64 protein-coding genes and 1 tRNA gene (1 of these 65 only partly in view) are annotated in these 53358 nt (G+C 71.0%); 27 read left to right on the top strand and 38 right to left on the bottom strand.

The window, feature by feature from the left end; genetic code table 11:
- Window positions 1-25: 25 nt before the first annotated feature.
- Window positions 26-1009: an S-layer homology domain-containing protein gene (locus tag ABD127_RS04510; RefSeq protein WP_344198162.1), complete on the bottom strand. Its 984-nt coding sequence runs from the start codon at window positions 1007-1009 to the stop codon at window positions 26-28.
- A 185-nt stretch (window positions 1010-1194) separates the two neighbouring features.
- Here ABD127_RS04510 and ABD127_RS04515 point away from each other — a divergent pair, with 185 nt between their 5' ends.
- The 6 genes from ABD127_RS04515 to ABD127_RS04540 all read left to right on the top strand — a co-directional run bounded on the left by ABD127_RS04515 (window position 1195) and on the right by ABD127_RS04540 (window position 5623).
- Entirely contained in the window at window positions 1195-1527 is a 333-nt protein-coding gene (locus ABD127_RS04515) for a YidH family protein (RefSeq protein ID WP_344198164.1), read from the top strand.
- Window positions 1528-1579: 52 nt separating this feature from the next.
- Window positions 1580-2077: a hypothetical protein gene (locus ABD127_RS04520; protein ID WP_344198166.1), complete on the top strand. Its 498-nt coding sequence runs from the start codon at window positions 1580-1582 to the stop codon at window positions 2075-2077.
- 24 nt (window positions 2078-2101) lie between these two features.
- On the top strand, window positions 2102-3628 hold the full coding sequence (locus ABD127_RS04525) for an acyl-CoA carboxylase subunit beta (protein WP_344198168.1): 1527 nt from the start codon (window positions 2102-2104) through the stop codon (window positions 3626-3628).
- On the top strand, window positions 3625-3894 hold the full coding sequence (locus ABD127_RS04530) for a hypothetical protein (protein WP_344198170.1): 270 nt from the start codon (window positions 3625-3627) through the stop codon (window positions 3892-3894). Before ABD127_RS04525 ends, ABD127_RS04530 begins: the two co-directional genes overlap by 4 nt.
- A 158-nt stretch (window positions 3895-4052) precedes the next feature.
- Entirely contained in the window at window positions 4053-5015 is a 963-nt protein-coding gene (locus ABD127_RS04535; protein ID WP_344198172.1) for a M23 family metallopeptidase, read from the top strand.
- Between the two features lie 32 nt (window positions 5016-5047).
- Window positions 5048-5623: a hypothetical protein gene (locus ABD127_RS04540; protein WP_344198174.1), complete on the top strand. Its 576-nt coding sequence runs from the start codon at window positions 5048-5050 to the stop codon at window positions 5621-5623.
- Between the two features lie 67 nt (window positions 5624-5690).
- On the opposite strand, the gene ABD127_RS04545 is transcribed toward ABD127_RS04540, so the two are convergent.
- The 3 genes from ABD127_RS04545 to ABD127_RS04555 all read right to left on the bottom strand — a co-directional run bounded on the left by ABD127_RS04545 (window position 5691) and on the right by ABD127_RS04555 (window position 7387).
- A tRNA-Leu gene (locus ABD127_RS04545) sits at window positions 5691-5778 on the bottom strand.
- 86 nt (window positions 5779-5864) lie between these two features.
- Window positions 5865-6101 (bottom strand): DivIVA domain-containing protein, encoded by a 237-nt coding sequence (locus ABD127_RS04550; RefSeq protein WP_344198175.1) that lies wholly within the window; start codon window positions 6099-6101, stop codon window positions 5865-5867.
- Window positions 6102-6118: 17 nt separating this feature from the next.
- On the bottom strand, window positions 6119-7387 hold the full coding sequence (locus ABD127_RS04555) for a DUF445 domain-containing protein (protein ID WP_344198177.1): 1269 nt from the start codon (window positions 7385-7387) through the stop codon (window positions 6119-6121).
- Window positions 7388-7444: 57 nt separating this feature from the next.
- Between ABD127_RS04555 and ypfJ the strand changes: the two genes are divergently transcribed.
- The 4 genes from ypfJ to hrpA are packed head-to-tail and all read left to right on the top strand — an operon-like array spanning window position 7445 to window position 13744.
- Window positions 7445-8335 carry a KPN_02809 family neutral zinc metallopeptidase gene (ypfJ, locus tag ABD127_RS04560; protein ID WP_344198179.1) on the top strand — a complete coding sequence of 297 codons (891 nt, stop codon included), beginning with the start codon at window positions 7445-7447 and terminating at the stop codon, window positions 8333-8335.
- On the top strand, window positions 8332-9075 hold the full coding sequence (locus tag ABD127_RS04565) for a CPBP family intramembrane glutamic endopeptidase (RefSeq protein WP_344198181.1): 744 nt from the start codon (window positions 8332-8334) through the stop codon (window positions 9073-9075). The genes ypfJ and ABD127_RS04565 overlap by 4 nt, the downstream gene beginning before the upstream one ends.
- Window positions 9076-9107: 32 nt before the next feature.
- A complete protein-coding gene (locus tag ABD127_RS04570; RefSeq protein WP_344198183.1) occupies window positions 9108-10139 on the top strand; it encodes a nitronate monooxygenase in 1032 nt (343 codons plus the stop codon).
- On the top strand, window positions 10136-13744 hold the full coding sequence (hrpA, locus tag ABD127_RS04575; protein WP_344198185.1) for an ATP-dependent RNA helicase HrpA: 3609 nt from the start codon (window positions 10136-10138) through the stop codon (window positions 13742-13744). Before ABD127_RS04570 ends, hrpA begins: the two co-directional genes overlap by 4 nt.
- 58 nt (window positions 13745-13802) lie before the next feature.
- Here the strand turns inward: hrpA and ABD127_RS04580 are convergent, their stop codons facing one another.
- Both ABD127_RS04580 and ABD127_RS04585 read right to left on the bottom strand, forming a co-directional pair.
- Window positions 13803-14720 carry a DUF559 domain-containing protein gene (locus ABD127_RS04580; protein WP_344198187.1) on the bottom strand — a complete coding sequence of 306 codons (918 nt, stop codon included), beginning with the start codon at window positions 14718-14720 and terminating at the stop codon, window positions 13803-13805.
- A gap of 140 nt (window positions 14721-14860) precedes the next feature.
- Window positions 14861-15223, bottom strand: a complete 363-nt coding sequence (locus ABD127_RS04585; RefSeq protein WP_229054053.1) for an FKBP-type peptidyl-prolyl cis-trans isomerase — start codon at window positions 15221-15223, stop codon at window positions 14861-14863.
- 53 nt (window positions 15224-15276) lie between these two features.
- On the opposite strand from ABD127_RS04585, the gene ABD127_RS04590 reads away from it, so the two are divergent.
- The gene (locus tag ABD127_RS04590) at window positions 15277-16293 is read left to right on the top strand and encodes a zinc-dependent alcohol dehydrogenase family protein (RefSeq protein ID WP_344198190.1); all 1017 of its coding nucleotides are present in this window, start codon (window positions 15277-15279) and stop codon (window positions 16291-16293) included.
- On the opposite strand, the gene ABD127_RS04595 is transcribed toward ABD127_RS04590, so the two are convergent.
- The 4 genes from ABD127_RS04595 to ABD127_RS04610 are packed head-to-tail and all read right to left on the bottom strand — an operon-like array spanning window position 16278 to window position 19631.
- Window positions 16278-16601 (bottom strand): DUF952 domain-containing protein, encoded by a 324-nt coding sequence (locus tag ABD127_RS04595; protein WP_344198192.1) that lies wholly within the window; start codon window positions 16599-16601, stop codon window positions 16278-16280. The two genes, ABD127_RS04590 and ABD127_RS04595, sit on opposite strands and share 16 nt — an antisense overlap.
- 1 nt (window position 16602) lies before the next feature.
- Window positions 16603-17040, bottom strand: a complete 438-nt coding sequence (locus ABD127_RS04600) for a MarR family winged helix-turn-helix transcriptional regulator (RefSeq protein WP_344198194.1) — start codon at window positions 17038-17040, stop codon at window positions 16603-16605.
- Window positions 17041-17091: 51 nt separating this feature from the next.
- Window positions 17092-18312 carry an acyl-CoA dehydrogenase family protein gene (locus ABD127_RS04605; protein ID WP_344198196.1) on the bottom strand — a complete coding sequence of 407 codons (1221 nt, stop codon included), beginning with the start codon at window positions 18310-18312 and terminating at the stop codon, window positions 17092-17094.
- Window positions 18313-18326: 14 nt separating this feature from the next.
- Window positions 18327-19631 carry an acyl-CoA dehydrogenase family protein gene (locus tag ABD127_RS04610; protein ID WP_344198198.1) on the bottom strand — a complete coding sequence of 435 codons (1305 nt, stop codon included), beginning with the start codon at window positions 19629-19631 and terminating at the stop codon, window positions 18327-18329.
- Window positions 19632-19798: 167 nt separating this feature from the next.
- Between ABD127_RS04610 and def the strand changes: the two genes are divergently transcribed.
- Window positions 19799-20389, top strand: coding sequence for a peptide deformylase (gene def, locus ABD127_RS04615; protein ID WP_344198200.1), 591 nt, complete (start codon window positions 19799-19801; stop codon window positions 20387-20389).
- 7 nt (window positions 20390-20396) lie between these two features.
- Window positions 20397-20930, top strand: coding sequence for a GNAT family N-acetyltransferase (locus ABD127_RS04620; RefSeq protein WP_344198202.1), 534 nt, complete (start codon window positions 20397-20399; stop codon window positions 20928-20930).
- Between the two features lie 196 nt (window positions 20931-21126).
- On the opposite strand, the gene ABD127_RS04625 is transcribed toward ABD127_RS04620, so the two are convergent.
- From ABD127_RS04625 to ABD127_RS04635, 3 genes are read right to left on the bottom strand one after another with little or no spacing between them, the layout of a single operon-like run.
- A complete protein-coding gene (locus tag ABD127_RS04625; protein WP_344198204.1) occupies window positions 21127-21687 on the bottom strand; it encodes a 1-acyl-sn-glycerol-3-phosphate acyltransferase in 561 nt (186 codons plus the stop codon).
- Window positions 21688-21710: 23 nt separating this feature from the next.
- On the bottom strand, window positions 21711-22136 hold the full coding sequence (locus tag ABD127_RS04630; protein ID WP_344198206.1) for a hypothetical protein: 426 nt from the start codon (window positions 22134-22136) through the stop codon (window positions 21711-21713).
- Between the two features lie 26 nt (window positions 22137-22162).
- Entirely contained in the window at window positions 22163-22957 is a 795-nt protein-coding gene (locus tag ABD127_RS04635; RefSeq protein WP_344198208.1) for a TrmH family RNA methyltransferase, read from the bottom strand.
- Window positions 22958-22975: 18 nt separating this feature from the next.
- Between ABD127_RS04635 and ABD127_RS04640 the strand changes: the two genes are divergently transcribed.
- Window positions 22976-23503, top strand: coding sequence for a YbhB/YbcL family Raf kinase inhibitor-like protein (locus ABD127_RS04640; RefSeq protein ID WP_344198210.1), 528 nt, complete (start codon window positions 22976-22978; stop codon window positions 23501-23503).
- A 25-nt stretch (window positions 23504-23528) separates the two neighbouring features.
- Here ABD127_RS04640 and bluB read toward each other — a convergent pair whose 3' ends face one another.
- Genes bluB through ABD127_RS04660 form a run of 4 tightly spaced genes read right to left on the bottom strand, consistent with a single transcriptional unit; the run spans window position 23529 to window position 26547 of the window.
- On the bottom strand, window positions 23529-24164 hold the full coding sequence (bluB, locus tag ABD127_RS04645) for a 5,6-dimethylbenzimidazole synthase (protein ID WP_344198212.1): 636 nt from the start codon (window positions 24162-24164) through the stop codon (window positions 23529-23531).
- Window positions 24161-25282: an SPFH domain-containing protein gene (locus ABD127_RS04650; RefSeq protein ID WP_344198215.1), complete on the bottom strand. Its 1122-nt coding sequence runs from the start codon at window positions 25280-25282 to the stop codon at window positions 24161-24163. Before ABD127_RS04650 ends, bluB begins: the two co-directional genes overlap by 4 nt.
- Complete coding sequence (locus tag ABD127_RS04655) at window positions 25279-25728, bottom strand: NfeD family protein (protein ID WP_344198217.1); 450 nt, start codon at window positions 25726-25728, stop codon at window positions 25279-25281. The genes ABD127_RS04650 and ABD127_RS04655 overlap by 4 nt, the downstream gene beginning before the upstream one ends.
- A 3-nt stretch (window positions 25729-25731) precedes the next feature.
- Window positions 25732-26547, bottom strand: coding sequence for an ABC transporter ATP-binding protein (locus tag ABD127_RS04660; protein ID WP_344198219.1), 816 nt, complete (start codon window positions 26545-26547; stop codon window positions 25732-25734).
- A gap of 57 nt (window positions 26548-26604) precedes the next feature.
- Here ABD127_RS04660 and serB point away from each other — a divergent pair, with 57 nt between their 5' ends.
- Window positions 26605-27816: a phosphoserine phosphatase SerB gene (gene serB, locus ABD127_RS04665; RefSeq protein ID WP_344198221.1), complete on the top strand. Its 1212-nt coding sequence runs from the start codon at window positions 26605-26607 to the stop codon at window positions 27814-27816.
- Here the strand turns inward: serB and ABD127_RS04670 are convergent.
- Together ABD127_RS04670 and ABD127_RS04675 are read right to left on the bottom strand one after the other, a co-directional pair.
- A complete protein-coding gene (locus tag ABD127_RS04670) occupies window positions 27809-28384 on the bottom strand; it encodes a DUF6636 domain-containing protein (protein WP_344198223.1) in 576 nt (191 codons plus the stop codon). The two genes, serB and ABD127_RS04670, sit on opposite strands and share 8 nt — an antisense overlap.
- A complete protein-coding gene (locus tag ABD127_RS04675) occupies window positions 28381-28596 on the bottom strand; it encodes a dodecin (protein ID WP_229054088.1) in 216 nt (71 codons plus the stop codon). Before ABD127_RS04675 ends, ABD127_RS04670 begins: the two co-directional genes overlap by 4 nt.
- A gap of 43 nt (window positions 28597-28639) precedes the next feature.
- Here ABD127_RS04675 and ABD127_RS04680 point away from each other — a divergent pair, with 43 nt between their 5' ends.
- Genes ABD127_RS04680 through ABD127_RS04690 form a run of 3 tightly spaced genes read left to right on the top strand, consistent with a single transcriptional unit; the run spans window position 28640 to window position 29964 of the window.
- On the top strand, window positions 28640-28942 hold the full coding sequence (locus ABD127_RS04680) for a DUF3099 domain-containing protein (RefSeq protein WP_344198226.1): 303 nt from the start codon (window positions 28640-28642) through the stop codon (window positions 28940-28942).
- 4 nt (window positions 28943-28946) lie between these two features.
- Window positions 28947-29177, top strand: coding sequence for an acetone carboxylase (locus tag ABD127_RS04685; protein ID WP_344198228.1), 231 nt, complete (start codon window positions 28947-28949; stop codon window positions 29175-29177).
- Complete coding sequence (locus ABD127_RS04690) at window positions 29170-29964, top strand: SURF1 family cytochrome oxidase biogenesis protein (RefSeq protein WP_344198230.1); 795 nt, start codon at window positions 29170-29172, stop codon at window positions 29962-29964. The genes ABD127_RS04685 and ABD127_RS04690 overlap by 8 nt, the downstream gene beginning before the upstream one ends.
- On the opposite strand, the gene abc-f is transcribed toward ABD127_RS04690, so the two are convergent.
- Entirely contained in the window at window positions 29948-31546 is a 1599-nt protein-coding gene (abc-f, locus tag ABD127_RS04695; RefSeq protein WP_344198233.1) for a ribosomal protection-like ABC-F family protein, read from the bottom strand. The genes ABD127_RS04690 and abc-f overlap by 17 nt on opposite strands.
- A gap of 104 nt (window positions 31547-31650) precedes the next feature.
- On the opposite strand from abc-f, the gene ABD127_RS04700 reads away from it, so the two are divergent.
- A complete protein-coding gene (locus ABD127_RS04700) occupies window positions 31651-32277 on the top strand; it encodes a hypothetical protein (RefSeq protein WP_344198235.1) in 627 nt (208 codons plus the stop codon).
- Between the two features lie 74 nt (window positions 32278-32351).
- Window positions 32352-33320, top strand: coding sequence for a hypothetical protein (locus ABD127_RS04705; protein WP_344198237.1), 969 nt, complete (start codon window positions 32352-32354; stop codon window positions 33318-33320).
- A gap of 9 nt (window positions 33321-33329) precedes the next feature.
- Here the strand turns inward: ABD127_RS04705 and ABD127_RS04710 are convergent, their stop codons facing one another.
- The 3 genes from ABD127_RS04710 to ABD127_RS04720 all read right to left on the bottom strand — a co-directional run bounded on the left by ABD127_RS04710 (window position 33330) and on the right by ABD127_RS04720 (window position 36741).
- The gene (locus ABD127_RS04710) at window positions 33330-36209 is read right to left on the bottom strand and encodes a helix-turn-helix transcriptional regulator (protein WP_344198239.1); all 2880 of its coding nucleotides are present in this window, start codon (window positions 36207-36209) and stop codon (window positions 33330-33332) included.
- Between the two features lie 47 nt (window positions 36210-36256).
- Window positions 36257-36427 (bottom strand): hypothetical protein, encoded by a 171-nt coding sequence (locus ABD127_RS04715; RefSeq protein WP_344198241.1) that lies wholly within the window; start codon window positions 36425-36427, stop codon window positions 36257-36259.
- A gap of 86 nt (window positions 36428-36513) precedes the next feature.
- Window positions 36514-36741, bottom strand: a complete 228-nt coding sequence (locus tag ABD127_RS04720) for a Uma2 family endonuclease (protein ID WP_344198243.1) — start codon at window positions 36739-36741, stop codon at window positions 36514-36516.
- Window positions 36742-37036: 295 nt separating this feature from the next.
- Here ABD127_RS04720 and ABD127_RS04725 point away from each other — a divergent pair, with 295 nt between their 5' ends.
- Entirely contained in the window at window positions 37037-37666 is a 630-nt protein-coding gene (locus tag ABD127_RS04725; protein ID WP_344198245.1) for an ABC transporter ATP-binding protein, read from the top strand.
- A gap of 296 nt (window positions 37667-37962) precedes the next feature.
- Window positions 37963-39294 carry a hypothetical protein gene (locus tag ABD127_RS04730; RefSeq protein ID WP_344198247.1) on the top strand — a complete coding sequence of 444 codons (1332 nt, stop codon included), beginning with the start codon at window positions 37963-37965 and terminating at the stop codon, window positions 39292-39294.
- On the opposite strand, the gene ABD127_RS04735 is transcribed toward ABD127_RS04730, so the two are convergent.
- Genes ABD127_RS04735 through ABD127_RS04770 form a run of 8 tightly spaced genes read right to left on the bottom strand, consistent with a single transcriptional unit; the run spans window position 39281 to window position 45737 of the window.
- Window positions 39281-39652, bottom strand: a complete 372-nt coding sequence (locus tag ABD127_RS04735) for a metal-sulfur cluster assembly factor (protein ID WP_344198249.1) — start codon at window positions 39650-39652, stop codon at window positions 39281-39283. The two genes, ABD127_RS04730 and ABD127_RS04735, sit on opposite strands and share 14 nt — an antisense overlap.
- A complete protein-coding gene (gene sufU / locus ABD127_RS04740; RefSeq protein ID WP_344198251.1) occupies window positions 39649-40095 on the bottom strand; it encodes a Fe-S cluster assembly sulfur transfer protein SufU in 447 nt (148 codons plus the stop codon). Before sufU ends, ABD127_RS04735 begins: the two co-directional genes overlap by 4 nt.
- A gap of 30 nt (window positions 40096-40125) precedes the next feature.
- Window positions 40126-41361: a cysteine desulfurase gene (locus ABD127_RS04745; protein ID WP_344198253.1), complete on the bottom strand. Its 1236-nt coding sequence runs from the start codon at window positions 41359-41361 to the stop codon at window positions 40126-40128.
- Window positions 41362-41363: 2 nt separating this feature from the next.
- The gene (gene sufC / locus ABD127_RS04750) at window positions 41364-42125 is read right to left on the bottom strand and encodes a Fe-S cluster assembly ATPase SufC (protein ID WP_344198255.1); all 762 of its coding nucleotides are present in this window, start codon (window positions 42123-42125) and stop codon (window positions 41364-41366) included.
- 1 nt (window position 42126) lies between these two features.
- Entirely contained in the window at window positions 42127-42462 is a 336-nt protein-coding gene (locus ABD127_RS04755) for a Rieske (2Fe-2S) protein (protein ID WP_344198257.1), read from the bottom strand.
- Window positions 42455-43606, bottom strand: a complete 1152-nt coding sequence (gene sufD / locus ABD127_RS04760) for a Fe-S cluster assembly protein SufD (RefSeq protein WP_344198259.1) — start codon at window positions 43604-43606, stop codon at window positions 42455-42457. The genes ABD127_RS04755 and sufD overlap by 8 nt, the downstream gene beginning before the upstream one ends.
- Complete coding sequence (gene sufB / locus ABD127_RS04765; protein WP_344198261.1) at window positions 43603-45054, bottom strand: Fe-S cluster assembly protein SufB; 1452 nt, start codon at window positions 45052-45054, stop codon at window positions 43603-43605. Before sufB ends, sufD begins: the two co-directional genes overlap by 4 nt.
- Entirely contained in the window at window positions 45051-45737 is a 687-nt protein-coding gene (locus tag ABD127_RS04770; protein ID WP_344198263.1) for a helix-turn-helix transcriptional regulator, read from the bottom strand. The genes sufB and ABD127_RS04770 overlap by 4 nt, the downstream gene beginning before the upstream one ends.
- A gap of 137 nt (window positions 45738-45874) precedes the next feature.
- Between ABD127_RS04770 and ABD127_RS04775 the strand changes: the two genes are divergently transcribed.
- Window positions 45875-46915, top strand: a complete 1041-nt coding sequence (locus ABD127_RS04775; protein ID WP_344198265.1) for a DNA polymerase domain-containing protein — start codon at window positions 45875-45877, stop codon at window positions 46913-46915.
- 4 nt (window positions 46916-46919) lie between these two features.
- Here ABD127_RS04775 and ABD127_RS04780 read toward each other — a convergent pair whose 3' ends face one another.
- On the bottom strand, window positions 46920-47312 hold the full coding sequence (locus tag ABD127_RS04780; RefSeq protein ID WP_344198267.1) for a hypothetical protein: 393 nt from the start codon (window positions 47310-47312) through the stop codon (window positions 46920-46922).
- 91 nt (window positions 47313-47403) lie between these two features.
- Between ABD127_RS04780 and ABD127_RS04785 the strand changes: the two genes are divergently transcribed.
- Window positions 47404-47889 (top strand): hypothetical protein, encoded by a 486-nt coding sequence (locus ABD127_RS04785; RefSeq protein ID WP_344198269.1) that lies wholly within the window; start codon window positions 47404-47406, stop codon window positions 47887-47889.
- A 19-nt stretch (window positions 47890-47908) separates the two neighbouring features.
- Here the strand turns inward: ABD127_RS04785 and ABD127_RS04790 are convergent, their stop codons facing one another.
- From ABD127_RS04790 to ABD127_RS04800, 3 genes are read right to left on the bottom strand one after another with little or no spacing between them, the layout of a single operon-like run.
- Entirely contained in the window at window positions 47909-48373 is a 465-nt protein-coding gene (locus ABD127_RS04790) for a hypothetical protein (protein WP_344198271.1), read from the bottom strand.
- On the bottom strand, window positions 48370-48558 hold the full coding sequence (locus ABD127_RS04795) for a hypothetical protein (RefSeq protein ID WP_344198273.1): 189 nt from the start codon (window positions 48556-48558) through the stop codon (window positions 48370-48372). Before ABD127_RS04795 ends, ABD127_RS04790 begins: the two co-directional genes overlap by 4 nt.
- A complete protein-coding gene (locus tag ABD127_RS04800) occupies window positions 48555-48842 on the bottom strand; it encodes a hypothetical protein (RefSeq protein ID WP_344198275.1) in 288 nt (95 codons plus the stop codon). Before ABD127_RS04800 ends, ABD127_RS04795 begins: the two co-directional genes overlap by 4 nt.
- A 67-nt stretch (window positions 48843-48909) precedes the next feature.
- Between ABD127_RS04800 and ABD127_RS04805 the strand changes: the two genes are divergently transcribed.
- Together ABD127_RS04805 and ABD127_RS04810 are read left to right on the top strand one after the other, a co-directional pair.
- Entirely contained in the window at window positions 48910-49704 is a 795-nt protein-coding gene (locus ABD127_RS04805; protein WP_344198278.1) for a GTP pyrophosphokinase, read from the top strand.
- Window positions 49705-49707: 3 nt separating this feature from the next.
- Window positions 49708-50277, top strand: coding sequence for a putative glycolipid-binding domain-containing protein (locus ABD127_RS04810; protein WP_344198280.1), 570 nt, complete (start codon window positions 49708-49710; stop codon window positions 50275-50277).
- Here the strand turns inward: ABD127_RS04810 and ABD127_RS04815 are convergent.
- From ABD127_RS04815 to ABD127_RS04825, 3 genes are read right to left on the bottom strand one after another with little or no spacing between them, the layout of a single operon-like run.
- Entirely contained in the window at window positions 50270-50743 is a 474-nt protein-coding gene (locus tag ABD127_RS04815; protein ID WP_344198282.1) for an OsmC family protein, read from the bottom strand. The genes ABD127_RS04810 and ABD127_RS04815 overlap by 8 nt on opposite strands.
- A gap of 10 nt (window positions 50744-50753) precedes the next feature.
- The gene (locus ABD127_RS04820; RefSeq protein WP_344198284.1) at window positions 50754-51329 is read right to left on the bottom strand and encodes a YdeI/OmpD-associated family protein; all 576 of its coding nucleotides are present in this window, start codon (window positions 51327-51329) and stop codon (window positions 50754-50756) included.
- Window positions 51326-52390, bottom strand: coding sequence for an ATP-dependent DNA ligase (locus ABD127_RS04825; protein ID WP_344198286.1), 1065 nt, complete (start codon window positions 52388-52390; stop codon window positions 51326-51328). The genes ABD127_RS04820 and ABD127_RS04825 overlap by 4 nt, the downstream gene beginning before the upstream one ends.
- Window positions 52391-52593: 203 nt before the next feature.
- Between ABD127_RS04825 and ABD127_RS04830 the strand changes: the two genes are divergently transcribed.
- Window positions 52594-53358, top strand: partial view of an ABC transporter ATP-binding protein gene (locus ABD127_RS04830; RefSeq protein WP_344198288.1) — the 5' portion only. It continues 150 nt past the right edge of the window; 765 of the gene's 915 nt are visible here — the first part of the coding sequence; it begins with the start codon at window positions 52594-52596; the stop codon falls past the right edge of the window.

The following is a 53358-nucleotide window of genomic DNA, read 5'->3' on the forward strand; positions in this document are numbered from 1 at the left end:
CGGGGCGCTGTCGTCGTGCCGTGGGTCAGGAGACCCACATGTTCTGCCCGAACGGCCCGGTCTCGTAGCGGTAGATGAACGCCGCCATCTGCTCGCGCAGCACCGGCTGGCCGCCGCGGAACGTCTTCTGCCCGTTGGGCTCCAGGTAGCCCGTCGAGATGCCCTGCGCCGCGAGCCACTCGATCTGGCGGTGGAACGTCGCCGTGGTCGGCACGTCGACGAACGTCTGCGCCTCCGACGTCGCCGAGGTTCCGTCGTAGCGGTACAGGAACGCCGCCATCTGCTCGCGCAGGACCGGCGCGGAGGGCGCGAAGGTGCGCACGCCGCTCGGGCTCACGTAGCCCGTGGAGATGCCGGTCTCGTAGAGCCAGGAGATCTGGCGGTAGAACGTCGCCGAGGTGGGGACGTCGGCGAACGGGGACACCGTCGGCGCGGCGTACTCCGGGTCCGCCAGGCGGTACAGGAACGCGGCCATCTGCTCGCGCAGGACCGGGGCGGACGGCGCGAAGGTGCGCGAGCCGTTCGGGTTCACGTAGCCCGTCGTGATGCCGCGCGACGACAACCAGGCGATCTCGTAGGAGAAGGTGTTGCCGGGGACGTCGGTGAAGTTGTACGCCGGGCCGCTGTCGAGGCCGGTGGCGCGCAGGGTCGCCGGCTCGGAGAGCACCTCGGAGCGCAGCGAGCGGACCTCGATGTCGACCGACTCGCCGGGATCGACGCCCTGCACGGTGTACTGGAGGGTCCCGGCGCCCCGGTAGTCGAGCCCGGAGCTGCCGTCCTCGTACGTCGAGATGATCTGGTACTCGGAGATGTCCGACGTCGGCGACGCGTTCCAGGTGATGTTGATCTCGCCCTGCACCGGCGGGATCGACCGGTCGACGCGCACGGAGGACGGGGGCGCAGGCGCCACTGCGGCCGACGCGGAGACGGTGACGGCAGGCACGAGCGTGAGCGCGAGACCCGCGACCACGGCTCCTGCGACGCGACGATGGGCAGACCAGGCTGACATGGCAGCTCCTAGGCAGAAGAGGGTCGTGATCCGGGAGCCAGGAAGCTGCGAGGAGGGGCGCGGACCGCACGCCTGGACGTCAGTATGCGCGCGGAAGTTGTGTCTGGGGCCTCGGATGCGTAGTCCTTCGGAGCCCCTTCCAGGGGGCTCTCCCGGCACGGTCCCGGCGGTGGCACAGTGAGGGTGTGCAGGACGACACCTGGCGTGACCACCTGGCCAACGAGCGCACCCACCTGGCGTGGCTCCGCACCGGAGCGGCGGTCCTCGTGGTCGGGCTCGCGGTCATGCGGTTCGCCGATCCGGACGCGGTGACCCGCGCGAGCGTGCTCTCGGGGCTGCCGCTGGTGCTGACCGGCGTGGCAGCCGTCCTCTACGGCACGCAGCGCTACCGGCACGCGCATCGTCGCCTGGTCGCGCTCGACCCGCGACCGCCCGGGACCCTCGGCCCGTCGATCGCCGCCGCGGTCCTCGTCGTGGCGTTCGTGCTCACCGCGGTCATGCTGACGTTCGTCGACTGACGCGATACGACAGACTGGTCGCGACACAGGCCGATGGACGGGGGAAATCCATATGACCCAATCAAGCACCAGCACCTTGGGTGACTGGCTCAAGAAGCCGATCAGCTGGGTCGTGATCGCGGTGGCGGGAGTCGCGTTCGTGCTCCAGCAGGTCTTCGCACCGGGACTCTTCGGCAGCGGTGGCGACAACGGCGGCGGCGACGGCTCCGGTACCGAGATGCTCGTCAACAAGGGCGATGCCGTCGAGGTCCCGGAGGGTGACGAGGTCACCGTCTCGTACACGGTCGAGAACCGCGAGCGCGAGGCCGTCAAGATCTCCACCGTCGAGATCAAGTCCTTGAAGATGTCCGGCGGTGGGCCGGAGTGCACCGGCGCCAGCCGCGCGGGGATCGTCGCGAAGGTCGAGAACCATCTCGTCGGCAAGCGCATCGAGCAGCGCAGCGACCTGGACTTCGACGTGATCTACACCGGACGCGACGAGCCCGTGCCGGACTGCGTCGGCGCGACGGTCCAGGCGGACGTCGACATCCTGGTGGTCCCCTACAGCTAGGGCACCGTGCGCGATGATGACGCCATGGCCGACGACGAACGCCCCGCTGACGGCCTGCGCGAGGTGCTGGCCCGTCGCTTCCTGACGACCGACGCCGCGCGACCCGAGAAGGTCGCGCGGTGGCACGCCCGTGGACGCCGGACGGCGCGGGAGGACATCGCCGACCTCGTCGACGACGGCTCGCTGGTCGAGTACGGGCGGTTCGTCACCGCAGCCCAGGAGGGACGGCGCGACCTGGCCGACCTCGTCGTCGAGGCTCCGGCCGACGGCATCATCGGCGGGACCGCGACGGTCGACGAGCGACCGTGCGCGGTCCTCTCGTACGACTACCTCGTGATGGCCGGGACGCAGGGCATGCGCGGCCACCGCAAGTCCGACCGCCTGATCGAGCTCGCGGGTCGCCTGCGTCTGCCGACGGTGTTCTTCACCGAGGGCGGGGGCGGCCGGCCCGGCGACACCGACATCCCCCTGGTCTCGGCACTCGACGTCGGGTCCTTCGCCCTCTGGGGCGAGCTCCAGGGTGTCGTGCCGCGCATCGCGGTGGTGTCGGGCCGGTGCTTCGCCGGCAACGCGGTCATCGCGGGCTGTGCCGACCTGCGCATCGCGACACCGGACGCGAATCTCGGCATGGCAGGGCCGGCGATGATCGCCGGCGGTGGCCTCGGCCACGTCACGCCCGAGGAGATCGGTCCCGTGTCCGACCAGGCGGCGAACGGGGTGCTCGACGTCGTGGTGCCGGACGAGGCCGCAGCCGTGACCGTCGTGCGCGAGCTGCTGGCGCTGCTCTCCGGTCCTGCGGAGCGCTCAGCACCGGCGGACGCCGAGTCGCTGCGCACCGCGTTGCCGGACAACGACCGCGAGGCCTTCGACGTCCGGCCTGTCGTCGAGGCGCTCGCCGACCCCGACACGGTGCTGTGGCTCCGGGAGGCGTTCGCCCCGGAGCTCGTCACGGCGTTCGCGCGCATCAACGGTCTCCCGGTGGGGATCGTCGCGAACCAGTCGACCCACCTCGCGGGGGCGATCACGACCGGAGCCTCGTCGAAGGCCGCGGACTTCCTCGACCTCTGCGAGCGCTGGCGGATCCCGGTGGTCTCGCTGGTCGACACCCCCGGCTTCATGGTCGGCCCGGAGGCCGAGCGCACGGGCCTGGTCCGCGAGGCCGCCCGCATGGTCACCGCCGGCGCCCGCCTGACGGTGCCGCTCGTAGGCGTCGTGCTGCGGCGCGGCTACGGGCTCGGCGCGCAGGCGATGCTGGGCGGCAGCACCCACCGCCCCGTCCTGACGGTCGCCTGGCCCGAGGCCCACCTCGGCGCCATGGGTCTGGAGGGCGCGGTCCGCCTGTCGATGGCCCACGAGCTCGCCGCGATGGACGAGCCGGACCGCGAGGCCGCGGTGGCTCGCCACACCGAGGACCTGCGCCAGCACGCCAAGGCGCTCAACGTGGCGCGGGTGTTCGAGATCGACGACGTGCTGGACCCGGCCGAGACGCCGGCCGTGATCGCGGCGACGCTCCGCGCTGCAGGACGCTCGGGCGAACGGTGGCCCTCGTGAACGGCGCGGAGGGTGACGGCGGGTCCGTGACGTGGTTCGTCATCGCCTTCGTCGCCGTGTTCTGCGTGCTGTTCTGGCTGATGTTCCGGTACTGCGGCCCGTTCGTGCGGTGGCTCTCGCGCCACGTCCGGCTCGGTCGACCAGGGTCGCGCGGATTCGGCGACGACACGGTGGAGACGCTGATCTGGAAGGCGCGTCTCGGCCTGGTCATCGGTTTCGTGGTCGCCCTGGCCGGCATCGTCGGAGTCTTCGTCCTGGATCTCTGATCCCCAGCGGCGTCCGTCCACGGTTCAGGGGACGTTCAGCGCCCGGACACGTCGTGCACCCCGGCCGCCCACCCGACGCGACCACTGTGACCGACCGGGCCCCCAGACGGGTGCCCGCTCCCGTCCAGGGGGCACGATCCCCTCAGGAGCTCGTCCGGATGACCGTGGCCACCCACGCCCGACACCTGCCGACGTTCGCCGTCGGCCTCACCGCGGTGGTCCTCACGGTTGCGACGCTGACGCCGTCAGCCGGCACCGCCGCCGAGCCCGCCAGCGCGACCGCGCTCGAGACGACGCCCGACTGGTACGGCCAGCAGCCCCCGACCCCACCGGGTGCCCTCGCGACCCAGCCGCCCGGAGCGCTGTTCGCGTCGGGTGTCTACGTCGATCCGATGCCGACCCCGTGCGCCGCCACGATCGCGGGCAACCCGTACGTGCACGACCCGCACGTCGACATGCCCGACGCGGGCGTTCCCGCTCCGGCCGTCCCGCCGCCGATCGCACCCGCGCCTGCTGCACCGGCTCCCCCGAGTCCCGCACCACCGGCACCGGTCACGCCGACCCCGCCGCCCACCCCGACGCCGACGCCCCCGCCGAGCGAGGTGACCCCGACACCCACGCCCACGCCCACGGCGCCCCCCGCCCCGGAGGCCGAGGACGGCACCGTCGTGCCCGCGTCCTTCCGGGTGCAGGTCACGAGCGCAGCGCCCCAGGCGTTCCGGCTCCCCCTCAGCGGGTACCGCGTCACGAGCGAGTACGGGCTCCGCAACAGCCCGACCGTGCCGGGCCTGGTCGCGTGCCACACCGGCCTCGACCTCGCCGCGCCCGCGGGGACGCCCATCCTCGCCGTCGCCGACGGTCTGATCGAGCGCACCGGCAACGCCGGGGGTTACGGCCAGCTGACGGTCCAGCGTCTCCGCGACGGCACGCAGCTCTGGTACGCCCACCAGTCCCGCTTCGAGGCCACGACCGGCACGACGGTCGCGGCCGGCGACGTGATCGGCTACGTCGGATCGACGGGCAACTCGACGGGCCCGCACCTGCACCTGGAGGTCCACCTCGCGGGAACCACCCGCACGAACCCGCGGACGTGGCTGGCCTTCTACGGCCTCGCCGTCTGACGACGTGCCTCGAGATCCGGCAGGCTGGACCCATGTCGCACCTCGCTGACCTGATCCGACCGACGTTGCCCGCTGGCCTGACGCTCCCCGAGCCGCTCGAACGAGCCTGGACCTGGATGGAGGACCAGGGCTGGGGCTTCGAGACCCGCGGCACGTACTACCTGACACCGTTCGAGGGGCGCGCCCAGCTCGGCATCGTCTTCTCGCCGTCCGAGACGCTGACGGGCTGGTTCGAGCCGGGCGAGCCCGGTCACGACCGTCTCTTCCCGCTGGGGCAGACCGACGGGAGCGGGAGCTTCGCAGCGCTCTGGCTCGATCCGACGGACACGGTGCGTTTCGTCCTGCTGGGGTCGGAGGGCGAGCGTCTCCTGCTCGCCGACGACGCCGTCGACTTCCTGCGACTCATCGCCATCGGCTACCTCGAGCTGGCCGACTACGTGCTGCCCGAGGCACCCGACGAGGACGAGGACGGGGAGTCCGTGGCGGCGCTCGCGCAGTTCCGGGCTTGGGTGGAGTCCGAGCTCGGCGTCGACGTTCCGGAGCACTGGACGGTCCAGGAGCCCGACCCGTTCAGCGCGTGGGTGGACGAGGTCACCCGATCGTCGTGACGACGAAGGCCCTCCCCGATCTCTCGTGGAGGGCCTTCGTTCTTCCCTGGAACTTCAGGGATCCTGCTGGTGTCCGAGGGGGGACTTGAACCCCCACGCCCCATTAAGGGCACTAGCACCTCAAGCTAGCGCGTCTACCATTCCGCCACCCGGACGTGTGACTCGCTGCTCCCGCCTGACCGGCTTCGGCAGCGCGTGCGATCTTAGCAAACGACGTCCGGGTGTCCGAATCGGGGGGACGTCACGACGAGGCGGATGCCTGGCGGTGCAGCTCGTCGAGGTGCTGGTCGACCTCGCCCATGTCGTACGCCTGCCGGAAGCGCCGGGGCGTGAAGCGCGCCGCGGTGATCCGCTCGGCCAGCCCGGGCTCGGTCCGGCGGCTGGCCAGCGCCGTGTCGACGTCCTTGACGAACGCGTCGACCTCCTCGATGTCGTAGCCCTCACGGAACCGGACGAGCGTGAATCGGGGGGTGGTCATGGGGTGGCTCCTGGTGGTCACAGATGAGCGAGCGTGTGGATCACGAGTCCGGCGAGACCGCCGACGACGGTGCCGTTGATGCGGATGAACTGCAGGTCGCGGCCGACGTGCAGCTCGATGCGCTGCGCCGTCTCGACGCCGTCCCAGCGCGAGACCGTGGCCGAGATGACCGTCGCGAGCTCGTGGCCGTGGCGCTCCACGGTGTACGAGGCGACGTCGGCCGCCAGGTCGTCGACCCGGGCGGCGAGCCGGTCGTCCTCGCGGAGCCGACGGCCGAGGTTCTCGACCTCCTCGACCGCGCGGCGACGCAGCAGCCCCTCCTCGGTCAACGCCTCGCTCAGGACTCCCTTGAGCGAGGTCCAGAGCGACACCGCCGTCAGCACGACCTGCGGCTGGTGGAGCACGCGCTCCTTGAGCCGGTCGGCGCGCTCGCGGGTGGCGGCGTCGAACTGCAGGTCGTGGGCGAGCTGGCCCAGCCAGTGGTCGAAGGCGGCGCGCGCTCGGTGCTGCGGGTCGTCGCGGATCTCGGCGACCCAGCGCACGGCCTCCAGGTGCAGCCGCGAGGCGACGCGGTCGTCGACCCACTGCGGCGTCCACCACGGCGCGCGCTGCTCCACGATCTGCGCGACCTCGGCCTCGTTGCTGAGCAACCAGCGGTGCAGCTCCTCGGCCACCAGGTCGACGAGACCCGTGTGCGCGCCGTCCTTGACGATCTCGGTGATCATCTGCCCGATCGCCGGCCCCATCGGCTCAGCGCTCAGCTTGGGCACCATGACGTCGCGCACCAGGGCCTCGACGTCGTCGTCGCTGATGCGGTCGAGCCCGTGCGCCGCGATGCGCGAGCCGGCCCGCACCAGGCGCTCGGCGTGGCCCGGCTCCTGCAGCCACTGACCCGCCCGGTCGGCGACGCCGACCGCCAGCACCCGCTCGCGCACGACCTCGGGCTGCAGGAAGTTGTCGACGACGAAGTCCTGCAGGCTCTCCCCCAACGACTCCTTGCGCCGCGGGATGATCGCGGTGTGCGGGATCGGGAGGCCGAGCGGGTGGCGGAACAGCGCCGTGACCGCGAACCAGTCGGCGATCGCGCCGACCATGGCGGCCTCGGCCGTGGCGTTGACGTAGCCGATCCACCCCTCGCCGTCGCGGGTCAGGACGAAGATGATCGCGGCCACCACGAGCAGCGACGTCGCGACGACCCGCATGCGCCGGAGCGAGCGGCGACGTTCGGCATCCTTGGCCGAGAGCTCGGCGGGCATGGCGAACGACGTCGTCGTCTCGGCGGGCATTTCGCCAGCGTATCGAGGCACGGTCCGATCGGCGCGTCGCTGCGTAGACTCACGCACGTGAGCTTCAACGACAAGGCGCGCCTCGACACCAGCCAGGTGCTCGGCGGCAAGGGCGGCGCGATCGCGGGCGGTGGCATCGGCAGCGTCGTGCTCCTGCTGGTCTACCTCTTCCTCGGCGGCAGCGGCGGCTCCGGCACGCTGCCGTTCGACCCGTCCCAGGTGCTCCAGGGCGGATCGGGGAGCAGTGTCGACGTCTCGGAGTGCCAGACGGGCGCCGACGCGAACCGCTCCGACGTCTGCCGCATCGTCGGCACGGTCAACAGCGTCCAGGACTACTGGGGCGACGCCCTGTTGGACGAGACCGGCGAGCCGTACCGGGAGGCGAAGACCGTGATCTTCTCCGGCTCGACGCAGACGGCCTGTGGCTCGGCCACCGCCGCCGTCGGCCCGTTCTACTGCCCCGCCGACGAGCAGGTCTACATCGACGCCACCTTCTTCGACGAGCTGACGAGCCGCTTCGGCGCCGACGGCGGCAACCTGGCCCAGATGTACGTCGTCGCCCACGAGTACGGGCACCACGTCGAGAACATCCTCGGCGACCTGCAGGCCGGCCAGCAGGACCGTTCCACCGGCCCCACGAGTGCGGGCGTCCGCATCGAGCTGCGTGCCGACTGCCTCGCCGGGGTCTGGGCGCACCACGCCGCCACGACCGAGGACGCCGACGGCGTCACGCTGATCGAGCCGCTCACGCGCGACGACATCGACTCCGCCCTCTCGGCGGCCTCGGCGGTCGGCGACGACCACATCCAGGAGGAGCTGGGCGGCGGCACCGTGAACCCCGACTCCTGGACCCACGGGTCGAGCGAGCAGCGCCAGCGCTGGTTCCTCGCCGGGTACGAGTCAGGCACGATCGGCTCCTGCGACACCTTCGGCACCGACGACCTGTGAGCGCGGAGACCACCACTGCGGACCGCCGCCGGGTCGCCGCCGAGATCTGGATCGTCCTGGGCCTCTCGCTCGGGCAGTCGGCGGTCTACGCCGTGCTCAGCCTCGTCGTGAAGCTCACGAACGGGGGCCTGCGGCAGTCGACCGCCACGCTCAACTCCTCGCGAGCCGACCAGCAGTGGCTCGACCTCACGCTGCAGGTGCTCTCGATCGGGTTCGCGCTCGTGCCCGTCGCGCTCGCGCTGTACCTCCTCGCCGGTCGCTCGATCGGCTTCGACCTGCGCTCTCCCGGCCGCGACACCGCCGTCGGCGCCCTCCTGGCCCTCGTCATCGGGGTCCCCGGGCTGGGCCTGTACTTCGCGGGCCGTGCACTCGGCGTGACCGCCGACATCGTGGTGGCCCCCGACACCGTGTACTGGTGGACCGCCGTCATCCTCGTGACCGCGGCGCTGCAGAACGGGCTGCTCGAGGAGATCGTGGTCGTCGGCTACCTCTTCACGCGGCTGCGCGACCTCGGGTGGGGGCCGTGGCCGATCATCGTCACGAGCGCGCTGCTCCGCGGCAGCTACCACCTGTACCAAGGATTCGGGCAGGCCGTCGGCAACGTCGTGATGGGGTTGGTGTTCGGCTGGTGGTTCCAGCGCACGGGCCGCGTGCTGCCGCTCGTCATCGCCCACACGCTGCTCGACGTCGTCGCCTTCGTGGGGTACCTGGCCCTCGGCGATCGGCTGGGGTTGCGGTGACCTCGCGGTGGGCCGTCGCCTACCGTGAAGGCATGCTCCTCCCGGCCCTGCGGCACCCCGTCGTCGGTGCTCCGATGGCCGGCGGCGTCTCGACGCCGGCGCTCGTCGCGGCGGTCGGTGAGGCCGGTGGTCTCGGGCAGCTCGCGGCCGGGTACCTGGACGTCCCGACGGTCGCCGAGCAGGTCGCTGCGGTGCGGAGCACGACAACGGCGCCGTTCGTCGTGAACGTCTTCGTCGCCGAGACCCTCGACGAGGCCACCGAGGGTCCGGCCGTCGCTGAGTTCGCCCGCAGGCTGGCACCCGTCGCCGAACGACTCGGTGCGGAGGTCCCCCATCCGCGCTGGGACGACACCGACCACTACGCCGAGAAGGTGGACCTCCTGGCCGACCTGGCGGTGCCGGTCGTCTCGTTCACCTTCGGCTGCCCGTCGGCCGCCGACGTCGACCGGCTGCACGCCGTCGGGACGGTCGTGGTCGTCACCGTCACGACCCCGGGCGAGGCCGCAGCAGCTGCGGCGGTGGAAGCCGACGCCCTCTGCGTCCAGGGCCACGAGGCCGGCGGCCACCGTGGCGTCTGGGACCGCCGCGCGGAGCCGTCGCCGCTGACACATCTCGACCTGCTGCCGCTGGTGCGCGCGGTCAGCGACCTGCCGCTCGTCGCCGCGGGAGCCATCGCCTCGGCCGACGACACTCGAGCCGCGCTGGCGGCCGGTGCCGTCGCGGTGCAGGTCGGCACGGCCCTCCTGCTGGCCGACGAGGCCGGCACCCGTCCAGCGCACCGTCGGGCGCTGGCGGAGTCCGGACGCCGCAGCACGACCACACGCTCCTTCTCGGGTCGCGTCGGTCGCGGGCTCACGAACACGTGGACCCGCGAGCTCGGCGACGCTCCGGCGACCTTCCCGGTCGTCGACCAGCTCACCAAGCCGCTCCGAGCCGCGGCCGGTCGGGCCGATGACGCCGAGCACGTCAACCTCTGGGCCGGCACCGCCTGGCGCGACGCCCGGCCCGGGCCCGCCGGGGACGTCGTCCGCCGCCTCTCCCCCGTGCGGGTCGACCTGTCGTGAAGATCCAGTTCGACGACGCGCTGCCCATCTCGGCCCGGCGCGACGAGATCGCCGACGCCATCGCGGCGCACCAGGTCGTCGTGGTCGCGGGCGAGACCGGGTCGGGCAAGACGACCCAGCTGCCCAAGATCGCCCTCGGCGTCGGGCGTGAGCGCATCGCGCACACGCAGCCCCGCCGCATCGCCGCACGCTCGGTCGCCAAGCGCATCGCCGACGAGGTCGGCGTCGAGCTGGGCACGGAAGTCGGGTACGCGGTCCGCTTCGACGACAAGAGCTCGGCCGACACCCGGATCCGCCTGGTCACCGACGGACTCCTGCTGCAGGAGATCCACCACGACCGCGAGCTGCGCCGCTACGACACGATCATCGTCGACGAGGCGCACGAGCGGTCCCTGTCGATCGACTTCCTCCTGGGGTACCTGCGCCAGCTGCTGCCCCGCCGCCCGGACCTGAAGGTCGTCATCACGTCGGCGACGATCGACGTCGACCGCTTCGCGGCGCTCTTCGACGCCCCCGTGATCGAGGTCAGCGGACGCACCTACCCCGTGGAGATGCGGTACCGACCGCTCAGCGACCCTGACGCGGGCGACCTGCTCGACGGCATCTCCGCCGCGGTCGAGGAGCTGCCGCGTGACGGCGACATCCTCGTCTTCCTGCCGGGCGAGCGCGACATCCGCGACGTCGACGAGCACCTGAGCGGCAAGAAGTACCGCAACACCGAGATCCTGCCGCTGTTCGGCCGGCTCGCCGCGCACGACCAGCAGAAGATCTTCGCCTCGCACCCCGGGCGCCGCATCGTGCTGGCGACCAACGTCGCCGAGACGTCGTTGACCGTGCCCGGCATCCGGTACGTCATCGACCCGGGCCTGGCCCGCATCTCCCGCTACAGCCAGCGGCTCAAGGTCCAGCGGCTGCCGATCGAGCCCATCTCCCAGGCCAGCGCTGCGCAGCGTGCCGGCCGCTGTGGTCGTGTCGCCGACGGCATCTGCATCCGGCTGTACGCCGAGGACGACTTCGAGGGACGACCCGAGTTCACCGACCCCGAGATCCAGCGCACGAACCTGGCCTCGGTCATCGTGCAGATGGCGGCCCTCGACCTCGGCCCCATCCAGGATTTCGGCTTCCTCGACCCGCCGGACTCGCGCTCGGTCACCGACGGCGTCAACCTGCTGCGCGAGCTCAACGCCGTCGTCGACGGCAAGGACGGCGCCCTGCGCCTGACGCGGCTGGGACGCACGATGTCGCGTCTGCCGGTCGACCCGCGGATGGCCCGCATGATCGTCGCGGCCGACCGGCTCGGGTGCCTGGCCGACGTGCTCGTGATCGTCGCCGCGATGTCGATCCAGGACCCGCGCGAGCGCCCCCTCGAGAAGCAGCAGGCCGCCGACGAGAAGCACGCGCGCTTCCGTCAGCCCGACTCCGACTTCCTCTCCTGGCTCTCGCTGTGGACGTACCTGCGCGAGCAGCGCGACGCGATGTCGCACGCGAAGTTCCGCGCCCAGTGCAAGGCCGAGTACCTGCACTACCTCCGCATCCGCGAGTGGCAGGACGTGCACACGCAGCTGCGCCGCACGGTCAAGGACCTCGGCATGAAGGCGGGCGAGCCCGGATCGGATCCCGACACGGTGCACCGCGCGCTGCTCACGGGGCTGCTGTCGCACGTCGGCCTGCGCGAGAGCGACGGCCGCGAGTTCGCCGGGGCGCGCGGGGCGCGGTTCATGGTGTTCCCCGGCTCGGGACTGGCCAAGAAGCCGCCGGCGTGGGTCATGGCGGCCGAGCTCGTCGAGACGACCCGCCTGTGGGCGCGCACCGCCGCTCGCGTGCAGCCTGAGTGGATCGAGGAGGCGGCCGAGCACCTCGTCAAGCGTCAGTACGCCGAGCCGCACTGGTCGACCAAGCGCGGCGCGGCGATGGCGCGCGAGCGGGTGCTGCTCTACGGACTGCCGGTCGTCGCGGACCGGCTGGTGCCGCTGTCCCGCTTCGACGCCCCGCTCGCACGGGAGCTGTTCGTGCGCCACGCGCTGGTGCAGGGCGAGTGGCGCACCAACCACGCGTTCTGGCGCCACAACCAGCGGCTCCTCGAGGAGGTCGACGCGCTCGAGTCACGCGTGCGTCGGCGCGACCTCCGGATCGACGACGAGACCCTGTACGCGTTCTACGACGAGCGGGTGCCGGCCGACGTCGTCTCCACGCGCCACTTCGACGGCTGGTGGAAGAAGGCGCGTCGCGACCGGCCCGACCTGCTCGACCTGCGCACGACCGACCTCGTCCGCCAGGACGCCCCCGACGCCGAGGAGTTCCCCACGGAGTGGTTCTCCGAGGGCGCGCCGATGAGCCTGACGTACACCTTCGAGCCGGGCACGGTCGACGACGGCGTCACGGTGGACGTGACGCTCGAGCAGCTGCCCGCGCTCGATCCAGCGGTCTTCGGGTGGCAGGTCGAGGGACACCGGCGCGAGCTCGTGGAGGCGCTCATCCGGTCGCTGCCGAAGCAGCTGCGACGCGAGTTCGTCCCGGCACCCCAGGTGGCGGGCGAGGTGTTCGGCCTGATGGACCCTGCGCGCGGTTCGGTGACGGCCGAGCTGGCTCGCGTGCTCTCGGCCCGCGGTGGTGCGGTGCTCGCGGCTGACGACTTCGACGTGACGGCGCTCCCCGACCACCTGCGAGTCAAGTTCCGCGTGCTCGACGGCGACGCCGAGGTCGCCCGTGGTGCCGACCTGGACGAGCTGCGCGACCGGCTGCGGCCGCGTCTGCGCGAGCAGCTGCAGGACGCGACGGGCGGCATCGAGCGCTCGGGCGAACGCGCCTGGGTGTTCGGCACGGTCCCGGCCGAGGTCACGGCCGGGCGGCAGACGGGGTACCCCGCCGTCGTCGACGAGACCAGGAGCGTGGGGCTGAAGGTGCTGCACTCGGCTGTCGAGCAGCGGGCCGCCGGCATCCGTGGACAGGCGCGGCTCATCTCCTTCGATCTGCCGTCGGTCGTGCCCGCCATCGGCCGCACGCTCGACGTCCGCGCCAAGCTCACGCTCCAGACCGGGCCGTACCGCGACGCGGCCGAGGTCATCGAGGCGTGCTGGCTCGCGGCGATCGACCACCTCGTCGTGAAGCACGGCGGCCCCGCGGCGGACGAGGAGGGCTTCCGGGCCCTGGCCGAGGCGGTGCGGCCCGAGGTCTTCGACGTCACGCAGCGGGTGCTGACGCAGGTGCTCCGGGCGTACGAGCGGCTCGGTGAGGTGCGTCCCGGTGACGACGAGCCGGGCGAGGACGTGAAGGTCCAGCTCTCGTGGCTCGTGTACCCCGGGTTCGTGCGCGACCTCGGCGTGGAGCGCATGCCGCGCCTGGCCGTCTACCTGCAGGCGGCTGCGGCCCGCCTGCGCACCCCAGGGACGTCGGACGACCTGGCAGCGGCCCAGGACATGGAGGCCGAGTTCCACCGCCGCACCGCGACGCTCAGCGAGTGGCAGAAGCTGTCACCAGACGTGCAGAGGATCCGATGGTCCCTGGAAGAGCTGAGGGTCAGCCTCACGGCCCAGAAGCTCGGCACCGCCCACCCCATCAGCCTCCAGCGGATGCGCAAGCAGCTCGACACCCTCCCCACCCCCTAACCCGCCCAGATTTGTCGAGTTTGGGCCCGATTCTCGGGGTGAAATGGGTGCAAAGTCGTCACATCTGGGCGGAGGTCGGCGGGAACCACTGTCGCCACTGGGCGCTCATGACCGGGTACGGGCCGCGGTATCCGTGGGCCGCCAGAGCCGTGAAGACGCGCTGGGGGATCCTCTCGGGGGTGCGGAGATCCTCCGCCGTGATCACGATGACGGTCCACCCTGCGGCCTCGAGAAGCTCTCGTCGCCGGAGGTCGTGCAGCCAGGTCCTCGTGTCGGTGAGGTGGTGGCGTCCGTCGTACTCGACGACGACCTTCCAGCGCCCGTAGACGAGGTCACCCCGGGCCAGGAACCCGCCCTCGTCGTCGAGGATGACGCCGTTCACCTCCGGTTCGGGCAGGCGGCCGAAGCGGAGCATGACCCGTACGGTCGACTCCGGTGGCGACTCGGCGCCAGCGCGGATCAGCGGCGCTACCCGGCGGGCCCTACGCACGCCGTCCAGGTGGCGCGAATCGACGTACCAACGCAGGTCGTCGGTCGTCGTGTGCCCCGACTGCACGAGGTGATCGCCGAAGGCAACCAGCTCCGGTAGGGCGGTTCGTCCTGCGACGTCGACGAAGGTGCGGTCGGGGCCGGTGGCCCAGAAGTCTTGGACCTGACGCGGGTGAAGCTGCCATCGACGCCGATGCAGCACGATCTCCGGGATCATGGTGTGCGCCGAGGTGTTCGTGGAGAACTCCAGGACGCCTCGGCGCCGACCCTGGAAACCGTAGAGCCTCATCGCTGACGTGTGGCTGACCACCGCGTCACCGGGCATCAGCAGGAGCGCTGCCTGGAGCCACACGGTGAAGGTGGGTTCTACCGCGGCGGACACGTACACACCACGGAAGATCCGCCGAAACCGGCGTGACCTGAGGTGCTTGCGGGTCAAGCCGAACTCGGCTGCCTGCGCGACGGTGAAGGGACGGGAGAGATCCATCCCTCGACCCTGCTGGGGACGCCACGGTCAGGGGCGAACGAAAGCTGGTCCTGTGGACGACGACGGCGAGCCGGAGAATTGTGGACTTTGGGCCCGCCTCCTCCAGGAAAGCGGGCCCAAAGTCGTCAAATCTGGGTGGGTCAGGCGACGTCGAGGAGGTCGATGACGAAGACCAGGGTCTTGCCCGACAGGCGGTGTCCGCCGCCGGCGGGGCCGTAGGCGAGCTCCGGCGGGGCGACGATCTGGCGGCGGCCGCCGACCTTCATGCCGGGGATGCCCTGCTGCCACGCGGCGATCAGGTTCGGGAGGGGGAAGCGCGCCGACTGGCCGCGGTCCCAGGACGCGTCGAACTGCTCGCCGGTCTCGAACTCGACGCCGACGTAGTGCACGTCGACGACGCCGCCGGGAACGGCCTCGGCGCCCTCACCGACGGTGAGGTCGGTGACGGTCAGCTCGGTGGGCGGGGGGCCGGGGATGAAATCGACTTCAGGCTTGGAGGTCATGTTCCGATCCTGTCACACGCGCGCGGTCGGGTCCCGACGGGCAGAATGGCCCCATGCGAGCCACCGTTCTTCATGCCCCCGGCGACATCCGACTCGACACGCTCCCCGACCCGGACCTGCAGGACGACACCGACGCCGTCGTGCGCGTCGTCGCCGCCTGCGTGTGCGGCTCGGACCTGTGGCCCTACCGCGGCGTCAACGCCGCGAAGGAACCCCGCAAGATCGGGCACGAGTTCATCGGCGTCGTCGAGCGCACCGGCTCGGCGGTGGCGGACGTCCAGGTCGGCGACTTCGTGATCGCCCCGTTCCTCTACAGCGACAACACGTGCGCCCACTGCGCCGCCGGCGTGCAGACCTCCTGCGTCAACGGCGGCGGCTACGACGGCTGCCAGGCCGAGCTCGTCCGCGTCCCCTGGGCCGACGGCACCTTGGTCAGGGTTCCCGGCGACGTCGACGAGGCCCTGCTCCCCCACCTCCTGACGTTGTCGGACGTCTTCCCGACGGGCCACCACGCGGCGATCTCCGCCGGTGTCACGGCCGGCAGCACCGTCGCCGTCGTCGGTGACGGCGCCGTGGGCCTGTCCGCCGTGCTCGCCGCGAAGCGGCTGGGCGCCTCCACCGTCATCGCGATGTCACGCCACGAGCCGCGCCAGGCCGTCGCCCGCAGCTTCGGAGCCGACCACATCGTCGAGACGCGCGGCAAGGAGGGCGCCGAGGCCGTCAAGGAGATCCTCGGCGGCATCGGCGCCGACGCCGTGCTGGAGTGCGTCGGCACGACCGACTCGATGAAGCAGGCCTTCCGTGCGGTGCGGCCTGGCGGCACGGTCGGCTACGTCGGCATGCCGCACGACGTCGAGCTCAACGTCCCGGTCATGTTCTTCACCAACACGGGCCTGCGCGGTGGCGTGGCACCGGTGCGCGCCTACCTCGACGAGCTGCTGCCCGACGTCCTGTCCGGCGCCATCACGCCCGGCGACGTCTTCGACCAGAAGATCCCGCTCGACCAGGTCGCCGACGGCTACCGCTCGATGGACGAGCGCACCGCGATCAAGACCTACTTGTCGATCTGAGCGACGTCCCGCACGTCGACGACCGCCGCGACCGGCAGCGGCCCGTAGACGTGCGGGTACTCGTCGTCGCCGACCGGGTCGATGCGCCACGGCACGTCGAGCAGGTCGGTCTCGATGTCGAGGAGGACGAGGTCGGCCAGCTCGACGTCGGCGTAGAACCGCGCCAGCACCCCGGCGACCTGGTCGGGCCGTGACGCGTGGAGGAAGCCCTCCTGCTCGATCGTGATGCCGCGGGTCGACCACGTGTAGTGGCCGACGCGCTGCGCCTCCTGCCAGTGCTTGCGCAGGGCGAGGTGGTGGATCAGCACGTCAGAACGACTCGGCGGTGTCGTTGAAGCGGCGCAGAGCCCCGGAGAAGGCGTCGATCTCGGCGACCTCCCAGCCGTCGAGCAGCCGGACGAGGCGCTCGTGCGTCTCGGTGCGGTACCCGCGCAGCCGCTCGGCCGCCTCCTCGGTGGGCACGAGCAACCGGGCTCGGCCGTCGCTCGGGTCGGGGTGCTGCTCGACCAGCCCGTACTTGACGAGCGCGGCGATGGCCCGGCTCGCGGTGGACTTGTGGACGCCCATCGACTCGGCGAGGTCGGCTCCGCGCACCTGGCCCGGTGCGTCGCAGATCGCGAGGAAGAACAGGTACGTCCCGTAGTCGAGGTCGCGGTGCAGCCCCGAGACGATCTGGATCGAGCGGCGGCGGACCCGCTGCACGAGGCGAGTCAGCTCGAGCTCGAGGTCGACGTCGGGGGTGGACATGGATCCAACCTACCGAAGCCGACCCCGAGCCCGAGCCGTCAGGTGAGACGCCTACTTGAGCTGCGTGGACGACAGGTTCAGCAGACGTCGCGCCACGATGAGCTGCTGGATCTGCTGGGTGCCCTCGAAGATGTCGAGGATCTTGGAGTCGCGCGACCACTTCTCGAGGAACTCGGTCTCGCTGTAGCCCAGCGTGCCGGCCAGCTCGACGCACTTCAGCGTGATGTCGTTGCCGACGCGCCCGGCCTTGGCCTTGGCCATGGACGCCTCCATGGAGTTGGGCTTGCGGTTGTCGGCGAGCCACGCGGCCTCGAGGGTCAGCAGCAGCGCAGCCTCCCAGTCGGCCTCCATCTGGATGAAGGTCGCGGCCGCGTACGACTGGGCCGTGGCGGGACGGTCGTAGTCGATGTCGACGCCGGCCTTCTCCAGCAGCTCGCGGATCACCTCGAGCGAGGCGCGCGCGCAGCCGACGGCCATGCCGGCCACGAGCGGACGCGTGTTGTCGAACGTCGCCATGGCGCCGGCGAAGCCCTGCTTCACGTCGACCTCGGGGCTGCCGAGCAGGTTCGACTCGTGCACGCGGCAGTTGTCCAGGACGATCACGGCGGTGTCGGACGCGCGGATGCCGAGCTTGTGCTCGAGCCGCTCGACCCGGATGCCCGGGGTGTCCTTGCTGACGACGAACGACTTGATCGCCGCGCGGCCGAGGCTCTTGTCGAGCGTGGCCCAGACGACGACCGAGTCGGCCCGGTCGCCCGAGGTCACGAAGATCTTCTCGCCGTTGAGGACGTAGTGGTCGCCGTCCTTGACCGCGGTCGTCTTGATCGCGGCCGAGTCGGACCCGAAGCTGGGCTCGGTGATGGCCATCGCGGCCCAGGTGCCCTTGTACTTCTCGAGCTGCTCGTCGGTCGCGACCGAGGCGATCGCCGAGTTGCCGAGTCCCTGGCGCGGCATCGAGAGCAGCAGGCCCACGTCGCCCCAGCACATCTCGATGACCGAGAGCACCGAGCTCAGGTTGGTGCCGTTCTTGACCTTCGGCTTCTTGCCGTCGCCCTCGTCCTCGGAGCGGCGCACGCCGGCAGCGCCGGCGCCCTGACCCTCACCGGAGTCGCTCATGCCGTCGACGAGCGAGGCGAGGAGGTCGAGCTCCTTGGGGTAGGAGTGCTCGGCAAGGTCGTACTTGCGGGAGTTCGAGCGCAGGAAGTTGTCGGCGACCTGGTTGGCCTGGACGACGAAGGCGCGGAACTTCTTGGGGGTGTCGAGATTGATCATGATGTGCTCCGTCCTCAGACGAGGACTGCTCCTTCCATCAGGCCGACGGCCCGCAGGTCGCGGTACCACCGCTCCACCGGGTGCTCCTTGACGAATCCGTGACCACCGAGCAGCTGGACGCCGTCGGTGCCGATCTTCATGCCGTACTCGGCCGCGAGCTTGCGGGCGAGCGCGACCTCGCGGGCGTGGGACTGTCCCTGCTCGGCGCGCGAGGCGGCCTTCAGGGTGACCAGGCGCATGCCCTCGAGCTCGATCGCGATGTTCGCGACCATGAACGCGACCGACTGGCGGTACGCGATGGGCTCACCGAAGGCCTCACGGCCCACGACGTACTCCTTGGTGTAGTCCAGGACCGCCTTGGCGGTGCCCAGCGCGAGCGCCGACCAGCCGAGGCGGGCCAGGCGCACGGCCTCGCGGTAGTCGTCCTCCGCGCCGTCGCCCAGGAGCGCCGCGGGGGCGTCCTCGAGCTTGAGGCGGGTCAGGCCGGCGGACCGCAGACCCATCGACGGGTCGGCCGCGACGCCGACGCCCTCGGCCGAGGCCTCGACGACGAACAGGGCGGGCTTGCCGTCCAGGTCGGCCGAGACGACGAACAGGTCGGCCTCGGTGCCCCGCACCGCGCCGGACTTCAGGCCGTTCAGGACGTAGCCGTCGCTCTTCTTCGTGGCGGTCGTGCTGAGCACGAACGGGTCGAACAGCGGAGTCGGCTCGGCGAAGACCAGGGCCGCGGCCGGGACGTCCTCGCCCGTGAAGGCCGGCAGGTAGGTCTGCTGCTGCTCGTCGGAGCCCCAGAGCGAGATGGCGGTGGCGACCGCCGAGGGGGCGAGACACGCGACGGCCTGGCCCATGTCGCCGTAGGCGAGAGCCTCGGCGACGAGGACGCCGGTCGTGGCCGAGCGCTCCTCGGAGAGCCCGCCGAGCGCCTCGGGGACGTTGAGCAGGCTCAGGCCGAACTCGGTGGTCTGGGCCAGCACCTCCTTGGGCGTGTCATCGGTCTTCTCCGCGGCCTCGGCGCCCGGTCGCAGGACCTCGGAGGCGAACTCGGCGACGACGCCGACGATCATCTCCTGGTCCTCGGTGGGCGTGAGGTCGAAGACGCCGGAGTCGCCCGAGGTGCTCTGGCGCTGGGGCTTGCCGGAGCCCTTGACGCGCTTGAACGTGCGGCCGGCGCTGCCCGCGGCCTGGAATCCGGCGCGCGTGCCGTGGTAGACCGCCTTCTCGGTCTGCTTGCGCAGGCCCAGCCGATCGATCGCGGGCGAGCTGGCGATGCGGTTCAGGACCGCGAGGCCGATGCCCATGGGGTCTTTGCGAGAGGCCACGAGAGCTCCTTGGGAAAGTCGCGAGGTCGGACGAGGTGCCCGCCTGAGCCTCAGTGTAGACGAAGATGTAACTCACGTTTGCACTTTGGCGTACCGAGCGTATCCCAGTCCGGTCCACGGGTCCACCGTCCGCCGGGACCAGGCAGGGCGTCGGATATCGTGACGCCGTGAACCACGCGCAGTCCCGGCCCCTGCCCGAGGGCGGATCCGTCCGCCCCATCACCCGCTGGGGCACCCCCGTGATGCACCGCGAGCTCGAGGACGTGACCGTCTTCGACGAGGACCTCCAGACCCTCGTGCGCGACATGGTGGCCACGATGTACGCCGCCCGCGGTGTGGGTCTGGCGGCCAACCAGGTCGGCGAGAAGATCAAGGTCTTCGTGTTCGACTGCCCCGACGACGACGACGTGATCACGACCGGCGTCGTGTGCAACCCGGTGCTGACGCTGCCCGAGGGGGACGCGCGCCGGCTCGACGACGATGACGAGGGCTGCCTCTCGTTCCCCGGCGCCTTCGGCCCGCTGGCTCGCCCCGACACGGCCCACGTGAGCGGGTTGGACCAATTCGGCGAGCCGGTCGAGTTCTCCGGCACGGGCCTGCTCGCGCGCTGCCTGCAGCACGAGACCGACCACCTGTTCGGCACGGTCTTCGGCGACCGGCTGGCGGGTCGCGCCCGCAAGAAGCTCGACAAGATGCAGGCCGAGCTCGACGAGCTGTACCCCGACGACTGGCCCGTCACCCCGATCGCGGAGGCCTGAGCACCCCGTGGACCTGCGCCCCATGGAGTCCGGCGACTGGGAGGAGATGCACGTCCTCTACGCGGACCCGGGCGTGTGGGAGCACCAGCCGACGGGCGTGTTCACCACGGTCGACCAGACGAAGGCGCTCGTGGAGTTCTTCGTCAGCGGATGGCGCGACGACGCGCTCAGCAACTGGGCGGCGTTCGACGACGGCGGGGCCTTCGTGGGGCACGGCGGCGCACGGCTGCTCCACGACCGCGCGGCCTGGAACATCGGCTACCGCATCCACCGCGAGCACTGGCACCAGGGCTACGGATCGACGCTGGCTCGCCGCGGTGTCGAGGCCGCGCACGAGACCGACCCGGACGTGCCCGTCACGGCCAAGCTGCTCGAGCGCAACGAGGCGAGTCGACGCACGGCGGAAGCGGCAGGCCTGCAGCTGGTGTGGCGGGGGCGCGACCTCGGCAACGCCGACGAGACGGCCGTCCGGCTGGTCTACGCCGACCGCGAGCTCGACGAGACCACCCTGCGCGCCCACACGCACAGCTTCATGCGCTGACGGTCGTCTCCGTTGGCTGAGGTGCGAGTGCCGCCTGCGGCGCGAGCCTCGAAGCCGCGTCCCGATCACCGTGGCCGTGGACTGACTGCCCCTTCGAGGCTCCTCGCCAGGGCTCGTCGCACCTCAGGGAACGGGTGCGCTTCTGGCGGTGACACAGGAGTCCCCCGCCGAAGTCGTACGGGGACAGGGGGTGCGCTCAGCTCTCCTCGCGGAGCCGGGGCTCCGTGCGGTTCTGGGGCTTGATGCCCTGCATGTCGGCGTAGAACTCGCGCACGACGTCCATGTCGGCCGAGAAGTCGCCGCTCGGCACGAACGACGGACCGAAGCCCATCGTCCGGGTCGGCGGGTCGAAGAAGGCCAGCGTGACCGGAACCTGGGCCTCGCGGGCGATGCGCAGGAACCCGGACTTCCAGTACTCCCCCGCCGAACGTGTGCCCTCGGCGGCGATCACGAGGCGGAACTCGGTGTTGCTCTCGGCCTCGTCGACGAACGCCTGCACGACGCCCGCCGGGTTCTTGCGGTCCAGCGGCACCCCGCCGAAGCGGCGCACGAGCCATCCGACCGGACCGTTGAAGAGCTCCTGCTTCACGAGGACCCGCGGGTGCGCGCCCCCGTGCCACATGACCAGGAGCATCGTCACGAAGTCCCAGTTCGAGGTGTGCGGGGCGCCCACGAGGACGCCGCGCTCGGGGACGCTGCCGACCATGCGGTAGCGCATCAGTCGGGTGATCGTCCGGGCCAGGCGCTGCCGCATCATGGCGCGAGCCTAGGGGGCCGTGCTCACACGCCGTCGAGCCGGTCGACGAAGCGCTTCGCCTCGAGCAGGCCCCAGCCGGTGTGGTCACGGACGTGCTTGACCGCGGCGACCTCACCCTGCGCGACGACCACGGCACGGGTCGTCGACTCGAGGTCCGTGAGGTCGGGCCCTGCCTCGGGCGTTCCGGTCGTCGCCGGGTCCCAGTGGTCGATCACGCCCTTGGCCTCGGCCAGGCCCAGGCGGCTCTCCTCGCGCAGCCGCTTGATCGCCTGGATCTTCTGGTCGGTGGCCACCAACGCGCTGATCTCGCTGCGCGCGCGCTCGTCGAGGTGCAGCGGCACGGGGACGGTCGGACCCTGCCGAGGACGACGCAGCCCGCGCAGCACCCCGAGGGCGAGCACCACGACGGAGACGGCCAGGACGATCGACCACAGCAGCGAGTCGCTCATGCCGGTGACGCTACCCCGCGGAACCGTCAGGCGCGCAGCTCCCAGGCCGCGATGGCGACGGATGCCGCGACGTTGAGCGAGTCGATGTCGGGGCTCATCGGGATCGTCGCCCGGACCAGGCTCTCGTGCTCCCACCGCGGCGACAGCCCGTGCCCCTCGGAGCCGACGACCAGGGCGATCGGCCCGTCGGAGCGGACCTCGTCGAGCGGCACCGCACCGTCGCCGAGCGTCATCGCGACGGTCGTGAACCCGGCCTCGCGGAGCAGGACGGGGGCCGCGTGCCAGTCGTCGAGGCGGGCGTACGGGAGGCGGAACACCGCGCCCATCGCGACCTTGATGGCCCGGCGGTAGAGCGGGTCGGCGCACCGCGGCGACAGCAGGACGGCGTCCCACCCGAGCGCCGCGGCGGTGCGGAACACCGCACCGACGTTGGTGTGGTCGACGAGGTCCTCGAGCACGACGACGCGGCGGGCGCCCGCCAGCACCGTGGCGGCGTCCGGGAGCTCGGGGCGGTGCATCGCCGCGAGGGCGCCTCGGTGCACGTGGAAGCCCGTCAACCCCTCGATCACGTCCTCGTCGAGCACGTAGCAGGGCGCATCGGTGCCCGCGAGCACGTCCTCGAGCGCGTCGACCCAGCGCTGCGCCATGAGGAACGACCGTGGCTCGTGCCCGGCCTCCATCGCCCGGCGCACGACCTTCTCCCCCTCGGCGACGTAGATCCCGCGCTCGGTCTCCAGGAGCTTGCGCAGGCTCGTGTCCCGCAGGCTGGTGTAGTCACGCAGCCGGTCGTCGCCGGACGTCACTCGAAGGATGTGCGCCACGCGGTTAGGTTAGGTGGCATGAGTCTCGACCGACCGGTCACCCCGGATCCGTACCCGCTCCTGCCCGCTGCCGCGACCTTCACGGTCACCAGTGACGACGTCACCGACGGCGCTCCCCTCTCCGACGCTCAGGTCAACGCGCACGGCGACACCTCGCCCCAGCTCAGCTGGTCGGGCGCGCCCGAGGGGACGAAGTCGTTCGTCGTGACGTGCTTCGACCCCGACGCGCCCATCGTGTCGGGGTTCTGGCACTGGGTCGTCGTCGACATCCCCGCCGACGTCACGAGCCTGCCCGCCGGTGCCGGCGCAGGCGACGACACGCTGCCGGCGGGTGCGTTCCACGTGCGCAACGACGGCGGCGGCGCAGCCTTCATGGGTGCCGCTCCGCCGGAGGGCGACCAGGTGCACCGCTACTACTTCGTCGTCCACGCCGTCGGCGAGGACAAGCTCGGTGTCGACGACTCCGCGACACCCGCCGTCGTCGGTTTCAACCTGGCGTTCAAGACGCTGGGCCGCGCGATCCTGCACGGCACCTACCAGCACTGATCCGACCAGGACGACAGGGCCGGGCTCAGCGCTCCTCGACCAGCTCGTCGAGGGCGCGGGGCTCGGCCCACCGCTGCTCGACCAGCATGGGCCGCTCGTAGAAGCGGTCGACCGGTCCGAGGCAGACGATCGCGATCGGCTCGTCACCGGGCGAGAGGTCCAGCAGATCGGCGAGCTCGCGCGGGTCGAAGAGCGACACCCAGCCCATCCCGAGGTTCTCGGCTCTGGCCGCCAGCCACAGGTTCTGGATCGCGCACGCCACCGACGCCAGGTCCATGTGGGGCATCGTGCGTCGCCCGAAGACGTGGCCCGCGCGATCGCCCGTGACGGAGACGACCAGCAGCTCGGCGCAGTCACGCACCCCCTCGACCTTGAGGCGCAGGAACTCCGCCTCGCGATCGCCGAGCTCGGCGGCCGTCAGGTCGCGCTCGACCGCCACCAGGTCGGCAACCCGCTCACGCACCGCGGGGTCGACGACCCGGACGAAGCGCCACGGCACCATCAGCCCGACGCTCGGTGCGCAGTTCGCGGCCTCCAGCAGGCGCCGCAGCACGGACGGGTCGACCCCGCCTCCGGCGAAGTGCCGCATGTCGCGGCGCTCGACGATGGCGCGGTAGACCGCGTCGCGCTCGGTGCTGCTGAAGGTCTGGTCCTGCGTCACACCTGAGCCGGCGGGGGCGGCGGCGGGCCGTCGTCGCCCTCGATCGAGGACGGCGGGACGACGTCCTCGTCGATGTTCGCGGCCGGGTTCTCGGCGCGGCGCGCGGCCTCGAGCGCGGCCTCGACGGCCTCGGAGGTGTCGACGGAGGACTTCACGTCCTCGATCGGCGCGTCCAGGTCGACGCGCTTCTTGCTGCCGCCACCGTCGACCGGGACGGTGCCGATGACGCCGCCCAGCGTGCCGAGGGCCGCGGTGAGCTCGGCCGGGATGATCCAGGTCGAGGCGTTCTCGCCGCCGGCGATCTTCGGCAGGGTCTGCAGGTACTGGTAGGACAGCAGCTTCTGGTCCGGGTTGCCGTCGTGGATCGCCTGGAAGACGGTCTCGATCGCGCGACCCTCACCCTGCGCCCGCAGGATCGCGGCCTGCTTCTCGCCCTCGGCCGAGAGGATCGCGGCCTGCTTCTCACCCTCGGCGGTCAGGATCTGCGACTGCTTCTCACCCTCGGCCGTGAGGATCGCGGACTGGCGCTGACCCTCGGCCGTCAGGATCACGGCGCGACGGTCGCGCTCGGCGCGCATCTGCTTCTCCATCGCGTCGATGATCGTCGGCGGCGGGTCGATGCTCTTGAGCTCGACGCGGTTGACCTTGATGCCCCAGCGGGTCGTGGCGGCGTCGAGCTCGGCACCCAGCGTGCGGTTGATCTGGTCGCGGCCGGTCAGTGCGTGCTCGAGCGACATGCCACCGATGATGTTGCGCAGCGTCGTCATCGTGAGCTGGTGGATGGCCTCGATGTAGTTGACGATCTCGTACGTCGCCGAGACCGGGTTGTTGACCGTGTAGTAGATGACGGTGTCGATCGAGACCGTCAGGTTGTCCTCGGTGATGACGTCCTGCGGCGGGAACGACAGGACCTGCTCGCGCTGGTCGATCATGTACTGCAGCCGGTCCAGGAACGGGACGATCAGGTGCGGCCCGGAGTCCAGGGTCGTGCGGTACTTGCCGAGCCGCTCGACGATGCCCGCGCGCTGCTGCGGGACGATCTTGAAGGACATCGCGACGATGGCGATCGCCAGCGCCAGGAAGAAGAACGCGACGATCAGGGCTACCGATCCGATCACGGTGCAACCTTTCCGGCCACGTACGCCGTGGCCCCCTCGATGGACACGACCGTCAGACGCTCGCCGACGTCATGATGTTCCGTGGTGGCCGTGCGTGCCGTCCAGAGCTCGCCGTCGATCATGACCCGGCCCGACACGTCGGTGACCGGCTCGTCGACGATGGCCGGACGACCGACCAGGTTGTGGTGCCCCACCGACAGGGTGGGGCCGGCGTGCAGCTTGCGCTTGAAGCGGGGGCGGATGACCGCCAGCAGCAGGATCGAGATGGCGCCGAAGATGATGATGGTGGCCCAGGCCGGCAGGAACGGGGAGGCCGCGGCAGCGACGAGCGCCGCGATCGCGAACATGAGCAGCACCAGGTCGAGGCTCAGGAGCTCGGCGACGGCGAGGACGGACGCGACGCCGATCCAGACGACCCAGAGGTTCTCGTTGATCCAGTCAGTCACGGCTCACTCCTCGCGTCGGGCGGCGCGACGACCGTAGCGCACCCGCCGGGCCGAGTACCGGCCGTCGGCGACCGTCAGCTCCAGGTCGGTGCCGAAGGTGCGGGTCAGGTTGGCCGCCGTCAGGGTGCTCGGGATGGGCCCCTCGGCGACGACGGCGCCCTGGCGCAGCATCAGCACGTGGGTGAAGCCGGGCGGGATCTCCTCGACGTGGTGCGTCACGAGCACCAGGACGGGCGCGGCGTCGTCCGACGCCAGGTTGGCCAGGCTCGCGACCAGGTCCTCCCGGGCACCGAGGTCGAGGCCCGCTGCGGGCTCGTCGAGGACGATCATCTCCGGGTCGGTCATCAGTGCGCGGGCGATCAGCACGCGCTTGCGCTCCCCCTCCGAGAGGGTGCCGAACGTGCGGCCGGCGAGGTGCGCGATGCCGAGCTCGCCGATGATCTGGTCGGCCTGGGCGGTGTCCATCTCGTCGTACTGCTCGCGCCAGCGGCCGGTGACCCCGTGGGCGGCCGAGAGCACCGCGTCGCGGACGGACTCGGCGGGCGGCAGGCGGTCGGCGACGGTCAGGCTCGTGTGGCCGATGCGCGTGCGCAGCTCGAACAGGTCGACGGTGCCGAGCACCTGGCCGAGGATCTTCGCCTCGCCCGAGCTCGGGAAGGTCGTGGCGCTGGCGATCTGCATCAGCGTGGTCTTGCCGGCGCCGTTGGGGCCCAGCACGATCCAGCGCTCGCCCTCGCGGACCTTCCAGTCGACCCGGTCCAGCAGGACCGACTCGGACCGGATCACCGAGACGTCGGTCAGCTTGATGGCGCTCGTCATTGTCCCTCCGGGTGTGGCCGTGCTCAGGCACCAACCTATCGCGCTAGCCTCGTGCCGATGACCAGCCATGTGCCCGTCCCCCACCTCACGGCTCCGACCGTCCTCGTGACGTTGGTCGGACCCGACCGTGCCGGTGTCTCGACGCGTCTGTTCGGCGTGCTCGACAGCTTCTCGATCGAGGTCATCGACGTCGAGCAGCTCGTCGTGCGCGGGCAGCTGGTCCTGAGCGTCCTCGTGACCGATCCGGCTGACGCCGGCGACCTCGACGCAGCCGTCCGGGCCCTCGGTGAGGAGCTCGGCCTGGCGGCGTCGCTCGAGCGCGGCACGGGCGACAACCGGCCGCGTCGCGTCGGGCGGGCGCAGGTCGTCGTGCTCGGCGCTCCGCTCCTGCCCCGCGCGATGGCGGGCATCACCGAGCAGATCCGCACCGACGGCGGCAACATCGACCGCATCGTCCGGATGGCGCGCTACCCCGTCACGGCGATCCGCATGGAGGTCAGCGGTGCCGACCCCGACGTCCTGCAGGCGACGCTCGCGCGCGTCGCGTACGAGCACGGCGTCGACGTCGCGGTGCAGGAGAACGGGATCCGTCGGCACGCGCAGCGCCTCGTCGTGATGGACGTCGACTCGACCCTGATCCAGGGCGAGGTCATCGAGATGCTCGCGGCTCGCGCCGGCTACGAGGCCGAGGTCGCTGCCGTGACCGAGCGGGCGATGCGGGGCGAGCTCGACTTCGCGGAGTCCCTGCACGAGCGGGTCGCGCGCCTGGCCGGGGTGCCGGCCTCCGCCCTCGACACGGTCTACGACTCCCTCGTCTACACGCCCGGCGCGCGCACCATGATCCGCACGTTGAAGCGCCTGGGCTACCGGTTCGCGCTGGTCAGTGGCGGGTTCACCCCGATCATCGCCCGCATCGCCGAGGAGCTCGGCATCGACTACTACCGCGCGAACGACCTGGAGATCGCCGACGGGGTGCTGACCGGCCGGGTGCTGGGAACGGTCGTCGACCGCGCCGGCAAGGCCACCGCCCTGCGCGAGTTCGCCGCCGAGGCGGGCATCCCGATCAAGAACACCGTGGCGATCGGCGACGGCGCCAACGACCTCGACATGCTGGCGGCCGCCGGGCTGGGCATCGCGTTCAACGCCAAGCCCACCGTGCGCGACCAGGCGCGGACGTCGGTCAACGTGCCGTACCTCGACACGATCATCTACCTCATGGGCATCACCCGTGAGGAGGTCGAGGAGGCCGACGCAGCCGACGTCAGCTGAGGGCGTAGGCGGCCTTGCTGATGAACAGGCCGTGACCCGACCGCTCGTCGACACAGGTCACACCGGTCTGCTGCGACATGCAGGTCACGGCACCGACCGTCAGGGTGCTGCCGTAGGCGAGGGTCGGTCCCCCGCCGCTCTCGGCCGCCGCCAGGACACCGCCGCGGCACTGGGGCTGGAGCGGTCCGCCCTGCACCGACACGAAGCCCTTGCCGAAGCTCGCGAAGCAGTCGTCCGCGCCCGGAGGCTCGGTGTAGGAGCGCTCGCCGATGACGCAGCCCCACTGGTCGGCCGTCACGTTGACGTAGCAGACGATGTTGCCGGTCGGCGACGTGAAGGCGTGCTCGGCGAGCGCGTCGGTGAATCCGGCCGGGTCGACCGGGGTGCCTGTGGGCTCCTCGACGCCCGTCCCTTCGGGTTCACCGGCCTCGTCCTCCGCCGGGGCTGCGGAGCTCTCGGAGCCCCGGTCGCCGGCGGACGATCCGTCAGGCTCCTCGTCGGACCCGCCGTTGCAGGCCGCCAGCACCGTCGTGAGCACCACGACGGTGGCGAGGAGCCTCAGGCTCACTCGTCGTCCTCCAGGCGGAAGCCGATCTTCATCGTGACCTGGTAGTGCGACGGGACCGAGTCGGTGATCTGGCCGCGGATCCCCTCGACCTCGAACCAGTCCAGGTGACGCAGCGTCTGACCGGCGCGGGCGATGCCGTTCTCGATGGCCTCGGAGACGCCGTCGGGCGACGTGCCGACGATTTCGGTGATGCGGTAGGTGCGGTTGCTCATGGCGTCCATGATGCCCCGACGCACAGGGGCGTACTCTGAAGGGGTGAACAAGCGAGACGACGAGGTGCAGGTCATCACGTCAGCGTCTGCGCCCGCGAGCCAGGGGCTCACCGCCAAGGAACGTCGCTACGCCTTCTCGATGGCGCTGCGCACCGTCTGCTTCCTCGGCGCGTGCATCGCCGACGGGTGGCTGCGCTGGACCTTGGTCGTCGGAGCAGTCTTCCTGCCGTACGTCTCGGTCGTGCTCGCCAACGCCGGTGTGCGCTCCGGACCGGCCAGGGGATCGGACTTCGTGCCGATGGAGCACCGTGCCATCGCCGCTCGTCCCGAGCGCGACGAGATCTGAGCGCGTGGGAGCTGACGCCACCGTCGAGCTGACCTGCTCGGCGAAGGGCTGCACCGCACCGGCCGAGGTCGAGGTGCGCTGGAACAACCCGAAGCTGCACACGCCGGACCGGCGCAAGGTGTGGCTCGCGTGCACCGACCACGACGCCTCGCTGACGTCGTTCCTGTCCGCGCGTGGGTTCTGGCGCGAGACGGTGCCGGTGGGCGCGCCTGCGACGGGGGCCTCCGATGCGTGAGCTCCGCTTCCTCCTGAGCCCCCGCTGGGTCGGGTTCGCCGTCTTCGTCGTCGCCCTGTCCGGCGTCTGCATCCAGCTCGGCATCTGGCAGTTCCACAAGCTGGAGGACCGGCAGGTCCGCAACGAGCTCGTCCGCGAGCACCTCGCGGAGGACCCGGTCCCGCTCGAGGACGTCGTCCCGGACGGCTCCGCCGTGAAGCCCGAGCAGGAGTGGACCGTCGTCAGCGCGTCGGGCACCTTCGACGTGGAGCACCAGGTCACCGTGAAGTACATCAGCCGCGACGGGCGCCCCGGGGTCGACGTGCTGACCCCGCTGATGCTCGACGACGGCACGGCGCTGCTGGTCGACCGGGGCTTCCTCGAGACGCTGCGCACGAACGCCCAGCCCGACGACATCCCGGAGCCGCCCTCCGGCACCGTCGACGTCAGCGGCTGGATCCGGGTCGACAGCAGCGCGACGGGCCAGGCGATCCGGGTCAACGACGGCCAGGTCCGCGCGATCTCGAGCAAGGGCATCGCCGAGCACGTCCCCTACGAGCTGCGCGACGGCTACCTGAACCTGCAGGAGCAGACTCCCGCCACCGAGGGAATCGACGCCGAGCCCCGCCCCGACCTGGGCCAGGGCCCGCACTTCTTCTACGGCCTGCAGTGGTGGTTCTTCGCCGCGCTCGCGATCGTCGGCTACGGCTGGTTCGCCCGGGCGGAGCGCCAGGAGCGCCGCAAGGTCGCAGCGCGGGCCGCACGGGCCGACGTCGCTGCGGACCGCGAGGTCACGCCAACGAGATGAGGTCGGCGTAGTCGTCGTTCCAGAGGTCCTCATCGCCGTCCGGCAGCAGGAGGACCCGGTCCGGCTCCAGCGCCTGGACCGCACCCTCGTCGTGCGAGACGAGGACGATGGCGCCCTGGTAGCGACGGATCGCCGACAGGACCTCCTCGCGGGACGCGGGATCGAGGTTGTTGGTGGGCTCGTCGAGCAGCAGCACGTTCGCGCTGGAGACGATCAGGCCGGCCAGCGCCAGTCGCGTCTTCTCACCGCCGGAGAGCACCCGGGCCGGCTTGTCGGCGTCGTCGCCGGTGAACAGGAAGGCTCCGAGCACGCTGCGGGCCTGGGTGTCGGTCAGGTCCGGGGCGCTCGCCTGCATGTTCTGCAGAACCGTGCGGTCGGGGTCGAGCGTCTCGTGCTCCTGGGCGAAGTAGCCGATCTTCAGCCCGTGGCCCGGCTGGATCTCGCCGGAGTCCGAGACCAGCTCGCCGGCGAGCATGCGCAGCAGCGTCGTCTTGCCGGCACCGTTGAAGCCGAGCACCACCACACGGCTGCCCTTGTCGATCGCGAGGTTCACGTCGGTGAAGATCTCGAGCGAGCCGTACGACTTCGAGAGGCCCTCGGCCATGAGCGGGGTCTTGCCACAGGCGGCCGGGCTCGGGAAGTCGATCTTGGCGACCTTCTCGGTCTGGCGCACGCCCTCGAGGCTCGCCATCATGTCCTCGGCGCGACGCAGCATCTGCTGGGCAGCGGTGGCCTTGCTGGCCTTGGCGCGCATCTTGTTGCCCTGCATCTGCAAGCGCTCGGCGGTCTTCGTCGTGATCTCGCGCTCGCGCTTGCGGCGCACCTCGTCGGCCTCGCGCTGGCGCACGTAGTGCTTCCAGCCCATGTTGTAGATGTCGATCGTCGCGCGGTTCGCGTCGAGGTACAGGACCTTGTTGACGGTCTCCTCGATCAGCTCGACGTCGTGGCTGATGATCACCAGTCCGCCGGAGTAGTTCTTGAGGAAGCCGCGCAGCCACGTCACCGAGTCGGCGTCGAGGTGGTTGGTCGGTTCGTCGAGCAGCATCGTCTCGGCGTCGCTGAACAGGATCCGGGCCAGCTCGATACGGCGCCGCTGACCGCCGGAGAGGGTCGAGAGCGGCTGCTCCAGCACGCGGTCGGGCAGCCCCAGGGCCGCGGAGATCGTGGCGGCCTCGGCCTCGGCGGCGTACCCGCCACCAGCGGCGAAGGCGTCCTGGGCGCGTCCGTAGGCCTTCATGGCCTTCTCGGCCGTCGCGGTGTCGGCCGACGCCATGTCGATCTCGGCCTTGCGCATCACGTCGAGCGCCTCGTCGAGACCACGCGCACCCAGGATCCGGTCGCGCGCCGTGGTCGACAGGTCACCGATCTTCGGGTCCTGCGGGAGGTAGCCGATCTTGCCGCGGTGGGTGATCGAGCCCTCCGACGGCTGGCCGTCGCCGGACAGCATGCGGGTCAGCGTGGTCTTGCCGGCGCCGTTGCGGCCCACGAGGCCGATCTTGTCGCCGGTGTCGACACGGAAGGAGACGTTGGACATCAGGACACGCGCACCAAAGCGCAGCGTCACGTCGTTGACGGTGATCATGAGGGTCTTTCGGGGAGGAGGAACAGGGACGGCGGCGTCGCTCGTCCTCTACTCGCGCTGGATGATCACCGCTCCATGGTAGCGGCGGTGTAGCGTCGATCAGCATGCGACGCATGGTGGGGGTCGTCACGTTCCTGCTCGTCGCGCTGACAGCGGCCGGGTGCGGACAGGACGAGGTCGAGGGCGACTGGCCGTTCGGCGAGCCGTCGCCGTCGGGTGACGCGCCGACCCCCGCCGCGTACACCTCAGAGCTCCAGGCCCCGGCCCCGAGCGAGTTCAGCGACAACTCCGACGTGCTCCCCGACGCGGACGACGGGATCGCCGAGCTCGACCTCGACTCCGGCGTGCGCGTCGTGCTGTGGATCGATCCCGACGACATCCGCCGCGTCCTCGTGCAGCACTCCGACCCGGACGACCCCGAGGCCTGGACCGAGCCCGAGGAGATCTACACCGCCGGAGACGGCTGCCTGATCATGGACGCGGCCACGAACGGCGAGATCGTGGCCGTCGGGCTCGGCTGCTACGAGGACGACGCGTTCATCCAGCAGGCACCCGACCAGGGCGCAGCGCTAGTCTCGACCGACCTGACGTCGTGGGAGGTCCGCGACGACCTCGGCGAGTTCTACTCCGAGCCCGCGTTCGACGGCGACGACGTCGTGTTCGTCAACGGCGTCTACGAGGAGCAGGTCCTGACCTGGACCGCGGACGACGGATTCCGCTACGACGGCTGAGTCCGCTCGTCGGGACGAGCGCGTCGACCCGTGGCACGATGGCGCGCACAGTCGTCGTCCCCCGGGGGTCTCGCGTGAACGTCTTCGTCGGTCGTGTGGTTGCCGTGGTCGCACTCCTCGCGGCCGCAGCCTGCGGAGGGAGCTCCGAGGAGCCCGAGGCAGAGCCGTCGCCGACCGACACCGCCGACTCCCGCTCGAGCGAGGGACAGGTCACCGCGTGCACCATCGTCGACCGTGACGTGGCCGACCCGTTGAACCCGCGCGACAGCGACCTCGTGCCGACGCTGCTGATCGGCAGCCTGACCTACGACGGCTGCACGATCGGTGACGTGTACGACGTCAGCTTCGGCATCCAGGTCGTCGACTCCGACCAGACGCTGGAGGACGAGCTCGAGATCCTCGGGGGCAACAGCGGGATCGAGCCCATCGACGGACTGGGTGACGAGGCCTTTCGCAGCGAGCAGTCGTTCGGCGGCGAGACGGTGACGATCTCGATCGGCGTGCGGGTCGGGGACCACGAGGTGCTGCTGCGCAACGACTCGGTGGGCAACAGCGATCCCGAGGTGCGCGTGTCGGAGGACGCCATGATCGCGTTCCTCGAGGCCTACCTGCCCGCGATCCCGGACGACTTCGAGACGCAGGCCCTCTCGACGGACGTCGGCAGCGTCTGCCTGGCCCCGGACGACCGGACGATCGAGCAGGGCGTCGACACGATCCAGCTGGCGCGCGGCGGTCGCAGCGGCGACAGCATCCGGTGCACCTACCTCGGGGACCACCTCGCGACCATCCAGCTGTCGCGGTCGACGAGCTCCGACGCCGCTGGAGCGCTCGAGCTCGCCCAGGAGTCCGGCGACGAGCCCGTCGAGGTGGAGGGCGCCGTCGCGGCGTACCTGTACGCCTCCGACCGGTCGGTCTCGTTGACGGTGCAGGCCAGTGAGGACGAGATCATCTACGTCACCGTCTCGACCGAGAGCGGCAGCCTGGACCCTGCGGCGATCACGACGATCGCGGCGGCCTTCCTCGCGGCCAGCACCGCAGGGTAGGAGCCGGCATCACCGGCGGGACTCGATCAGCCCGTCGCGGTGCGCGATGGCCGCGGCCTCGGTGCGGCTCGAGGCACCGAGCTTGGCCAGGATGTTCGACACGTGGACCGAGACGGTCTTGGTGCTGATGAACAGGCGCGCACCGATCTCGCCGTTGCTGAGGCCGAGCGCGACCTGCTGCAGCACCTCGCGCTCCCTCGGGGTGAGGTCGGACTCCCCCGCGGCCGGTGCAGGCGAGTGCAGGTGGATCTCGGCGATCAGCGGCGCCGCTCCCAGGCGCTCGGCCGTGCGGCGCGCCGCGTCGAGCAGCGCCGCTGCGCCGCCGGCGTCGCCAGCGGCGAGCATCACGCTGGCCAGCCGGGTGCCGGAGCGAGCGACCTCGTACGGGTCGTCAAGGCTCACGAAACCGGCGTGGGCGGCGACCCAGTGATCGCGAAGCTCGTCGAGCGTGGGCGCGTCGACACCGCAGCGCCAGCGCAGCAGGGCGATCTCGGCGTGCGCGCGGTGCCGCCACGTCTGCCCCTCCGGGCCGAAGGACGGCTGGTCGCGGACCACCTCCTCGACCGTCGCGGCCAGCTCGGCTGCGTGCTCCAGGAGCCGCGCCTGCTCGTGGCGGCCAACTGATGTCGCGGCCGCGGCGTACTGGCCCGCGAGCACGGCCGCGATGCGGACCCGCCCCGGGAACAGCGGCTCGTCCCAGGCCCGCGTCTCGAGCTCGACGAGCGCCTCGTAGGCGCGACGAGCGGCCACCAGGTCACCGGAGGCTCCGTGGAGGTCGACCAGGGCGGTCGAGCTGTGCACCGACGCGGCGACGTCGTGGCGCCACATCGAGCGCAGGGGCAGCGTGCGCTCGACCTGGTCGACGTCGCCTCGCCCGGCGGCGACGAGCAGCGTGATCGCGGACAGATGAGCCGCGAACATCACCGGGGCGGACGGCCCGGCGTCGCCCAGCACCAACGCCTCGTCCCAACGCCCTCGCAGGTACGCCAGCAGCGTGGCGAAGAAGCGGCCGTCGAAGCCGTACGGACCCCAGGACCAACCGGTCTCCTCGGCACGCCGCATGCCCTCGACGAAGGCCGCCTCGGCCTGGTCCAGCTGGCCCGCGTTGAAGTGCACGAACGCCATCTGGTGCAGGCCGCGCAGCTCGCCCAGGACGTGGCCCGACGCCCGGGAGCCGTCGATGAGGTCACGGATCGCCGCCGTGGCCCGCTCGGGATCCTGGCCCGACCGCACCATGAGGCGCGTCAACGTGGCCTTGGCGTCCGAGATGACGGCCTCCGAGCGGACGTCCTCCGCGAGGGCGAGTGCCCGCTCACCCCACGCCAGGGCCTGGTCGTCGTGTCTCTTGTTGGTCAGGTTGCGTGCACGTAGCGCAGCCACCTCGGCCCTGAGCACGGTGGGCTCGTCGGGGACCACGCGCTCCGCCTCGGCGCTCGCGGCCTCGGACTCGGCGTCGAGGTTCGCGAAGTAGGTCGTGTTGCCGATCGCGACCAGCAGGCGGCCGCGGCCGTCGGTGTCCAGGTGGGTCGGGAGCTGGACCAGGTGGTCGCGCAGGAGGTCGAGCGCTCTGAGGAGCTGGCCGGAGGTGACGAGGGCGTTCGCGGCGTCGATCACGAGGTCGATCTCGTCGGTGCCCTCGGGCGCGGCGTCGACCAGGGCCAGGGCCTGCTCGTAGTGCCGGGCGGCCTCGTCGTAGCCCGCCACACGACCTGCGGCCTCGGCGGCACGCACCGTGGCGCCGAAGGCGGTGCTGCGCTCGCCGGCGGCGAGCGCGTGGCGGGCGACCGTGGTCGCGGGAGCATCCTCGTCCAGCGCGGCCAGGAACGCCGCGTGGATGCGGCGCCGTTCGCCCGGAAGGAGATCCTGGCGCAGGGCCTCACCCAGGAGCGCGTGGCGGAAGCCGTAGTCGTCGGCGCCGGTGCGGCGCAGGACCTTGTGGTCGACGGCCGAGCCGAGAGCCACGTCGAGCTCGCTCTCGGTGAGTCCGGCAGCCGAGGCCAGCGCGGGGAACCCCTCGCGACCGTCGGTGACCGAGGCGGCTCGCACGAGGCGGCGGGCCTGGTCGTCGAGACGCTCCAGCCGCACGAGCAGCAGGTCGCTCAGCGTCTCCGGGAGCGCCGAGGCTCGATCCCCCGAGCCCGCGTCGAGCAGCTCCTCGACGTAGAAGGCGTTGCCCCCGGCACGACGGACCACCGCACCGAGCGCGTCGGAGGTCAGGTCCTCGGCGGACCTGGCCCGGGCGAGGTCGGCGACGTCGTCGTCGGTGAGGGGCTCCAGCTCGACCCGCCGCACGCCGGGCAGCCGGACCCACTCGGCCAGCGCTTGACGCAGGGGGTGCTGGCGATGGAGGTCGTCAGCGCGATAGCTGACGACGAGGTGGACGGGCCCGTGGAACCCCTGAGCGAGCACGTAGCGGACCAGGTGCCGGGTCGAGGCGTCGGCCCAGTGGGCGTCCTCGACGACCAGCAGCAGGGGTTCGTCGGTCGCCAACGAGTCGAGAGCTGCCACGACGGAGGCGAAGAGCTCGGCCCGCTCGACGACCGGTCCGCCAGCCGCGACCAGCCCCGGCAGCACGGGCACCAACGCGGGGAACCGCTCGGCGACGTGCTGGCGCTCCGCTGTGTCGAGGGACGAGAAGGCCTCGGCGAACGGCTGGTAGGGCAGGGCGCTGTCGCCCAGGTCGAGGCAGTGGCCCGCCAGGACACGGTGCCCGGCGTCCCGCGCACGCTGGGCGAGCTCGCGCAGGAGGCGCGTCTTGCCGATGCCGGCGTCGCCTCCCAGGAGGACGACGTCGTGGCCGCCCGCCCCGGTGACGCCGCTCAGCTCGAGCAGCTGGTCGAGCTCGCGTCGGCGACCGACCAGCGGTGTCGACGGGATGCGATCGGCCATGGGGTCCATGATGGCCGACCCGTCGGACGAAACGGCGACGTCCGGGCTCAGATGTAGGCCGTGCGGCCGGTGGCCCAGGCCGTGAACCGCAGCACGGGACCGCGGTGCGGGCGCTGGCGACGGCGGACGGGCTGGTCGACCGGAGGCTGGGCGGCACCGGCCGTGGCCAGACGGCGCTGCACCTCGAGAGGGACGTAGGACTGCGGATCGATGATCATGTCTCGATCCTCGAAGCCTGAGGTAGTCCGCCACATCGGGCGAGATCCCTAGATCCGGGACTGCCTACCTCAGATCGTGCGTCGTCTCAGCGCACCAGCTCGGACGGCACGAGGTTCGCACTGAACGGAGCCGGCGCTGCCCACGCCTCGTCGCCGCTCACGTCGGCAGCCGTGACGTACTCGCTGTCGCGCAGCTCCCACGCGAGCAGGCGAGGTACCTCGGGATCGACGACCCAGTAGTGCGGCACTCCGGCCCGCTGGAGCCTCTCGCGCTTCAGCAGGAGGTCGACGCCACGGGTCGACGGCGAGAGCACCTCGACCGCCAGCAGCGGCGGTCCGACGACGGGCTCACGATCAGGAGCCCGTCGATGATCTCGTAGCGGTTGCCGTCATCGGGGAAGGACTCCAGGTCGTCCACCGTGAAGGGGCCCCTCGGAATCGTCCCGGACGTGGTCATGACCGTCATGGTAGGTCTCCGTTCGCTCCATGACATCCACGCAACAGTCGGCGCTGTGGACGCATCCCTCGTCTCGCCGCCAGCCCGCTCCTACGATGGAGCGCGTGCCACCCGACGTCGCGCGACCTGCTCATCACGGTGAGGTGTCCGGCATGGACGAGTCCACGATCTCCAGCCACGAGGCGACGGTGCAGATCGGCGACACGACCCTGTTGCGTCCCACGTCCTTCGCAGCCCTGGCCGGCGAGCTGTGGTGCCTCACGGGACCCAACGGCTCCGGCAAGACGACCCTGCTCCGCGCCCTCGGGGGGCGTCTGACCTTGACAGCGGGGAGCTGCCACCTCGCCGGACGCCCGGTCGACCCGAACCAGCCGAGCCAGCGCCGGTTGCTTGCTGCGCTCGTCGAGCCGATCCCGGTAGCCCGCGACCTGACGGTCGCCGAGCAGATCTCCATGGTCGCAGCTTCCTGGTTCGGCGGCGGTTCGGAGAGCCGCGAGCGCACCTCGACGATGCTCGAGGAGCTCGGCCTGAATGACCTCCGCGACCGCTTCCCGCACGAGCTCTCGGCGGGCCAGCTGCAGCTCTTCGGGCTCGCGCTGGTGCTCGTCCGCCCCTCCGACGTCCTGCTGCTCGACGAGCCGGAGCGGCATCTGGACTCGGCCCGTACCGATCGCCTGGCTGAGCTCCTGGTTCGCCGTACGCAGACCGGGACGACCGTGATCGCCGCGACGCACGAGCCGCGCCTGGTCGAGGCGGCCCACCACCGTCTGGCCCTGGTGTGACCCCAGGCCTCCAGGAAGGCGCGATGACGGCGGCCGGTGAGCGGATCACGGCGGTCTGGCAGATCCATCGGCGCCGCGACGGCCGCGGTTCTCCCGGAGGCCGCGCCTACGGCGTGTACCTGATCGCACTCGCGGCAGCGCTGTACGTCGTCCCCGCAGGAGTCCTCGTCGCGCGCGAGCTCGGGACGATCGGTCGCCAGACGGCCGAGTCGGACCTGCGACCTGTCGCGCTGGCGTGTGTTGCTGCCTGCTGGCTGGGGGCCTTGGTGCTCGGCCGTTTCTGGGGTCCGCTGGTCATGCCGCCGTTCGTCCTGCACGTGCTGCAGTCGACGGATCTGCCACCGCCGACCTACCTGACGCGGGTCGCACGCCGACGGATCATCGGGGCGAGCCTCGTCGTCACGCTCCTCGCCGTCCTGCTCGCGCTCGGCATCAATCGGGCTTTTGGCCGCATCGACGTCGTCGTGGTCTCCGTGGCGTCGGCCCTGCTCACAGGGGTGATCGCTGGGTCGTGCTGGCTGATCGGGCAGCTGCGTTCAGGCCTGGTCGTGGCGACCACGGGAGCGGCCCTGCTGGCGGTGTCCGCGACAGCCCTTGTCGTCGACCTGCAGCCGATTCCCCTCGCGACTCTCGTGGCCCAAGGTGCGTCGCCGTCGGTCGGGTCGGACGTCCTGCTCGGTCTGGCGCAGCTCGCCGCCGTGGCGGCTCTGGTCGGGTGGGCGGCTCATCGAGCGATCATGCTCGCGAGTCCGGACCGGCTCGCCCGCGAGTCCACCCGCGCAGCCCAGGCCCTGGTGTTCACCGGCACCGGGACCTTCCACGACGCGCTGGCGCTGTACCGCCCTCGTCCCGCGGGCCTACGGCATGCGTTACTTCGTCACGACGGCCGGCTGCGTGGCCCTGTGGCGCACGGCGTCGTCCGCGCGCTCCGCACCCCCGTGCGTGCAGGATTCGGCTTGGCCTGCCTGTTGGCTGGTTCGACCTTGGCCTCGGTCGGCACTGCGTGGTCAGGCGCCGCCGACGGCCTGGGACCGACGTCGACCTGGACCGCCGGTGCCGTGCTGGTCTATCTCGGCGCAGGCTGGATCAGCGAGACGTGGCGCTCCCTGCGAGACGAGCTCTACCTGCCTGCGCTTCTGGGCGGCCGCGATGGCGGAGCCGCCGTCCGGCACACCACGTGGCCGATCCTGGCCAGCCTTGTCACGGGACTCGTCGGTTGGTCCGCCAGCCACGTGTTGCTGGAAGCGACGGATCTGGCACGTGGTGGACCGGACGTCGCGGCGTCGGTGCTGATGGCGCTCACCGTGGTCGTCGCCCTGGCAGCGCGCTTTCTGCGCGAGATGAAGGTTCAGCTGCCGGTCGAGACTCTGACCCCGATCGTCACACCGTTCGGCGACCTCTCGGGCCTTCGCGTGCTCGCTTGGCAGTTCGACGGTCTGCTGACCGTGATGGTGAGCGTCGCGGTACTCGGCGTCGCGACCCCCGGGTCAGGTGTGATCGTCGTGGCCGCGATCGCCGGCACGTGCCTCTGGTGGGGACTGGAGCGGGTCGACAGGGCACCGTGGGCCCTGTTGCTGCGCCTGCGATATCGCACAGGGCGCACCGACCGCGAGATCAGCCGATGTTGAAGCCGAGGGCGCGCAGCATCTCGCGGCCGTCGTCGGTGATCTTGTCCGGGCCCCACGGCGGCATCCAGACCCAGTCGATGCGGAACTCGTTGACGATGCCGTCGAGCGCCGAGCGCGTCTGGTCCTCGATGACGTCGGTCAGCGGGCACGCGGCGGAGGTCAGCGTCATCTGGAGCACGGTGTTGCTGTGCTCGTCGACGTGCGCGCCGTAGACCAGGCCGAGGTCGACGACGTTGATGCCGAGCTCGGGATCGACGACGTCCTTCATCGCCTCGAGCACGTCCTCGCTGGTGGTGGCTCCGGCAGCAGCCGGAGCGGTGTCGACCTCGGGGAGGTCTGCGTGGTTGGTGTCGGTCATGATGCGTCCTTTCCGGTGGCCTGCACGGTGGCGTCCTTGAACGCCATCCAGGACAGGAGTGCGCACTTCACGCGCGCGGGGAACTGGGCGACGCCGGCGAAGGCGATGCCGTCCTCGAGCACGTCCTCGTCGGGCTCGACCTGACCCTTGCCCTGCATGAGGTGGGTGAAGGCGTCGAGCGTGGCGAGTCCCTCGGTCACGGTGTGCCCGACGACGAGGTCGTTGAGCACCGAGGCCGAGGCCTGGCTGATCGAGCATCCCTGCGCGTCGTAGGACACGTCGGTGACGACGTCACCGTCGAGGTGCACGCGCAGGGTGATCTCGTCGCCGCACGTGGGGTTGACGTGGTGCACCTCGGCGTCGCCGCCGTCGCGCAGGCCCGCGCCGTGCGGGCGCTTGTAGTGGTCCAGGATGATCTCCTGGTACAGGGAGTCGACGTTCATTTCCCCGGCATTGGCACTGCTAGTCATGGATCACGCTCCGAAGTACTTCTTGGTGTGCCAGATCGCGTCGACGAGCGCGTCGATCTCGGCCTCCGTCGTGTACAGGTAGAACGAGGCGCGGGTCGTCGACTGCACGCCGAAGCAGGCGTGGGCCGGCTTGGCGCAGTGGTGCCCGGCTCGGACCGCGACGCCCTTGCTGTCGAGCAGCTGGGCGACGTCGTGCGGGTGCACGCTCTCGAGGGTGAAGCTGATCGCTCCCCCGCGGTCGACCGGCTCCTTCGGGCCGACGATCGTCAGACCGTCGATCTCGACGAGGCGCTCGAGCGCGTAGGCCGTGATGGCCTGCTCGTGCGCCGCGACGTTCTCCATGCCGAGCGCCGACAGGTAGTCGACGGCGGCACCGAGGCCGACGGACTGCGCGATCGGCGGCGTGCCGGCCTCGAACCGCGCCGGCGGCGGGGCAAAGGTCGAGCCCTCCATCGTGACGGTCTCGATCATCTCGCCACCGCCCAGGAACGGCGGGAGTGAGGCGAGCAGGTCGTAGCGACCCCAGAGCACGCCGATGCCGGTCGGACCGACCATCTTGTGGCCGGTGAACGCGACGAAGTCGGCGCCGAGGGCGCTGACGTCGACCGGGATCTGCGGCACGGCCTGCGAGGCGTCGATCAGGCTGTACGCGCCGACGGCCTTGGCGCGGGCCACGACCTCGGCGACGGGGTTGATCGTGCCCAGCATGTTCGAGACCCACGTGACCGCGACGATCTTGGTGCGCGCGGTGATCGGGTCGTTCTCGAGGTCGAGGCGACCCTCGGGCGTGATGCCGAACCAGCGCAGCGTCGCGCCCGTGCGCTCGGCGAGGAGCTGCCACGGCACGATGTTGGAGTGGTGCTCCATCTGGCTGACGACGATCTCGTCACCGGGGCCCACGGCCCCCGCATCACCGAGCACGCGCGCGACGAGGTTGATCGCCTCGGAGGCGTTCTTGGTGAAGACGACCTCCTCGCGACGGTTCGCGCTGATGAAGCCCGCGACCTTGGTGCGGCCCAGCTCGAAGGCCTCGCTGGCCTCCGCGCCGAGCTGGTGCATCGCGCGCGCGACGTTGGCGTTGTGCGCCAGGTAGTGGGCATCGATCGCGTCGACGACCTGGCGCGGCTTCTGCGAGGTGTTGGCGCTGTCGAGGTAGACCAGCGGCAGGTCCCCGGCCAGGCGACGCTGCAGGATCGGGAAGTCCTCCCGAACCCGTGCGACGTCGTAGGTGGCGGACATCGTCAGACCGCCGCGGCCTTGACGTACTTGTCGTAGCCGTTGGCCTCGAGCTCGTCGGCCAGCTCGCGACCGCCGGTCTCGGCCAGGCGACCCGCCACGAACACGTGGACGAAGTCGGGCTCGATGTACTTCAGGATGCGCGTGTAGTGCGTGATCAGCAGGACACCACGGTCGCCCTGGCCGCTGTAGCGGTTGACGCCGTCGGAGACGACCTTCAGCGCGTCGATGTCGAGGCCGGAGTCGGTCTCGTCGAGGACGGCGAACTTCGGGTTGAGCAGCTCGAGCTGCGCGATCTCGTGGCGCTTCTTCTCGCCGCCGGAGAAGCCCTCGTTGACGCTGCGCTGCGCGAACGTGGGGTCGAGCGTGACCCGCTCGAGCGCCGCGTTGACGTCCTTGACCCACGTGCGCAGCTTGGGGGCCTCGCCGTCGATCGCGGTCTTCGCGGTGCGCAGGAAGTTCGCGACCGAGACGCCGGGGACCTCGACGGGGTACTGCATCGCGAGGAACAGGCCTGCGCGGGCGCGCTCGTCGACGCTGAGCTCGAGGACGTTCTGTCCGTCGAGCAGGACCTCGCCGTCGGTCACGTCGTACTTGGGGTGGCCGGCGATCGAGTACGCGAGGGTCGACTTGCCGGAGCCGTTGGGGCCCATGATCGCGTGGATCTCACCGCTGTTGATCGTCAGGTTGACGCCACGCAGGATCTCCTTGGCGCCATCCTCGGTCTCGACCGAGACGTGCAGGTTCTTGATCTCGAGAGTGCTCATGTCAGTTCTCCTCGGGGAGGGCGACGTAGACACGATCGCCCTCGATGGTGGTGGGGTAGGTCGGGACCGACTCGGTGGCCGGGAAGTTCAGCGGCTCGCCGGTCCGCAGCGAGAAGCTCGAGCTGTGCAGCCAGCACTCGATCGCCGGACCCTTGACGGGGTCGACGCTGACGTCGCCCTCCGACAGAGGGATCGAGGCGTGCGAGCACTCGTCGCGGATCGCGTAGACCTCGTCGCCCTGGCGGACCAGCGCGATCTCGGTGCCCGCGACCTCGACGGCCAGGACGCCCCCGTCGGGGACGTCCGCGAGCGGCGCTGCGAAGGTCTGCTCAGACATTCGCCAGCTCGTGCTCGACCGCCGTGACCAGTCGCTCCTGCACGTCGGGGATGCCGATGCGCCGGATGATGTCGTTGAAGAAGCCGTGCACGACCAGGCGACGGGCCTCGTCCTCGGTGATGCCGCGGCTCTGCAGGTAGAACAGGTGCTGGTCGTCGAACCGGCCGGTCGTGCTGGCGTGACCGGCACCGGCGATGTCGCCGGTCTCGATCTCGAGGTTCGGGATCGAGTCGGCGCGGGCGCCGTCGGTCAGGACCAGGTTGTCGTTCTGCTCGAAAGTCTCGATGGCCTCGGCGACCTTGCGGATCAGCACGTTGCCGACCCACACGGTGTGCGCGCCCTGGCCCTGCAGCGCGCCCTTGTAGAGCACGTTGCTGCGGGTGCGGGGCGCCGTGTGGTCGGCGAACTGGCGGTGCTCGATGTGCTGGCCCGCGTCGGCGAAGTAGACGCCGAGCAGGTCGGCGCTGCCGCCGGGACCCGCGTAGTCGACGTTGGTGCTGGTGCGCACCAGGTCGCCGCCGAGGGTGAACTCGAAGGCGCGCACGGTGGCGTCGCGGCCCACGCGGATGTTGACCTGCTCGGCGTGCACCGCGTCGTCGGCCCAGTCGTTGATCGTGACGAGGTCGAGCTGGGCGCCGTCGCCCACGACGACCTGCGTGAACGCGTCGTAGACGGCGCTGCCGACGTGGTCGACCAGGACCGTGGCCTTGGCGTGCAGGCCGACGCGGATCACGACGTGGCCCCAGACCGTGCTCTCGGCCGAGTCGCCGCGCAGGACGAGACGGATCGGCTCGTCGACCACGAGGTCGGCGGGGACGTCGAGCAGCACGGCTCCCCCGGCGTTGGCCGCCGCGAGGGCGCCGAGCCGGTCGAGCGGGGCCGACACCGCGAGGCGCTGGGCCTCCTCGGTGCTGATCTCGCTGAGCGTGACGCCCTCGGGCAGCTGCTGCTCCCACGTCAGGCGCGCGTCGCTGGGCTCGCCCTCGAGCAGGCCGCGCAGGCGCTTCAGCGGGGTGAAGCGCCAGATCTCCTCGAGACCCGTGGGCACGGGGTGCGCGGCGACGTCGTAGGACGGCTCCGGGTGCAGGTGCGACTCGACGTGGTCGAGCTCCAGCACCTCATTGATGTTGTCAACGACGGTCATCCGACAGCACCCTCCATCTGGAGCTCGATCAGGCGGTTCAGCTCGAGCGCGTACTCCATCGGGAGCTCGCGCGCGATGGGCTCGACGAAGCCGCGAACGATCATCGCCATGGCCTCGTCCTCCTCCATGCCGCGCGACATGAAGTAGAAGAGCTGGTCGTCGCTGAGCTTGGAGACCGTGGCCTCGTGGCCCAGCGTCACGTCGTCCTCGCGGACGTCGACGTACGGGTACGTGTCGGAGCGGCTGATCTGGTCGACGAGCAGCGCGTCGCACTTGACCGTGCTGGCCGAGCCCTCGGCGCCCTCGTTGACCTGCAGCAGGCCGCGGTACGACGTGCGGCCACCGCCACGGGCGACGGACTTGGACAGGATCGAGCTCGACGTGCGCGGGGCGGCGTGCACCATCTTGGCGCCGGCGTCCTGGTGCTGACCCTCGCCGGCGAAGGCGATCGACAGCGTCTCGCCGCGCGCACCCTCACCCATCAGGTAGACGGCGGGGTACTTCATCGTGACCTTCGAGCCGATGTTGCCGTCGACCCACTCCATCGTGGCGCCGGCCTCGCAGACGGCGCGCTTGGTGACGAGGTTGTACACGTTGTTCGACCAGTTCTGGATCGTCGTGTAGCGGACGCGGGCGCCCTTCTTCACGATGATCTCGACGACCGCGGAGTGCAGCGAGTCGCTCGAGTAGATCGGCGCGGTGCAGCCCTCGACGTAGTGGACGTAGGAGTCCTCGTCGGCGATGATCAGCGTCCGCTCGAACTGACCCATGTTCTCGGTGTTGATCCGGAAGTAGGCCTGCAGCGGGATGTCGACGTGGACGCCCTTGGGCACGTAGATGAACGATCCGCCCGACCACACGGCCGAGTTGAGCGCCGAGAACTTGTTGTCGCCGACCGGGATGATCGTGCCGAAGTACTCCTGGAAGAGCTCCGGGTGCTCCTTCAGCGCGGTGTCGGTGTCGAGGAACAGGACGCCCTGGGCCTCGAGGTCCTCACGGATCGAGTGGTAGACGACCTCGGACTCGTACTGCGCGGCCACGCCGGAGACGAGGCGCTGCTTCTCCGCCTCGGGGATGCCGAGCCGGTCGTACGTGTTCTTGATGTCCTCGGGCAGGTCGTCCCACGTGGCGGCCTGCTTCTCGGTGGACCGCACGAAGTACTTGATGTTGTCGAAGTCGATGCCACCGAGGTCGGAGCCCCACGTGGGCATCGGCTTGCGCTCGAAGAGCTTGAGGCCCTTGAGGCGCATGTCGAGCATCCACTGCGGCTCGTTCTTGAGCGACGAGATGTTGCGGACGACGGCCTCGCTGAGCCCGCGCTGGGACGTGGCGCCGGCGTCGTTCTTGTCGGACCAGCCGAACTCGTAGCGGCCGACGTCCTTGAGTCCGGGGTTGAGCTCTTCGATCGAGGGAGAAGCTCCGGCGTTCTCGTGCGACGTGGTGGTCATGACGTCACCTTCTCTGCGTGGGGGGACGGTGTGGTGTCTGAGGGGGTGGCCGGGTCGGGCAGGTGCGTGGTGCACACGCCGTCGCCGTGGGCGATGGTCGCCAGTCGTTGCACGTGCGTGCCGAGGAGACCGGCGAACATCTCTGCCTCGGCCTCGCACAGCTGGGGGAACTGCTCGGCGACGTGCGCGACCGGGCAGTGGTGCTGGCACATCTGCGTGCCGGCGGGGGTGTTGCTGGTGGATGCGGCGAAGCCCTCGGCGCTGAGGGCGTCGGCCAGGGCAGCCGGCCGCTCGTGGGGCTCGAGGTCGGCCAGGCGCACGGCGAGCCGCTCGCGCAGGCCGTCGAGCCGGTGGGACGCGAACTGCTTCACGGCGTCCGCACCCATCGACTCGCGCAGGAACGCCAGGGCGTCCACGGCGATCTCGTCGTAGGCGTGGGCGAACTGCCCGCGCCCCGAGTCGGTCAGGGCGAAGACCTTGGCCGGGCGGCCGCGGCCGCGCTGTCCGTGCACGCGCTGCTCGCGCGGCTCCAGCATCCCCTCGGCCACGAGGTGGTCGAGGTGGCGCCGGATGGCGGCGGGCGTGAGGTCGAGCTCCTGGGCCAGAGCGGCTGCCGTGGAGGGGCCGCCCCGCAGGATCGCATCGGCGACGCGCGCACGCGTCGGGGAGTCGTCGTGAGACACACTCCCCGCCGGTCCGTCAGTCGTCGCCATGTTTTTCACAACGCCAGTGTGTCCTTATTGATTCCGGACGTTCAACGAAGGTTCGCCTCAGTGAGGTAGGCCTCATTCGTCCCGCCTGCGCGCGTAGGCTGTCGGCCATGGCGGCGAAGGCGACCGAGATCGATGCCGGCGGCATCTCCGTGCGGGTCTCGAGTCCGGACCGGGTGGTGTTCGAGGCCACCGAGACCACGCCGGAGTTCACCAAGCTCCAGGTCGTCGAGTACGTCGTCGCGGTCGAGGACGGCATCATGCGCGCCCTGCGCGAACGGCCGACCGCACTCGAGCGCTGGCCCAAGGGCGTGCGTGAGGGCATGAGGCTGACGACGGGCCAGGCGCAGGGTGACGCCTTCTACTCGAAGCGGGTGCCGAAGGGCGTCCCGTCCCACGTGCCGACGGTGCAGGTGCACTTCCCGTCCGGCCGCACCGCCGAGGAGATCTGCCCCGCGCAGGTCGCCGACCTCGCGTGGGCGGCGCACATGGGCACGATCACGTTCCACCCCTGGGCCATGCGGCGCGCCGACGTCGACCGCCCGGACGAGCTGCGCATCGACCTCGACCCGCAGGACGGCACCGACTTCCGCGACGCGGTCGACGCTGCCCTGGCCACGCGCGAGCTGCTCGCCGAGCTGGGGATCCGGGCGTTCGTGAAGACCAGCGGCAACCGTGGGGTCCACGTCTTCGTGCGCCTCGAGCCGCGGTGGACGGTCACCTCGGTGCGGCACGCCGCGATCGCCGTCGGTCGTGCGCTCGAGAAGCGCCACGACGGCGTCACGACCGCCTGGTGGAAGGAGGAGCGCGGGTCGAAGATCTTCGTCGACTTCAACCAGAACGCCCGCGACCGCACGATCGCCAGCGCCTACAGCCTGCGGCCCAAGCCCGGCGCGCCCGTCTCGTTCCCCGTGTTGTGGGACGACCTCGCGGGGGTCGGCTCGCCACGCGACTTCAACCTCGGCACCGTGCCCGAGCTGCTCGCCGCGCAGGGCGACGCCTGGGCCGAGATCGACGACGTCGCCCACGACCTCACGCCCCTGCTCGACCTGTGGGCCGAGGACCCGACCGAGATGCCCTATCCCCCGGACTACCCGAAGATGCCGGGTGAGCCGAAGCGCGTGCAGCCGAGCAAGGCGAAGAAGGACTGAACGGTCAGGCGCGGATGTCAGGCCGGGACGACGCAGCGCACACCGCAGCAAAAACCAACCAGCCTGCGCCGAAGGTGATGTCCATCCAGGTCTCGCGCTCCACCTCCGGCAGCTGCTCGTGCAGGACGATGAATCCCACGACGAAGACGACGATCGCCACGATCGCGACGGTGACGCCCGCGTTGGTTCCGGGATCCAGAAGGGGGTGCGTCGGGGCTCGCTTGGGGAGACGTCCCAGGGCGACGACCCCCACGAGCGAAGCCACGACGAGCGCGACGAGTGGCCAGGCGGGAACACTGCCCCCCAGGTGGAAGGCACCGCTGAGGACGCACCAGACGCTGCCGACACGACTGAACCAGACCTGTCGTTGATCGCGAACGCTGTCGGTCTGCGTCATGCGCTCAGCCTAGAGCCGCGCGGGACCAGGGACTTCGAGATCACGCCACCCGGCGATAGCGTGACGGCTCCAAGGCGACGAAGGAGCAACGGTGGAGATCTCAGGAGCTGACGTCAGGGACCGGTTGCGGCGTCTGGGGCCGGACGGTCGCATCACGCACCAGGCCGTCTGGGCGCCGTACCTCGTCGCGACCTCCGGGGCCGAGCCCCTCGCGGAGATCGCCGAGCGGCAGGACCTGTCGGACGGCGAGTCCGCCGTCGTCTACACCGGCTTGCTGCGCAAGCGGATCGTGCGCGTCGTCGCCACTGGCCGAGGCGACTGGGAGGACCCCTTCGGTGCCGGACCGGCCTCGGTCGAGGTCACGTCGGCGTCGATCGACAACGCCGGGTACCGCCTGGAGAACCTCGACACCCTCCGCGGGCAGGAGGTCGGCAGCTTCGCCGTCAGGGCCGACATGGTGGTCGAGGCGCACGGGGAGGCCGTTCCGATCCCCTACTTCCGAGGCGCCCGCCGCGGAGCACCCGACGAGGACGTCGACTCGTTCCTCCTGGCCGTGCTCGCCGAGCTGAACCGCTGACGCTCCTGGACACCACGAGTCAGGGAGCGACGCCCAGGCGCGGGCCGGCGAGCACGTCCTGTGCACGTCGCCGCACGCGCTCGACCTGCAGGGCGACCGCCCCGAGCAGCACGACGAACGGCGCCATCGACTCGACCTGCCGCTTCTCGTCGGCCGAGAGCAGGACGAAGAAGGCGAAGGCAAGACTCGCGACGAACAGGACGGCGATCACCGTCCACACCGCAGGAGGCATCAGTGGCGGCGTGGTGACACCGCCGGCGGCGAGGGCGTCCCTCGTCTCGTCGGGCCCGTCGGCGGGGTCCGGCTGACCGAGCCTCAGGACGAAGGGCACCGCACCGACAGCCAGGCCGAGGACGCCAGACGCGCCGTCAGAGACGACCCCGCCCGCGATGGCCACACCGAGCGCGAGCGCTGCGACGACGAGCAGGGCCAGGATCCGTTGCTCGCGTCGGAGCCGCCATCGCAGCTCGGACTCGACGCTCACCCGTCGATCGAATCGCGACTGGGCCACGCCGGAACGAGGATCCAGAGGCCGATCCCGGCCAGTACCAGGAGGACGCCTCCGGCGATCTCGCGACGCTGCTGGCTCGACGCCCGCGGAGCCTCGGGGACGGCGGTGGCCCACTCGGGAGCCTCATCCGGACCCGTCCAGAAGGGGTCCGTCGTCACGGCAGCATCGCTCCCTGCTGCGGTGGTGGGGCCTGGACGCCCCACGGCGGGGGCGGCGGCAGCTCGGCCAGCGCTTGGCGCACCGAGGCACGCACCGAGAAGTAGAACGGCAGCGCGAACGGGCCCACCACCGCGAACCAGATCATCCAGGTGACCCGGTCCTTGCCGGCGGCCGCCCAGGCAGGTTCGGGGAGCTTCATCAGGTCGTAGATCCCCCAGGCGCCGACGGCCTCGACGACCAGCCCGCCCACGACGAGGACCCACCACACCGTGTCCAGGTTCATGGAGCCACGGTACTGAGCGAGAGGGGCAGCAGGAGCCGGATTCGCGGGATCTGCTTACCCTGTGGTGGTGCAGACCCCGCAGCCCCGCGTCACCCGCGGCGACGACGACGCACTCGTGCGGTTCGACGACATGCGCGCCCTGCGGCAGGACTTCATGCGGTTCATGCTCCCCCACCGCTTCGCGATGGAGGAGGTCGTCACGAAGCTGACGATCCTGCGCGATGAGTTCGCCCTGATGCACGACAGCAACCCGATCGAGAACATCGCGTCGCGTCTGAAGTCGCCCGACAGCATCGCCGAGAAGATGCAGCGCAAGGGCTCGGAGCCGACCTTCGCCTCGATCCGCGAGACCATCACCGACATCGCCGGCGTGCGGGTCACGTGCAGCTTCGTCTCGGACGTCTACCAGGTGTTCGACCTGCTGACGTCGCAGACCGACATCAAGATCCTCGACGTCCGTGACTACATCCAGGCGCCGAAGCCGCACGGATACCGAAGTCTCCACACGCTGATCGAGGTGCCGGTGCACCTGACCGACGGTCCCTTGCCCGTCACGGTCGAGGTGCAGCTGCGCACGATCGCGATGGACTTCTGGGCCAGCCTCGAGCACAAGATCCACTACAAGTACCGGGGCGCGGTGCCGGCCGACCTCGCCGACCGCCTCCGTGACGCCGCCGACACGGCCCACGCGCTCGACGCCCTGATGCTCGACCTCCACGAGGAGGTCAAGTCGCTCGACGAGGAGGGCGTGGCGACCCTGCCGGACGACATCCGGCGCGGCCTGAACGCCGACGACATCGAGCCGTCCGACGCCCTGATCGCCCAGCTGCGGCGCCTGGCCGACGGGGACGGCCGGTACTAGGCCGTGGTTCCTCCCGCCCTCCCCGACCACGCGACCTGGCGCCACGTCGGGGCCCGCGACGGGTTCGAGGTCCTGTTCCACACGGGCCTTGGCACGGGTCATCGACTGCGCGGGCACACCACAGCGGTCGAAGCCGGGTGCGCGTGGTCGGTCGGCTACGACGTCGCGACCGACGAGGCATGGCGCACCCGCCACGTGCGCGCGACGGCCCGCACCGCCGCCGGAGATCTCGAGGTGGTGCTCGAGCGCCGCACCGACGGCTGGCTGGTCGGAGGGGCCACTCGCCCTGACCTGGACGGTTGCATCGACGTCGACCTCGAGTCGTCGGGCGTGACCAACCTCCTCCCCGTTCGCCGCCTCGGACTCCGGATCGGCGAGACGGTGAGCGTGCCGGCTGCCTTCATCCGCGCCGACGACCTGCGCGTCGAACGCCTCGAGCAGACCTACACGCGGCTCGACGACGCCGGCCGGTACGCCTACACCTCGGCGACCTTCGACTTCGCCTGCGAGCTGCAGTACGACGCCGCGGGGCTGATCACGAGCTACCCCGGGATCGCCGAACGCGTCAGCTGACGTCGTCCGCGACCGCCACGACCGGCTCGTGCAGGACGGGGAAGCTGACCGAGGCGGCGATGAAGCAGTTCCTGCTGGCCTCCTCGTGGATGGCCAGCGCCACGTCGGTCATCGCCGCGTCCGTGATGGTGACCCGAGGTCGCAGCGTGACGGACGTGAAGCGCCCGCCCTGGCCGACCTGCTCCATCGTGCCGACCGCGTCGTCCGTGTAGTCGACCACGACGACGCCGTGCTGGACCGCCGAGTGCAGGTAGGACAGCAGGTGACACTGGGCCAGGGCGGCGAGCAGGAGCTCTTCGGGGTTCCAGCGATCGGCCGAGCCGCGGAACGGCGCGTCGGCCGAACCGGGGAGGTCGGGCTTGCCGCTCGCCCGCAGGAGGACGTCGCGGCCGTACTCGCGGTAGCCGCTGGTGCCGGTGCCCCGGTTGCCCTGCCAGCTCACGTCGACGGCGTAGTGGTGGTCCACGGGAGTCCCCTCAGCGATCGGGCCGCACACCGGCGGCGCACTGGTCGACGATCTTGGCGATCCGCGCCTGGCGGGTCTCGTCCGTGCGCGCCAGGGCGACCTGGGTCAGCGCGAACTTGCGGGCGCTGACCGAGAGCGCGTCCCAGAACGCGCGGGCCTCGGGCTGCGCGTCGAGCTCCGACGTCAGCTCGGGCGGCTCGAGCCCGGCCTCCGGGCCGTCGAGCACGGTCCACATGCCGTTGGCCTTGGCCGCCTCGATCGCGGCAGCGCCGGCCGGCTCCATCCGCCCGTCGGCCTCGAGGCGGGCTACGCGCGCCTTGTTGGTGGCCGCCCACGCGCTGCGGGCCTGCCGGGGCGTGAAGCGGATCTGCGAACCGCGGTCCTCGCCCGAGCGGGTCTGACCGTCGACCCAGCCCCAGCGGAGCGCCTCGCACACCGAGTCCTCGTAGGAGAGCCGCCCGTCGCGTCCCGTGCGGTCGTCGATGCGCACCCAGACGCCGCGGGCGTCGGCGTGGTGCGCCTCGAGCCAGTCGGCCCACTCGGTGGCGGACGCTGGGTGCAGCGACGGGTCGTCGTGGATGCTCACCGGAGCACCTCGGAGAGCCGGTAGCCGACGACCTCCTCGAGCTGGGCGTACGTGCACGAGTCGGGCTCGCGGTCGGGACGCCACCGCTTGAACTGCGCGGTGTGGCGGAACCTGGCCTGCTCCCCCGGTCCTTCCATGTGCTCGTAGCCGACCTCGACGACCCGCACCGGCGCCAGCGGGACGAACGAGAGGTCCTTGCCCGACGACCACCGGTTCTGGCCCATCTCGATGTCGGCCCACGGGTGGTCGGCCAGGTCGACGACGTCGGGTGCCAGCTCGTCGACGAGCTCGGCTCGACGGGCGGCCGAGAACGACGCGGCCACCCCCACGTGGTGCAGCGAGCCGTCGGACGCGTGGAGGCCCAGCAGCATCGACCCGAGCAGCGGGTTCTCGTCGGTCGACGTCTTGTGGAGGCGGTAGCCGGCGACCACGACGTCGGCCGTGCGCGCGTGCTTGACCTTGAGCATCGTGCGGCCGTTCGGCACGTAGGGCGACGCGAGCGACTTGGCGATGACGCCGTCGAGCCCCGCTCCCTCGAACTGGTGGAACCACTGCTCGGCCTCGTCGGCATCGCGGCTCACCCGGGTGAGGTGGATCGGGCTCGTGGCTCCCTCGAGCAGCTGCTCGAGGCGTGCGCGACGTTCCTGCAGCGGCTCGTCGACGTAGGAGGTGTCGCCCTCGGCGAGGAGGTCGAAGGCCACGAAGCTCGCCGGCATCGTGCCAGCCAGCTCGTTCACCCGCGACTCGGCGGGATGGATGCGCTGGCTCAGCAGGTCGAACTCCAACCGGTCGCCCTGCGCCACGACCAGCTCGCCGTCGAGCACGCAGCGCACGGGAAGCTGGTCGAGCACGGCGGCCACGACGTCCGGGAAGTAGCGGGTCAGCGGCTTGGTGGAGCGGCTGGTCAGCTCGACCTCGTCGCCGTCGCGGAACACCAGGCACCGGAACCCGTCCCACTTCGGCTCGTAGAGGTACCCGCCGTCGACCGCGTCGGCCGCGGGCACGCGCGGCGTCGACTTCGCGAGCATCGGCGTCACCGGCGGCATCACAGGCAGGTCCACGCCCGTCAGCCTAGGGCGGCGCGCCGACGCGAACCATCCCCGCTGCAGGATGTGTGCGTTCCGCGGGGTCCGTCTGCTCGATGTGTGCGCGCGGGGGTGCTGATGCTGCCGCGGAACCCCTCGGAGCGCACACATCGTGAGGACCACTGGGCAAGGTCTGCCTCTCGTCGGTCGGTCCGAGGTGTCCCACCTAGACTGTCCCGGTGCCAGCTCCCGCCGTCGAGGTCCGCGACCTCGTCATGCAGTACGGCGAGACGACGGCCGTCGACCACCTCGACCTGACGGTCGAGACCGGGTCCGTTACGGCGATCCTCGGCCCCAACGGCGCCGGCAAGACCACGACGATCGAGACCTGCGAGGGATTCCGCGCCGCCCAGGCCGGCACCGTCCGGGTGCTCGGCCTCGACCCCCGTGACGCGTCGCTGCGGCCTCGGATCGGCGTGATGCTGCAGTCGGGCGGCGCGTGGTCGGGCTCCCGGGCGCACGAGATGCTGCGCCACATCGCCGCGCTGCACGCGCACCCGCTCGACGTCGACGCGGTCATCGAGCGACTCGGCCTCGGCTCGTGCGGCCGCACGCCCTTCCGCCGCCTCTCGGGCGGGCAGCAGCAGCGCCTCTCGCTCGCGATGGCCATCATCGGCCGCCCCGAGCTCCTCTTCCTCGACGAGCCGACCGCCGGGCTCGATCCGCAGGCGCGTCGCGCCACCTGGGAGCTCGTCACGGAGATGCGCGACCACGGCGTCACGACGGTCCTCACGACCCACTTCATGGACGAGGCCGAGCACCTCAGCGACGTCGTCCACATCGTCGACGCCGGACGCGTGATCGCGAGCGGCTCCCCCGCCGACCTGACGCGCGAGAGCGCCCGCAACACGATCCGCTTCACCGCGACGGCCGGGCTCGACGTCGTCGACCTGATGCAGGCGCTCCCCGAGGGCACCAAGGTCGAGGAGCGCGGCGCCGGCTCC

This window comes from Aeromicrobium alkaliterrae (assembly GCF_039529015.1).
Lineage (GTDB): Bacteria > Actinomycetota > Actinomycetes > Propionibacteriales > Nocardioidaceae > Aeromicrobium > Aeromicrobium alkaliterrae.

What these genes read in the sequence shown, in the direction of transcription:
- ABD127_RS04510 (WP_344198162.1), bottom strand. Translation starts at nt 1,009, where the DNA reads ATGTCAGCCTGGTCTGCCCATCGTCGCGTCGCAGGAGCCGTGGTCGCG.
- ABD127_RS04520 (WP_344198166.1), top strand. Translation starts at nt 1,580, where the DNA reads ATGACCCAATCAAGCACCAGCACCTTGGGTGACTGGCTCAAGAAGCCG.
- ABD127_RS04525 (WP_344198168.1), top strand. Translation starts at nt 2,102, where the DNA reads ATGGCCGACGACGAACGCCCCGCTGACGGCCTGCGCGAGGTGCTGGCC.
- ABD127_RS04535 (WP_344198172.1), top strand. Translation starts at nt 4,053, where the DNA reads ATGACCGTGGCCACCCACGCCCGACACCTGCCGACGTTCGCCGTCGGC.
- ABD127_RS04540 (WP_344198174.1), top strand. Translation starts at nt 5,048, where the DNA reads ATGTCGCACCTCGCTGACCTGATCCGACCGACGTTGCCCGCTGGCCTG.
- ABD127_RS04550 (WP_344198175.1), bottom strand. Translation starts at nt 6,101, where the DNA reads ATGACCACCCCCCGATTCACGCTCGTCCGGTTCCGTGAGGGCTACGAC.
- ABD127_RS04555 (WP_344198177.1), bottom strand. Translation starts at nt 7,387, where the DNA reads ATGCCCGCCGAGACGACGACGTCGTTCGCCATGCCCGCCGAGCTCTCG.
- ABD127_RS04570 (WP_344198183.1), top strand. Translation starts at nt 9,108, where the DNA reads ATGCTCCTCCCGGCCCTGCGGCACCCCGTCGTCGGTGCTCCGATGGCC.
- ABD127_RS04580 (WP_344198187.1), bottom strand. Translation starts at nt 14,720, where the DNA reads ATGGATCTCTCCCGTCCCTTCACCGTCGCGCAGGCAGCCGAGTTCGGC.
- ABD127_RS04585 (WP_229054053.1), bottom strand. Translation starts at nt 15,223, where the DNA reads ATGACCTCCAAGCCTGAAGTCGATTTCATCCCCGGCCCCCCGCCCACC.
- ABD127_RS04590 (WP_344198190.1), top strand. Translation starts at nt 15,277, where the DNA reads ATGCGAGCCACCGTTCTTCATGCCCCCGGCGACATCCGACTCGACACG.
- ABD127_RS04600 (WP_344198194.1), bottom strand. Translation starts at nt 17,040, where the DNA reads ATGTCCACCCCCGACGTCGACCTCGAGCTCGAGCTGACTCGCCTCGTG.
- ABD127_RS04605 (WP_344198196.1), bottom strand. Translation starts at nt 18,312, where the DNA reads ATGATCAATCTCGACACCCCCAAGAAGTTCCGCGCCTTCGTCGTCCAG.
- ABD127_RS04625 (WP_344198204.1), bottom strand. Translation starts at nt 21,687, where the DNA reads ATGATGCGGCAGCGCCTGGCCCGGACGATCACCCGACTGATGCGCTAC.
- ABD127_RS04630 (WP_344198206.1), bottom strand. Translation starts at nt 22,136, where the DNA reads ATGAGCGACTCGCTGCTGTGGTCGATCGTCCTGGCCGTCTCCGTCGTG.
- ABD127_RS04640 (WP_344198210.1), top strand. Translation starts at nt 22,976, where the DNA reads ATGAGTCTCGACCGACCGGTCACCCCGGATCCGTACCCGCTCCTGCCC.
- ABD127_RS04660 (WP_344198219.1), bottom strand. Translation starts at nt 26,547, where the DNA reads ATGACGAGCGCCATCAAGCTGACCGACGTCTCGGTGATCCGGTCCGAG.
- serB (WP_344198221.1), top strand. Translation starts at nt 26,605, where the DNA reads ATGACCAGCCATGTGCCCGTCCCCCACCTCACGGCTCCGACCGTCCTC.
- ABD127_RS04675 (WP_229054088.1), bottom strand. Translation starts at nt 28,596, where the DNA reads ATGAGCAACCGCACCTACCGCATCACCGAAATCGTCGGCACGTCGCCC.
- ABD127_RS04690 (WP_344198230.1), top strand. Translation starts at nt 29,170, where the DNA reads ATGCGTGAGCTCCGCTTCCTCCTGAGCCCCCGCTGGGTCGGGTTCGCC.
- abc-f (WP_344198233.1), bottom strand. Translation starts at nt 31,546, where the DNA reads ATGATCACCGTCAACGACGTGACGCTGCGCTTTGGTGCGCGTGTCCTG.
- ABD127_RS04700 (WP_344198235.1), top strand. Translation starts at nt 31,651, where the DNA reads ATGCGACGCATGGTGGGGGTCGTCACGTTCCTGCTCGTCGCGCTGACA.
- ABD127_RS04710 (WP_344198239.1), bottom strand. Translation starts at nt 36,209, where the DNA reads ATGGCCGATCGCATCCCGTCGACACCGCTGGTCGGTCGCCGACGCGAG.
- ABD127_RS04715 (WP_344198241.1), bottom strand. Translation starts at nt 36,427, where the DNA reads ATGATCATCGATCCGCAGTCCTACGTCCCTCTCGAGGTGCAGCGCCGT.
- ABD127_RS04725 (WP_344198245.1), top strand. Translation starts at nt 37,037, where the DNA reads ATGGACGAGTCCACGATCTCCAGCCACGAGGCGACGGTGCAGATCGGC.
- ABD127_RS04730 (WP_344198247.1), top strand. Translation starts at nt 37,963, where the DNA reads ATGCCGCCGTTCGTCCTGCACGTGCTGCAGTCGACGGATCTGCCACCG.
- ABD127_RS04735 (WP_344198249.1), bottom strand. Translation starts at nt 39,652, where the DNA reads ATGACCGACACCAACCACGCAGACCTCCCCGAGGTCGACACCGCTCCG.
- sufU (WP_344198251.1), bottom strand. Translation starts at nt 40,095, where the DNA reads ATGAACGTCGACTCCCTGTACCAGGAGATCATCCTGGACCACTACAAG.
- ABD127_RS04745 (WP_344198253.1), bottom strand. Translation starts at nt 41,361, where the DNA reads ATGTCCGCCACCTACGACGTCGCACGGGTTCGGGAGGACTTCCCGATC.
- sufC (WP_344198255.1), bottom strand. Translation starts at nt 42,125, where the DNA reads ATGAGCACTCTCGAGATCAAGAACCTGCACGTCTCGGTCGAGACCGAG.
- ABD127_RS04755 (WP_344198257.1), bottom strand. Translation starts at nt 42,462, where the DNA reads ATGTCTGAGCAGACCTTCGCAGCGCCGCTCGCGGACGTCCCCGACGGG.
- sufD (WP_344198259.1), bottom strand. Translation starts at nt 43,606, where the DNA reads ATGACCGTCGTTGACAACATCAATGAGGTGCTGGAGCTCGACCACGTC.
- sufB (WP_344198261.1), bottom strand. Translation starts at nt 45,054, where the DNA reads ATGACCACCACGTCGCACGAGAACGCCGGAGCTTCTCCCTCGATCGAA.
- ABD127_RS04775 (WP_344198265.1), top strand. Translation starts at nt 45,875, where the DNA reads ATGGCGGCGAAGGCGACCGAGATCGATGCCGGCGGCATCTCCGTGCGG.
- ABD127_RS04780 (WP_344198267.1), bottom strand. Translation starts at nt 47,312, where the DNA reads ATGACGCAGACCGACAGCGTTCGCGATCAACGACAGGTCTGGTTCAGT.
- ABD127_RS04800 (WP_344198275.1), bottom strand. Translation starts at nt 48,842, where the DNA reads ATGAACCTGGACACGGTGTGGTGGGTCCTCGTCGTGGGCGGGCTGGTC.